The sequence below is a fragment of the Telluria sp. ZT3P39 genome (genome assembly GCF_059685935.1).
Genome location: NZ_JCASIH010000009.1, coordinates 54,619 through 111,197 on the forward strand (window position 1 = coordinate 54,619; position 56,579 = coordinate 111,197).

Consider the following 56,579-nt stretch of genomic DNA (forward strand, 5'->3'; position numbering starts at 1 on the left):
CGCAGGCCGCGTGGGCTCCCGCCGGTATCGCCGGCAAGGGCGGGGGCGCCGGTGGTGCGGGCGGCGCCGGCGGCACGGGAATCGCGCCCAGCGCCATTGGGGCTGTCGGCGCCAGGGCCGAAGGCGGGGCTGGCGGGGCCGGTGGAGCAGGCGGTGCAGGAGGCGGAGGACATTTGTTCTTGTCGGCCGCATCGCAGGTGTAATGGACGTGCAGGCCGGGATGGGCCAGGGCGGCGCCGGAGCCCAGCAGGACGAGTGCGGCGGCCAGTGCCATCGTTGTTGTTTTCATGGTGATCTCCTCTTGGCTGCGGCCCGCCTGGTTTGGCAGGCCATGGATGCATCCTGCCTGCCAATTGTGGAGAAATCGTGGAGCGGCTAGATGTCGCAACGGTAGCCCAGGCCGTAGATCGAGCGGATGGCATCGAGCCCCGGCGCGGCGGCCTCGATCTTGCGGCGCAGATTCTTGACGTGGCTGTCGATGGCGCGGTCGGTGGCCTCCAGGCTGTCGGCGCGCGCCGCGTCCAGCAGCTGGGCGCGCGAGAAGACCTGGCCGGGACGGCGCGCCAGCGCGGCAAGGATGGCGAATTCGCTCGGCGTCAGGTCGAGCAGGTGGCCATGCACCTTGACGCGTTGCGCGGCCTCGTCGATCGCCAGGATCCGGGCCGGCGAGCCGTTCCCGGTGCGGCGCAGGATGGCCTTGATGCGGGCCATCAGCTCGCGCGGGCTGAAGGGCTTGCACAGGTAGTCGTCGGCGCCGGCCTCCAGGCCCAGCAGGCGGTCGATCTCTTCCACGCGCGCCGTCACCATGATGACCGGCAGCTCGCTGAAGGCGCGCAGCTCGCGGCACAGCGACAGGCCGTCGAGCCCGGGCAGCATCAGGTCGAGCACCACCAGCGCCGGCGGCGCGGCGCGTATCGCGGCCAGCGCCTCCAGGCCGTTGCCGAAAACAACGGGCGTGTAGCCGGCGGCGCGCGCATAGTCGGCGACCACGGCGGCGAGTTCCGGCTCGTCCTCGACGATCATCAGGCTCGTGTTCATGCGCCTGCTCTTTCCAGCGGCAGCGAGACCGTCACGCGCAGGCCGCCCAGCGGAGAGTGGGAAAAATCGAGCGCGCCGCCCTGGGCCTCCAGAATGCGGCGGCACAGCGCGAGGCCGAGACCGGCGCCGCCGTGCGCGCGGCTGCGCGAAGCGTCGACGCGGTAGAAGCGCTCGCCCAGGCGCGCCAGCGCCTCGTCGGGCACGCCCGGCGCGCTGTCGTCGATCACCAGGTGCATCTGCTTGATGTCGGCATGGGCGTGCAGCGCGATGCGCCCGCCGGCTGCGGTGTAGCGCAGGCTGTTCTCGAACAGGTTGTCGAGCACCTGGTGCAGGCGGTCGGCGTCGGCCAGCACCAGCGCCGCAGGCGGCGCGCTGCCGGTCTCCAGCACCAGCCCGGCGGCCTGCAGGCGCGCGGCGAAGGCCTGCGCGTGCGTGGTGGCGAGCCGCCACAGGTCGAGCGGCGCCGGCTTGCAGTCCAGGGCCCCGACGTCGGCACGCGCGAGCGCATACAGTTCGTCGATCAGCTTGTTCAGGGAGAGCACCTGGCGCAGCATGGCGCCGATCGTCTCCGGGGTGGCGCTGCGTACGCCGTCCTGCAGCGCTTCGAGCTGGGCGCGCAGCACGGCCAGCGGGGTGCGCAGCTCGTGCGAGGTGTCGGCCACCCACTGGCGGCGCGCGCTTTCCGCGCTGCCCAGCTGCTGCGCCAGCGCATTGAAGTGGCGCGCCAGGTCGCCCAGTTCGTCGCTGCGTGTGTCGGGCAGCCGCACGTCATAGCGCCCGCCCGCCAGCGCGCTGGCGCCCTCGGCCAGGCGTCCGATCGGCTGGCGGAAGTGCCGTGCCAGCAGGGTGGCGGCGAGGGCGCTCAGCGCCACCGCCGCCGCCACGATCAGCCACAGGCTGCTGCGCAGCTGTTCCAGGAAAGCCAGCGCCATCGCGTCGCTCGGCCGGTGGCTGCGCGCCACGCCCAGGAAGCCGATGGCGCGGCCATCGAGCTCGATCGCGCGCCGCGCCAGCGGCAGGGCGCCCGGCGGGCGGCCGGCGAGATAGCGGCCGTCCAGGTCGAGCAGCGTGGCGCGCTGGTGCAGGTCGTAGGTGACGCCGTCCGCGCGTGGCGCGTCGGGCGCTGCCGCGCGCACCGCTTCGATATGCGGCGGCGGCAGCGGCAGTGCCGGGGGCGCGGGCGGGGCCGGTGGCGCCGGTGGCGCGATGCGGGCGGCTGCTGCCGGGGGCGCCGGCGCGACCTCGGGCGAAGGCGGCGAAGGCGGCGACTCCGGTGAGGGCGGCGATTCCGGCGAAGGCGGCGACGGCGGTTCCGGAACTGCGCGGGCGCGGCGCTGTCTTTCATCCTGCAGGCGCGCGAGTTCGGCGGCGATCCAGCCGCGCCGCGCGTCGCCATCAGGCAAGAATGCCCAGCCGCCCGCGGACCGGTAGCGCGCCGAGAGGGTGCTGGAGAGTTCGTCGAGACGGTCGAGCTCGATGCCGACGGCGTAGTCGCCAAAGCCGGCCAGCACGTTCTGGCGCAGCAGGAAAACGGCGCTGGCGGCCACCGCGAGGATGGCCAGCAGGACGGAGAGAAAGAGGCGGTGGCCGATGGAAAGTTTCACAAGGTCGCGTCAGCGTCGGACTACAGTGCTCAGGATAATTTGTTCTCGATTATATGGAACAGGCTCGCCCGTATTCTAAGGCAAGGCGCGGCAGCAAAATATTTTTGGAATAGTGCCTTTAGTTTGACAGACGGGAAGCCAGGTCGAGCAAGGCATTCTCCTACAAGCTTACTGCCGTCTTTGGGTGGCCGCACGCGGTTGAGGCGACTACGATGTTCCTGACTCGGCCAGTTCTTGGCGGGCTACTGAACTACCGAACAACATGCATAGGAGGCAACATGGCAGCGAACAATCAAGGCGGCAACAAAGGCGGCAACCAGGGCGCTAGCAAGCAGAGCGACACCAGCAACCGCGGCTTTGCATCGATGGACCCGCAACGCCAGCGCGAAATTGCCAGCGAAGGCGGCCGTGCGGCCCACGCATCCGGCAATGCCCACGAATTCACGTCGGAAGAGGCACGCCGTGCCGGCTCGATGAGCCACAAGAATGACGGCAACAACCAAAGCGGCAGCGGTGGGAGCCAGCAGAGCGGCCGCGGCGGCAATAACCAGAGCAGCGGCGGCGGTGGCAACCAGGCCAGCCGCGGCGTGCAGGGCGGCACGCCCGAGCAGCACGCGCGCGCCGGGGCACAGAGCCACAAGAACGACAAGCGCTGATCCGGTCGATTGACACCGGCTGCAGGCCGAGCGTTTCACGTACGCAGGACGCGTAGTGGAACCTTAACCAGGGCGGCTGGGTGAGGGGCCGGTGGTGTGCACGCAGGTGCCGCCGCTGGCTTTTTTTATGTCGGGCCGGCCTTGCGTTTGTAGGGTGGGCGGGTTCTCCCGCCCGCGCGTTCAAATTACGGTGGCGTTGACGCGACAATGGAGCTTGGGCGTTGCAGGAAACGTCAAACGCCGGCAGTCCGAAAAATCATACGTTGGTTCACCCTACGGATGATTAGTAGACGTCGCGGCGATAACGACCTTCGCTAGTGAGCGCATCGAGCGCCTCCGTACCCAGCACCTCCACCAGCGCCTCGTGCACGCCCCCGGCCATGCCCTGCAAACTCCCGCACACATAGATCGCCGCACCGCGGCTTATCCAGCCGCGCAATTCGTCCGCCTGTTCCCGCAGCAGATGCTGCACATACCTTGCCGTCGCCTGGTCGCGCGAGAACGCGAGATCGAGCCGCGCCAGGGCGCTTGACGCCAGCCAGCCCTGCAGCTCTTCGCGGCACAGAAAATCGTGCGCGGCATTGCGTTCGCCGAACAGCAGCCAGTTGTCGCCGCGGCCGCAATCGATGCGCGCCTTGAGCAGGGCGCGCAGGCCGGCCAGGCCGCTGCCGTTGCCGATGGCGATGAGGGGTCGCGCCGCGTTGCCGTTCAGGCGGAAGCGCTGGTGGGCGCGGATGCGCAGGCGGATCACGTCGCCCGCTGCCGCGCCCTCGCACAGCCAGCCGGATGCCGCGCCCAGGCTGCCGTCGTCGCGGACCTGCAACCGCACCAGCAAGGTCAGCTGCTCCTCGGACGGCAGCGAGGCGATCGAGTATTCGCGCGGATGGTCCGGGTCGAGCGGCACGCTCACCTGGGCCAGGTCGCCGGCCTCCCAAGCGGGCAGGGCGCCGTCGACGGCGACCAGCGCGATCCGGTAGAGCGGGGCGCCGGCGCTGCCGGGATTGGCCAGCAGGCGGCTGGCGATGCGCCAGTCGCCATAGGCCGGCGCTTCCCAATCGGGGGCGTCGCTGGTGCCGGCCAGGCGCCCGACCTGGTGCTGCCATTCGGCGAGCGCCGCGGCGTCGCCACGGTCGACATCGATGCGCTCGAACAGGGGCGTGGCGCCGCGCGCCGCGAGCCAGCCGTCGAGGGCGCGGCCGAAGCCGCAGTAATTGGTATAGGTGCTGTCGCCCAATGCCAGCACCGCGTAGTGCAGGTGCGCGAGCGGCGGGGCGCCGGCCATCGTGATGCTGGAAAAGCGCGCGCCGCTGTCGGGGGCGTCGCCTTCGCCATAGGTGCTGGCGATGAACAGGATGCGTGAGCTGGAAGACAGCGCCGCGGCGTCGAGATCGGACAGGCACACCGCGCGCGCCGACAGGCCGCCGGTGGCCAGCAGGGCCGCGGTGCGATCGGCCAGGTATTCGGCGCTGCCGGTCTGGCTGGCGTACGCCACCAGCCAGTCGGCGCTGCCGGCGCGGGCCATGCGGCGGCGGCTGATCCCGGCGTCGCGGGCGCGCCAGATCGCCAGGCACATGCCGAGGTAAGCGGCGAACAGGGCCAGCGCACTGCCCCAGCGTACGGGGTCGATCGTCATCATTGCAGCAGTTCGCGCCAGGCGCTTGACGTGGCTTCCAGCAGGGCGCCGTCGCGGCGCAGCAGATAGCGCGCCGCGATGCCGCGTGCGTCGGCAAAGGCGATGCCGGCGTCACGACCCATCACGCCCAGGGCGGTGGACAGCGCATCGGCCGCCATGCAGGTGTTGGCCACCACCGTGCACGAGGCGACCGCGTTGTCGATCGGCTGGCCTGTGCGCGGATCGAGCGTGTGCGAGGCGCGCCGTGGGCCGTACTGGTAATAGCTGCGGTAGTCGCCCGAGGTGGCGATCGCCAGGCCGTGCAGCGCGACGATCGGCTGCATCGCGGCGGCGGCATCGGGCACGCCTTCGATCTCGATCCACCACGGATCGCCCCCCGGCTTGACGCCGGCACCGCGCAATTCGCCGCCCACTTCCACCAGGTAGTGCTTGACGCCGTGGCGCGCCAGACAGAGCCCGAGGCGGTCCACCGCATAGCCTTTGGCAACCGAGGAAAGATCGAGGAGCGCGCCGCCCGGCTGCAGCAGGCGCCGGCCGGCGCGGTCGAGCTGTGGCGTGCTGCCGGCGCGCGCCGCGAGCGCCGCCGTGACGGATTCAGGCGAAGGCGCATGAAAGCCGGCCTGGTCGTAGCGGCCCCTGGGACCGAAGCCCCACAGGTTGACGAGCGTGCCGGCGGCCGGATCGTAGGCGCCGCCGGTGTCGTCATGCACCTGCAGCGCGAAATCGATCACCTCGAAAAACTGCGGCGGCAGCGCGTGCCAGCTGCCGCCAGGGGCCCGGTTGTAGCGCGCGAGCAGGGAGTCTTCGGCCCAATGGCTCATCTGCGCGACGATCTCGTCGAGCTCCCGGCGCAGCGCCGCGTTCAGGTCGGCCGTGACCCCGTTCGGCACGATCATCTGCGCCGACCAGTCCGTGCCCATCGCCTGGCCCGCCGCACGGCGCAGCCTGCTGCCCAGGGGCGGCAGGACCAGTTCGATATCGAGCGGAACCAGGACGTCGCGCATGCGGGCTTTACTCCGGCAGCACTTCGAGCGTGGCCGAGTAGGCGTAGCGGCGCGAACCCGGCTCGCCCGGTCCCTTGGCCTGCTCGACCGGGAACCTGGCGCTGAGCCAGTAGCGGTTCGGCTCGGGCAGCTTGAAGCTGGCTTCGCCCCTGGCATCGGTGACGACGCGGATCTCGCCGATGGTGCCGCGGAACTTGACGCCGCCCGGCACCAGCGAGAACGGGAAGTTTGGCAGCGGCTTGCCATCGAGCTGGAAGCGGAACTTGGCCGTCTCGCCGGCACGCAGGTCGTTCGGATTGGTGACCGGGACCAGTTCCAGGCCTTCGCCGCTCGGCTTGAGCGCGCCATTGGACAGCTTGTTGGCGGAGACGAAGGTTTCCAGGCGGGCGTGGGTGGTCGATTTTTCCACTTCGACGGCCCCGGCCGGGATTTCCTTGGCCACGCTCGCCTCCGTACCGCGGAAGCGCTTGACTTCGCCGTTGAGCTTGTAGCTGCCCATTACCTGGCGGTTGACCATGGCGATGCGATAGGTGCCGTCCTTCGGCAGGCGCAGGTCGACCGTGGAGCGGACCTTGCCCAGCACGGCGCCGGTGAGGGGGCTGGTGGCGCCGTCCGGATCGGTCACGGTGACGTTTTCCATGCGCAGCGGGACGTGGTCGAACTCGAACAGGCCTTCCGAGATGGCGCCGTCGAGCGTGACCCAGGCTTCTTCCTTCTCCACGAAGGTGGTGGAAGGCAGGATCCAGCCGCGGTGGGCGCTGGCGGCGAGCGAGACGCCGGCCAGGGCGAGGGCGAGGACGGTCTTCTTGACGAGGTGGTGCATCGTGGTCTCCGGAAGCTGTTATTGAATTGCGATGGCAACTGTGCCGAGTTCTTCCTTGCCCGCGGCGTTCGCCGCCAGCTTGCCCTTGGCCGGGAGCGTGAAGGGCACGCGCACGACTTCGCGGCCACCCGCTTCGCGCGCCGCTTCCACGACCAGCTTGTATTCGCCGGCCGGCAGTTTGCTCGTTGCGCCGGCGAAGTTCATCGTGTGGCTGCCCGCGGCCTTGGTGGCCCCGCTGACGCCGTTCATCGGCAGCTGGACGTCGCGCCCGGCTTTCCTCCACCAGGTGCGCAGGTCCTTGACCCATTTCTCGCCGCCCTTGTCCTTCTTCTTGACGTCGTACAGCACCGCCAGGTTCGAGGCGACGCCGCCGTCGGCCTTTTCGATCCAGATCGCGACATAGGGCTTGTGGTACTCGGCCACGTTCAGCTGCGGCAGTTCGAACTTCACGGACAGGTCGGCAGCGACGGCCCAGCCGGATGCGAGTGGCAGGCTCAGTGCGAGCGAGTGGGACAGTTTCATTAGTTCGCCTTATATATGAGGGGGTAACTAGAAGCCAAGCAAATAAATCAATGCACGAACAGCAGCGCCAGCACCGCCGGCAGCACGATCCCGAGCCCAATCACCGGCCAGGTCGCGGGCCGGTTGGCCGCATGGTATTTCATGATCAGAAAGCCGGTGATGCAGAACACCACGCAGGCAAGCGCGAAGATGTCGATGAACCAGCTCCACACGGTGCCGGTATTGCGGCCCTTGTGCATGTCGTTGAGCCAGGAGATCCAGCCGCGGTCGGTCCGTTCGTATTCGGCCGCACCGTCGGCGGCGATGCGCAGCCAGGCGTCGCCGCCCGGGCGGGGCAGGGCGATATAGGCGTCTTCCTCGCTCCACTCGGCGCGCTTGCCGCGCACGTCGACCGGGAAGGCGCCGCCCACCCAGTCGGCCAGCTCGCTCGGCAGCGGCACTTCGGCATCGGCGTGTCCGGCAGCATAAGCTTCCAATTGGACGCGCAGCGGCTCCGGCAGCTCGGCTTTCAGCCGGGTCACGACCGGCCTGGACTCGATCTGGGCCGCGTGGTTCAGGGTGAAACCGGTAAAGCTGAACAGCAGCATGGCCATCAGGCAGATGGCCGAGCTGATCCAGTGCCATTGATGCAACTGTTTAAGGAAGACGGCGCGCCGTGCGCCCGGCAGGGCAGAGGCGGGCGCGGCAGATGCAGGAGGCGAAGTTCCGGTTGAGCTCATCATTAAATGATAACGATTATCATTTACTGGGTCAACCACAGGGTGTGTTCTTTACATACGGAAACAAATTAATTCTGGGCGCATGGTCTGCCTTGCCTGTGAGCTTGCGTTACAATAACGTGCGCTAATTGGCAGTAGAGTGTCCGATTGCCCATAGAAATACGTCCTTCCCCACAACTTGAGTAGTAGTGCGATCCGCTAACCGGTCAGGCCGTGTCGCGGAAGGTTACCTGAACCCGCCCAATAATTCGCGAAGCGCGAAGAAAGGTGAGCAAGAATGATGCAGCAACAGAATGCGAACTCGTACCTGTTCGGCGGTAATGCGCCGTATGTGGAAGAGTTATACGAAGCGTACCTGAACAATCCAGGCTCGGTCCCGGAGAACTGGCGCGCCTATTTCGACCAGATGCAGAACGTGCCGGCCGTCGACGGCTCGAACCGTTCCGACGTGGTCCACTCGTCCGTGGTCGCCTCGTTCGCCGAGCGCGCCAAGCAGGGCCCGATCCGCACCGTGGTCGCCTCGACCGACGCTGAACTCGGCCGCAAGCGCGTCGCCGTCACCCAGCTGATCGCCGCCTACCGCTACCTCGGCTCGCGCTGGGCCAACCTGGATCCGCTGCAGCGCCAGGAACGTCCGCCACTGCCGGAACTCGACCCGAGCTTCTACGGCTTCACCGAAGCGGACCTCGACACCGTCTTCAACATCAGCAATACCTACTTCGGCAAGGAAACCGCGCCCCTGCGCGACATCCTGAACATGCTGCGTGATACTTACTGCCGCTCGATCGGCGCCGAGTTCATGTATATCAGCGACCCGACCGAAAAGCGCTGGCTGCAGGAACGCCTGGAGAGCACCCGTTCGACCCCAAGCTTCAACGCCGAGAAAAAGAAGCACATCCTCGAGCGCCTGACCGCGGCCGAAGGCCTGGAACGCTACCTCCACACCAAGTATGTCGGCGCCAAGCGCTTCTCGCTGGAAGGCGGCGAATCCTTCATCGCCTCGATGGACGAAGTGATCCAGCGCGCCGGTGAAAAGGGCGTGCAGGAGATCGTCATCGGCATGGCCCACCGCGGCCGCCTGAACGTGCTGGTCAACACCCTGGGCAAGTCGCCGGCCGACCTGTTCGAAGAATTCGAAGGCAAGCACGCCGACGACCTGCCGTCGGGCGACGTCAAATACCACCAGGGCTTCTCGAGCGATATCTCGACCCCGGGCGGCCCGGTCCACCTGTCGCTGGCCTTCAACCCATCGCACCTGGAAATCGTGAACCCGGTCGTCGAGGGTTCGGTCAAGGCGCGCATGGAACGCCGCGGCGACCGCAAGGGCAAGGAAGTGCTGCCGATCCTGGTGCACGGCGACGCAGCATTCGCCGGCCAGGGCGTGGTCATGGAAACCCTGAACCTGGCCCAGACCCGCGGCTACGGCACCGGCGGCACCGTCCACATCGTCATCAACAACCAGATCGGCTTCACCACCTCGGACCCGCGCGATGCGCGCTCCACGCTGTACTGCTCGGACGTCGTCAAGATGATCGAAGCACCGGTGCTGCACGTGAACGCCGACGATCCGGAAGCGGTCGTGCTGGCCTCGCAGATCGCGATGGACTACCGCACCGAATTCGGCAAGGACGTCGTCGTCGACATCGTCTGCTACCGCAAGCTGGGCCACAACGAGCAGGACACGCCTGCGCTGACCCAGCCGCTGATGTACAAGAAGATCGCCAAGCACCCGGGCACCCGCAAGCTGTACGCGGAGAAGCTGACTGCGCAGGGCACCATCGCCCTTGATGCTGGCGACCAGCTGGTCGCCCAGTTCCGCGATGCGATGGACGCTGGCAAGCACACGGTCGATCCGGTGCTGACCAACTTCAAGAACAAGTACGCCGTCGACTGGGCGCCTTTCCTGAACAAGAAGTGGACCGACGCGGCCGATACCGCCGTGCCGATGACGGAACTCAAGCGCCTGGCCGAGCGCATCACCAGGGTGCCGGAAGACTTCAAGCCGCACTCGCTGGTCGATAAAGTGCTGAACGACCGCGCCAACATGGGCAAGGGCGAAGTCAACCTCGACTGGGGCATGGGCGAGCACCTCGCGTTCGCTTCGCTGCTGTCGTCGGGCTATGCGATCCGCCTGTCGGGCCAGGACGCCGGCCGCGGTACGTTCGTGCACCGTCACGCCGTGCTGCACGACCAGAACCGCGAGCGCTGGGACCAGGGCATCTACCTGCCGCTGGCCAACGTCTCGGACAACCAGGCCAACTTCACCGTGATCGACTCGGTGCTGTCGGAAGAAGCGGTGCTGGCATTCGAATACGGCTTCTCGACCGCCGAACCGAATACCCTCACCATCTGGGAAGCCCAGTTCGGCGACTTCGTCAACGGCGCGCAAGTGGTCATCGACCAGTTCATCGCCTCTGGCGAAGTGAAATGGGGCCGCGCCTCCGGTCTGGTCATGATGCTCCCGCACGGCTACGAAGGCCAGGGTCCGGAGCACTCGTCGGCCCGTATCGAGCGCTTCCTGCAGCTGTGCGCCGACAACAACATGCAAGTGGTGCAGCCGACCACCGCCGCCCAGATCTTCCACCTGCTGCGCCGCCAGATGGTGCGCCAGTTCCGCAAGCCGCTGGTGATCTTCACGCCGAAGTCGCTGCTGCGTAACAAGGACGCCGGCTCGCCGCTGACCGACCTGGCCAAGGGCGGTTTCCAGACCGTAATCGGCGAAGTGGACGAGAAGATCGATGCGTCGAAGGTCAAGCGCGTGCTGGTCTGCTCGGGCAAGGTTTACTATGACCTGGTCAACACCCGCAAGACCCGTGGCACGCTCGATACCGCCATCGTGCGCATGGAGCAGATGTATCCGTTCCCGCACAAGTCGTTCGCCGCCGAGATGAAGAAATTCCCCAACGCGCTTGAGGTGGTATGGGTGCAGGACGAGCCGCAGAACCAGGGTCCGTGGTTCCAGATCCAGCACAACATCTTCGAAAGCCTGGAAGATGGCCAGCGCCTGGCCTACGCCGGCCGCCCGGCATCGGCGTCCCCTGCCGTCGGCTATGCCGACAAGCACGTGGCGCAGCAGAAGGAACTGCTCGATACCGCGTTCTCCAAGCTCAAGGGTTTCATCCTGACCAAGTAAAGCACCCACTGCCCCGGACCTCGGTTCGGGGCTTTTGCACAGAATAAATACACATCGGAGTTAATACAAAATGGCACAAATCGAAGTCAAGGTCCCCGTCCTGTCGGAGTCGGTTGCAGAAGCGACCCTGCTGTCCTGGCACAAGAAAGTCGGCGAGCCGGTCGCGCGCGACGAAAACATGATCGACATCGAAACCGACAAGGTGGTCCTTGAACTGCCGGCGCCGGGCGCGGGCGTGATCGTGCAACTGCTCAAGGCCGACGGCGCCACCGTCGTCGCCGGCGAAGTCATCGCCATCATCGACACCGAAGCCTCGGCCCAGACCAGCCCGCTGGAAGTGAAGCCCATCCCGTCGGCCGCCCCGAACGCACCGATCGAAGCTGCTCCAGCTGCCGCCACCACCGGAGGCTCGATGGCCGGCGTCGCGATGCCTGCCGCCGCCAAGATCCTGGCCGACAACAACATGACTGCTGCCGGCATGGACGGCTCGGGCCGTGACGGCCGCGTGACCAAGGGCGACGCCCTGGCCGCAGTTGCGAACAAGCCTGCTGCTGCAGCTGCACCGGCGCCAGCCGCCGCTAAACCGGCGCTGCAGCAAGTCGCCGCACCAGTGGCCAACCTGGGCGACCGTCCGGAAGAGCGCGTGCCGATGAGCCGCCTGCGCGCCCGTATCGCCGAGCGCCTGCTGCAGTCGCAGTCGACCAACGCCATCCTGACCACCTTCAACGAAGTGAACATGGCCCCGGTCATGGACCTGCGCGCGAAGTACAAGGACAAGTTCGAGAAAGAACACGGCGTCAAGCTGGGCTTCATGTCCTTCTTCGTCAAGGCAGCGGTTGCCGCACTGAAGAAATACCCGATCGTGAACGCCTCGGTCGACGGCAACGACATCGTCTACCACGGCTATTTCGACATCGGTATCGCGGTCGGTTCGCCACGCGGCCTGGTGGTGCCGATCCTGCGCAACGCCGACCAGATGTCGATCGCCGAGATCGAAAAGAAGATCGGTGAATTCGGCCAGAAAGCCAAGGAAGGCAAGCTGACCCTGGAAGACCTGACCGGCGGTACCTTCTCGATCTCGAACGGCGGCACCTTCGGTTCGATGCTGTCGACCCCGATCATCAACCCGCCGCAGTCGGCCATCCTGGGCGTGCACGCGACCAAGGACCGCGCCGTCGTCGAGAACGGCCAGATCGTCATCCGCCCGATGAACTACCTGGCGATGTCGTACGACCACCGCATCATCGACGGCCGCGAAGCCGTGCTGGCCCTGGTCGCCATGAAGGACGCGCTGGAAGATCCGGCCCGCCTGCTGCTCGACCTGTAATTCACAACCCGCGGGGCGCGCCGCTTGGGAGCGCCGTGCAGGCACGTTTGGAAGGAGTAAGGCATGAACCTGTCGGACGAAATCAAGCGGCTGCACGAGCTGCACCAGGCCGGCGCGCTGAGCGACGCCGAATTCGAACAAGCCAAGACGCGGGTGCTGTCGTCCGCCAACCTAGCCGGTCCGGGTGTGAACCTGAGCAAGGGCGACGGCACCCTCAGCGGTGAGCTGAGCACCCTGCGCCGTTCGCGCACCGACCGCTGGCTGGGTGGCGTGTGCGGCGGTCTGGCCCAGGTCTCGGGAGTCGATTCCTGGGTCTGGCGCCTGGTGTTCGCGCTGTTCACCCTGACCTTCGGGTTCGGTATCGCGATTTACCTGCTGTTGTGGATTTTTGTTCCCGAAGAATAAAACGGTGCGATGCGGCCGCCTGGCCGTGGCTCGACCAATCAAGGAATTAACAACATGAGTGACAAACAATTTGACGTCGTCGTGATCGGCGGCGGTCCTGGCGGTTACATCGCCGCCATCCGTGCAGCGCAGCTGGGCTTCAAGGTCGCCTGCGTCGACGAGTGGAGCAATGCCGCAGGCAAGCCGGCCCCGGGCGGCACCTGCACCAACGTCGGCTGTATTCCGTCGAAGGCGCTGCTGCAGTCGTCGGAGCACTTCGAGCACGCCGGCCACGCCTTCGCCGACCACGGCATCAAGGTCTCGGGCCTCGAGCTCGACCTGGGCACCATGCTCAAGCGCAAAGACACCATCGTCAAGCAGAACAACGACGGCATCCTGTTCCTGTTCAAGAAGAACAAGGTCAGCTTCTTCCACGGCCGCGGCGCCTTCGCCGGCAAGGCGGAAGGTGGCTACACCATCAACGTGACCGGCCCGACCACAGAGACCCTGAGCGCGAAAAACGTCGTCATCGCGACCGGCTCGAACGCACGCCAGCTGCCTGGCGCCGAGTTCGACGAGAAGCTGATCCTGTCGAACGCCGGTGCATTGGCCATCGAAGCCGTGCCATCGAAACTGGGCGTGATCGGCGCCGGCGTCATCGGCCTGGAAATGGGTTCGGTGTGGCGCCGTGTCGGCGCCGACGTCACCGTACTCGAAGGCCTGCCGACCTTCCTCGGTGCGGTCGACGAGCAGATCGCCAAGGAAGCGCACAAGCTGTTCACCAAGCAGGGCCTGACAATCAACCTGGGCTGCAAGATCGGTGCGATCACCAAGGGCGCCAACGACGTCACCGTCGAATACGCCGACAGCACCGGCGCGGCGCAGAAAGCCACCTTCGACCGCCTGATCATCTCGATCGGCCGCGTGCCGAACACCATTGGCCTGAATGGCGAAGCGGTCGGCCTGCAGCTCGACGAGCGCGGCTTCGTGGTGGTCGATGACGAATGCCGCACCAGCCTGCCGGGCGTGTGGGCAGTCGGCGACGTCGTGCGCGGCCCGATGCTGGCGCACAAGGCCGAAGAAGAAGGCGTTGCGGTTGCCGAGCGTATCGCCGGCCAGCATGGCCACGTCAACTTCAACACGATTCCGTGGGTGATCTACACCTCGCCGGAAATCGCGTGGGTCGGCAAGACCGAGCAGCAGCTGAAAGCCGAAGGCGTATCCTACAAGGCCGGCACCTTCCCGTTCATGGCCAACGGCCGTGCGCGCGCGCTGGGCGACACCTCGGGCATGGTGAAATTCCTGGCCGATGCCGTCACCGATGAAATCCTGGGCGTGCACATCGTCGGCCCGGTCGCATCGGAGCTGATCTCGGAAGCCGTGGTCGCGATGGAATTCAAGGCCTCGTCGGAAGACATCGCCCGCATCTGCCACGCGCACCCGTCGCTGTCGGAAGCAGTGAAGGAAGCCGCGCTGGCGGTGGACAAGCGTTCGCTGAATTTCTAAGGTTTATCCGTAGGGTGGGCGGCTCTGCCGCCCGCGCGTTCAACGTAACGATGCACGCCACGGAGCGGGCCGGGATACGTGAATTGAACGCGCGGGCGGCGGAGCCGCCCACCCTACGTTAACAGCATCCCACTATGAACGTTCAAGAGTACTATCAGCACGCTCTCACCGAGCGCGGCTTCACGTCCGACCCGGCCCAACAGGCCGCGGTGGACCGCCTGCAGCAGGCGTACGACGACTGGGTCGGGTACAAGGCCCAGCGGTCGTCCGCTTTCAAGCGCCTGATCAACCGCCCGGACGTGCCGAAAGGCGTCTACATGTGGGGCGGAGTGGGGCGCGGCAAGTCCTTCCTGATGGACTCCTTCTATTCGGTGGTGCCGGTGGTGCGCAAGACGCGCCTGCACTTCCACGAATTCATGCGCGCCGTGCACGGCCAGCTCGACGAACTCAAAGGCGTGGCCGATCCGCTCGACGAAGTCGCCAAGCGCATCGCCAGGAAATACCGCCTGATCTGCTTCGACGAATTCCACGTCTCCGACATCGCCGACGCGATGATCCTGTATAACCTGCTGTCCGCCCTGTTCGCCAACGGCGTGAGCTTCGTGATGACCTCGAACTACGAGCCGTCCACGCTCTACCCGGACGGCCTGCACCGCGACCGCATGCTGCCGACCATCGCGCTGCTCAAGGACAAGCTGGACGTGCTCAATGTCGATGCCGGCAACGACTACCGCAAGCGCGCGCTCGAGCAGGTCGAGGCCTATTACACGCCGCTCAATGCCGCCTCGGACCACGCCTTGCGCGAAGCCTATGCGAAGGTGGCCGACACCGCCGACGAACACCCGATCGTGCACATCGAGAACCGCGAGATCCGCGCGCTGCGCCGCGCCGGCGGCGTGATCTGGTTCGATTTCGCGACCCTGTGCGGCGGCCCGCGCTCGCAGAACGATTACCTCGAACTGGCGACGCGCTTCCACACCGTGGTCCTCTCCAGCATCCCGGCGATGTCGGCCGGGCAGTCGTCGGAGGCGCGCCGCTTCACCTGGCTGATCGACGTATTCTACGACCACAAGGTCAAGCTGATCATGTCGGCGGCAGTGGAGCCGGAGGAGCTGTACACCCAGGGTATGCTGGCAAACGAATTCCACCGCACCGTCTCGCGTATCATTGAAATGCAATCGCGCGAGTACATGCTCGCCGAGCGGCGCGGCGCGGCGGACGCCATCGCCTGATCGAACGAAAAGGACATCCATGACGATTCATCCAGTATTGCGCGGCGTAGTCACCTTCGCTGCGGCGCTCGTTCTCGCCGCATGCGCGACGACCGAGCCGGGCCCCTCGGTGGCCGCGGTCGAGCCGAGTACGTCGAGCGCCCAGGCCGATGCGCGCCTTGCCGCCGTCGCCATCGAGCGCGCGTCGATCGAAGCGCGCTTTGCCGAGCGCGAGGCGGTCTGCTATGAAAAATTCTTCGTGAACAGCTGCCTCGACGAGGCCAAGGAACGCCGCCGCGCGGCCCTGGTCGCGCAGCGCAATATCGAGATCGAGGCCGAGCGCTTCAAGCGCCGCCTGAAAGTGGATGAGCGCGACCGCGAGATCGCCGCCGCCGACGCCGAATACAAGGCCGAAGAAGCCGCACTGGCCGCTAAGGCGCCGGCGCCGCCGCGCGACACCACGGCCGTGCCACCACCGAGGCCGTCGCCGGCGGCCTCGCGCATCGCGCGCCGCAATGCCAAGGCCCAGGAAGCCGCCGCCCGCGCGCCGCAAGAAGCGGCGAAGGCGGCAGCCAATGCCGCCGCCTTCGAAGAACGCAAGCGCAAGTCCGAGCAGCGCCAGCGCGACGTCGCGGCCCGCAAGGCCGAACGCGAGGCGAAGGCTGCGGCGAAGCGGGCAGCGCCTGCCGCACCAGCCGGGAAGTAAGGAACCCGGGCATGCCGGCCCGGCCGGCAGCGCTTACACGGGCCGCTCGATCCGGGCGGCCGTCCCATCCTGCACCGTCTTCACCAGCTTCACGATCCCCATCGTGCAGTTCCCGCCCTTGCCCTGGGACCGTTCCGCCGCCTTGTCGATCAGCATCTCGGACGCCTGCCGTGGCGAGGCGCGGCCGATCGCCGCCGCCAGTTCCGCGTCGGTGAAGAAATGCCACAGGCCGTCCGAGCACAGCAGAAAGCTGTCGCCCGGGCCCATCCCCGTGCTGCTGCCGATGGCCACGAACGGCTCCTTGCGGCTGTTGCCGAGGATGTTGAGCAGCAGTTTGGACTTGCGGTGGTTTTTTGCCGCGTCTTCCGGCAGGCGGTCGCTGGCCACCAGGTGCTGCACATAGTCGGCGTCGCTGGTGCGCGATACCGGTTTGCCGTCCTGGAAGTGATACAGGCGCGAATCGCCCACATGCCCCCACACCGCCTCGCCGTGCGGCGTCAATACGAGCCCGACGAAGCTGGCATGCGCCTCGACCTGGGAGGTGAGGGCGTTCATCTTGATGATGAGGTGGGTTTCGCTGACGATGTCGCGCAGCAGCTGGGCGATACGGTCGATCGAAGCGTGGTCGCCCGGCTTGAATTCGTCGAAGACCTGGCGCGCCGTGTGCAGCACCTGCTCGGAGGCTGCGGCGCTGGCAATGCCGTCCGACAGCACCGCCAGCATGTAGCCGGGCGCACGGGCGCCGGTAAGCAGGGCGATGCGGTCGTTCTGCTGCGGACGGTTGCCGATGTGTTGCGCGGTTCCCGCTTCGATCTTGTATGGTGTCATAAACGTGTGTTTCCGTAGCGCCCGCGCCGAACTTTGTTGGCGGCAACCTCAGCGTAGATTAAACTATGCACCGAGAAGCCGTGGTGTTGCAAGCCGAACACACGCCGGCATGCTCCCGTGCCCGGCTACGCGCCCAGGCGCACCGTCCTTTTTCCCGCAAACGCTTTTGAACAGAACTGTTTGGAACAGCAATCATGACCGACGTCCAGGACCTCCAGCGCCGCATCATCGAACTCGACGTGGAACACCGCGACCTCGATGCCGTCATTTCGATGCTGACCGCGGACGGCCATGGCGACCAGCTCCAGCTGCGCCGTTTGAAAAAGCGTAAGCTGCAGCTCAAGGATCATATTACGCTGCTGAAGATGCAGCTGGTTCCCGACATTCCAGCCTGAACCCATTCGCCGACATAACGGCTACGAAGAAACACGCATTTTGACCGACCATCTCCCCGCATCTGTTCCAGCCGCCGGGCCGGCGGACACGGCGCCGCCGCAGGGTGACGTCCTTCCCGCCAGCGTCCACCCGCCCGGCAAGTACGACGACGAGCTCGACCGTTTATTCGGCGCGGGCGGCCCGCTCGCGCCCGCCGTCGGCACCTTCAAGCCGCGCCAGGCCCAGACTGAAATGGCCAAGGCTGTCGCCCAGGCCATGGCCGACCAGAAAGTCCTGATGGCCGAGGCCGGTACCGGCACCGGCAAGACCTTCGCCTACCTGGTCCCCGCGCTGCTGTGGGGCGGCAAGACCATCATCTCGACCGGCACCAAGAACCTGCAGGACCAGTTGTTTTTGCGCGACATCCCGACCATCCGCGCCGCCTTGCGCGCGCCGGTCTCGGTGGCGCTGCTCAAGGGCCGCTCGAACTACGTCTGCCACTTCCACCTGGAACGCACGCTCTCCAACGGCCGCCTGACCTCGCGCGACGACGTCGGCCACCTGCGCGAGATCTCGCGCTTCATCAAGATGACCAATTCGGGCGACAAGGCCGAGCTGGCCAAGGTGCCGGAAACCGCGACCGTGTGGAACCTGGTCACCTCGACCCGCGACACCTGCATGGGCGCCGAATGCCAGTACTACCAGGACTGCTTCGTGATGAAGGCGCGCCGCGAAGCGCAACAGGCAGACGTGGTGGTGGTCAACCACCACCTGTTCTTCGCCGACGTGGCCCTGAAGGACACCGGCGTGGCCGAGCTGCTGCCGTCGGCCAACACCATCATCTTCGACGAGGCGCATCAGCTGCCCGACACCGCCACGCTGTTCTTCGGCACCTCGGTCTCGACTGCGCAGGTGCTGGAACTGTGCCGCGACGTGCTGGCCGAAGGCCTGGCGCATGCGCGTGGGCCCGATTGGGGCAAGGTCGTCACGGTGGTCGAAAAGGCCGCGCGCGACCTGCGTCTGACCTTCCCGGAAGGTAGCACTCGCCTGTCGCTGCCGCAGGTCTTGCCGACATCAAGCTTCTTCCCGGCGCTGGCCAAGCTCAAAGAAGAACTCTCCGGCATGATCACGGTGCTGGAAGAACACGCCGCGCGCGCCGAGACCGTCGAAGCCTGCCGCGTGCGCGCGCTGGAACTGGCTGCTTCCTACGAAGCCTGGAAGGCCGACCCAAAGAAAGGCAAGGTCGTCGAAGGCGACGAGGCGGTGCTGTGGGTCGAGGCTTTCTCGTCCTCGCTGCAGCTGCACAAGACGCCGCTGTCGATCGCGCCGATCTTCTCGAGCCAGCGCGAAGGCACGCCGCGCAGCTGGATCTTCACCTCGGCCACGCTGGCGGTGAAGAACGACTTCAAGCATTTCTCCGAGCAGATGGGCCTGACCGGCGAGCCGGCCATGACCTGGCCGAGCCCCTTCAACTACGGCGAGCAGGGCATTCTGTATGTGCCGACCGGCCTGCCGGAACCGAACTCGATGCACTACACCGATGCCGTGGTCGACATCGCGCTGCCGGTCATCGAGGCCGCGGGCGGGCGCACCTTCTTCCTGTGCACGACGATTCGCGCAGTGAACAAGGTGGCCGAGCGCCTGCGCACGGAATTTGCCGAGCGCGGGCTGGACTTCCCGCTGTTCGTGCAGGGCGAGCGTGGACGCACCGAACTGCTCGATTCCTTCCGCACCGCCGGCAACGCGGTGCTGGTGGGCAGCCAGAGTTTCTGGGAAGGCGTGGACGTGCGCGGCGAAGCGCTTTCCCTGGTGATCATCGACAAGCTGCCGTTTGCCCCGCCGGACGACCCGGTACTGGCCGCGCGCATCGAGGTCATGGAAAAGCAGGGCATGAACGGCTTCATGCACCACCAGCTGCCGGAAGCGATCATCACGCTCAAGCAGGGGGCAGGGCGCTTGATTCGCGACGTGGACGATCGGGGTGTGCTGATGATTTGCGATCCGCGCCTGATTACCAAGCCGTATGGACGGCGGATCTGGCAGAGTTTGCCGCCGTTCAAGCGCACGCGCGTGCAGTCGGAAGTGATCGAGTTTTTCAAGCCGCCGGCGTAGGGTGGTCGGCTTCGCCGACCGCGCGTTCAAATGCCGTTTGATGGCCCGCTCCGTGGTTTGCACGGGTGCGTTGAACGCGCGGGCGGGAAGACCCGCCCACCCTACGGGGTGATGACAATCTTGCCCACGACCTTGCGCGCCGCCATATCATTCAAGGCCTGCGCCGTCTCCGCCAACGCATAGCGCCTGGAGACCAGCGGCTTGAGCTTCCCCTCCGCCATCCACCCCAGCATCTGCCGCATCGCCGCCAGGTTCGCTTGCGGCTCGCGCCGCACGAGATCCCCCCAGAACACGCCCACCACCGAGGCGCCTTTCAGGAGCATCAGGTTCCACGGCAGCTTCGGAATCTCGCCGGCCGCAAATCCGACCACCAGGTGCCGCCCGCGCCAGGCGATCGAGCGCAGCGCCGGCTCGCTGTAGCGCCCGCCGACCGGATCGTAGATCACGTCCGGCCCGCGCCCGCCCGTTGCCGCCTTGAGCGCTTCGCGCAAGTCTTCCTTCTCGTAATTGATGACGGCGTCCGCCCCATGCGCGCGGCAGATCGCCAGCTTCTCGTCGCTCGACGCCGCCGCGATCACGCGCGCGCCCAGCGCCTTGCCGATCTCGATCGCCGCCAGCCCCACGCCGCCGGCCGCGCCCAGCACCAGCATGGTTTCGCCAGCCTGCAGGGCGCCGCGGTCCACCACCGCATGGTGCGAGGTGCCATAGGTGAGGGTAATCGCCGCGGCGGTGTCGAAGTCCATCCCGGGCGGCATCGGCATCAGCGCCTCCACTGGCGCAAGCGCCTGTTCGGCAAACGCCCCGGTGCGGGTAAAGCCAATCACCTGCTGGCCCGGTGCAAAGGCGGTCACACCCGGGCCGACGGCGCGCACGGTGCCGGCGAACTCGTTACCCGGCGTGAACGGCAGTTCCGGGCGCACCTGGTACTTGCCCTGCACGGTCAGCACGTCCGGGAAGTTCACACCGGCCGCCTTCACGTCGACCACCACCTCGCCCGCGCCGGGCACGAGGTCCGGCAGGTCCTCGATCACCAGGCTATCGATCGGGCCCCAATCCTTGCATCGCACGGCTTTCATTTGCTTTCCTCCAGCTTCAGTTCAAGTCAATTAATCGGCGGAATTATGCCTGAAGACCCGCTGCCGCTACTGCCGACGAGGCCGCCGGCACGCTTGTGCGCACGCAAAGCAGCCGGGTTCTTCAGCGCTAGAGTCGAACGGTACGCCTCTGGCAAATTGGAATGGGGAGCAGGAAATGGCTATCCGTTACGGGTGTTTCTTCAGCTACGCACACGGCAGGCATGACCTGATGAAACGGTTCAAGACCGCCCTGGCGGACGCGCTGCGCTGCTATCTCGAACCTTACTTCGACAACGAAGACGAACTGTTTATCGACACCGAGCAGCTGGGCGGCGGCGATGACCTCGACCGCAAGATCGCGCGCGCCATGTGCGAGAGCGTCTGCATGATCCTGATCTACACGCCCAAGTACGAGGCCCATGCCTATACCCGGCGCGAATATGCCGCCATGCGCCAGCTCGAGGCCGAGCGCGCCGGCTGGTACACCTTGCCCAGCCACCTGATCATCCCGGTGATCATGACGCGCCATCCCGATTCGCTGCCGTCGCAAATTACTGAGAGCAGCTTCTACGTGGACTTTTCTCATTTCACGATGGCGACCGCCGACATCAGGTCCAACCCCGACTTCCTGCCGGACATCGACAAGATGGTCAAGCGCATCGCGACGCATTACCAACGCCAAAAAAAGCATACGCCACCCAACCATGACTGCAACCAATTCGTGCTCCCCGATGTCCCACCCGAGTGGCGCGCGCTGCCCGACCTGACCTTCCCGAAAAAATGAGGAGCCGCATGGACAAGAACGAGAACAGGATGCCCCTTCCCGCGCTGGACAGTCCCGGCGCAGTCACCACCTTTTATGCCTACGAAGGCGGCCCCGCCCGTAACGCTCTGGTTGCCGCGTCCGCGCTGCAGCTGGCCGGCGATCCCGCCCATGCGCCGGTGCTGGTGATCGACTGGGACCTCGACGCGCCGTCGCTGCACGCCTGGATGGCGCAAGCTCACGACGGCGCCGGCGAAGAAGAGGGTGGGGAACCCGCGCCCGGCCTGCTGGAATATTTCGGCGCCCTGCGCGACGGACTGCGGCGCCAGCGCTTCGCCAATGGCGACTGCGGCGAAGCGCTGGCCGAGGCGGTGCTCGATGCCGTCGACTGGCGCGGCTACATCGAGCGCGCCGACGGCCGTCGCCCGCTGTACCTGATGCGCGCCGGCCGCTTCGACGAGGCCTATGCCGACCGCGCCGGACGGCTCGACTGGGATGCCTTGTTCGATGCCTGCCCGGCCCTGTTCCGCCGCTTCGCCGCGCGCATGCGGCGCCATTTCGGCCACGTGCTCATTGCCTGCGGCGCCGGCCGCTCGTCCGGCGTCAGCGTCTGCACCACGCTGCTCCCGGACCGCATCGTGGGCCTGTTCACGCCGGCCCCCGGCAGCCTCGATGGGCTGGAGGGCGTGGTTGACCGCGCCATCGATTACCGCTGCACCCACGAAGACGAGCAGCGCCCGCTGATGCTCTACCCGGTGGCCTGCAGCGCGGACGGCGTGCGCAGCGATCCGGGCCAGCGCTGGCGGCGCGGCGATCCTGGCGCCGGCCTGGCCGGCTACCAGCCGCGCCTCGAATCGCTGCTGCGCGGCGCCTACGGCATGACGCGCCTGCGCCTGGACAGCTGGTTCGACGAATTGCAGCTGCCCCTGAGCGACGCGGTGGCCATCGCCCCGGCCGGGGCCGGGAGCCGCGCGCTGGCGCGCCCGGCCGCCTGCCTGCTGTCCTGGCTCGCGCAGGGCCACTTCCCCTGGCATTCGCTGGCCGAAGTGCGGCTGCGCATGGCGGTCGCGCGCGGCCGTCTTGAAGCGGCCGCAGCCTCGCTGACCGTGCCGCTGGCAGACAAGCTGGCGCGCCTGGGCGCGTTGTGCCGCGACGAAGGGCGTACCGGCGAAGCAGACGAACTGCTCGGCGAGAGCCTGCAGCTGCGCCGCGCCGCGCTGGGCGAAGACCACCCGCAGTCGCGCGCCGGCCTGCGCGCGCTGGCGGGGCTGCACCATGCGGCCGGGCGCCTGCACGAGGCGCGCCGCGATTACGAATTGCTGGCCCAGGGCTGCGCGCGCAGCGCCGGCGTCGAGCATCCCGATACGTTAAGCGCGCGCTCGCGCCTGGCCTGCATGCTGGGCGAACTGGGGGAGGGCGAGCGCGCGCTGGCGCTGCACGAGCAGGTGGTGGCCACCTGCGAACGGCTGTGGGGCGACGCGCACGTCGCCACCCTCGACAGCCTCGAAGACCTCGCCCTGACCCTCACCGCCCAGCACGAATTCGACCGCGCGCGCATCCTGTGCGAACGGGTGCTCGACGGCCGCCGCCGCTTGCAGGGCAGCGAGCACGACGACACCCTGCGCTGCAGCCAGCACTTGGCCCAGCTGCTCGGCGAAATGGGCGACCTTGGTAATGCGCGCCGGCTGCTCGAAGCCGTGCTGCGGGCGCGCGAACGCCAGGACGGCGCCGACGCCACGCCGACGCTGCAGGCGCGCGAGGCGCTGGCCGAAATCCTGGCCGCCCAGGGCGACCTGGCGGCCGTGCGCCGAATCCAGGAGTCGCTCGCCTGGACCCGCGAGCGCCACCTCGGCGCCAGCCATCCCGACACCCTCAGCATCCAGCTGCGGCTGGCGTCCACCCTAGGCCAGCAGGGCGAGGAAGAAGCGGCCAGCCGGCTGCGCGGGCGGGTGGCCGAGCTGCGCCAGCGCCTCGAAGAGGCAGGCGGCGCCGGCGGCTTCGGCAGGCGCTGAGCGGCCCCGGCAGTGCGGGCGGGGCCGGCTGCCTGCGTCTTTGCGCGTCGTCGCGAGGTGTGGCACATCCGCTACGGCGGGGTTGCCTGTTCGCCCACGTCGAGGAGGCGATGGCCCCGGGAGCGGCTCCCCGGTGGCGTTAAAAATCGCCGCTGGGCAACAAAAATAGCCCTGGACACGAACGACAAGGCCGTTGCTTCAGGTAAAATCCCCGCATGCGAATCCTTATCAGTAACGATGACGGCTACCTGGCGCCTGGTCTCAGTGCGCTGGCCGAGGCTTTGTCCGCGATCGCGGAGATCGTGGTGTTCGCCCCCGACAGCAACCGCTCGGGTGCGTCCAATTCGCTGTCGCTCGACCGTCCCCTGTCGGTCCAGCGCGCTGCAAATGGTTTTCATTTCGTCAACGGTACGCCTACCGATTGCGTCCACATCGCCCTGACGATGATGGAGGCGCCGCCCGACCTGGTCGTCTCCGGCATCAATAATGGCCAGAACATGGGCGACGACACGCTGTATTCCGGCACCGTCGCCGCCGCCACCGAAGCTTATCTGTATGGCATCCCGGCAATCGCGTTTTCGCAGGTGAACCCGGGCTGGGCCCATATCGATGCCGCTGCGCGCGTGGCGCGCGAGATCGTCGAGCGCCGTTTCGACAAGTTTGAACTGCCCTTCCTGTTCAACGTGAACATCCCGAACCTGCCGTATGAACAGATCGGCCCCTTGACGCCCGCGCGCCTGGGGCGCCGCCACCAGGCCGAGCCGGTGATCCGCTCGCAGGACCCGCGCGGGCGCGAGATCTTCTGGATCGGCGCCCCGGGCGCCTGCCGCGACGCGGGCGAGGGCACCGATTTCCACGCGACCGCGCAAGGCTGCGTCTCGATCACTCCGCTGCAGGTCGACCTGACCCACAAGACCCAGCTCGAACTGCTGCGGGGGATCGTATGAGCGAAGACCGCACCAAAGATCGGCGCAGCACCTTCCCGCTGCCGCTGTCTTCGGTCACCGGGACCGATCGCCGCAACCCGGGCACGCCGCGCGCCCCGGCGCCGGTCGCCACGCCGCAGACCGCCACCCGCAATGCCGCCCGCACCGCCTTTACGGGCGGCGCCGCGCTGCAGCCGCAAGCCCCGAGCCCGTCACCGCGTCCGCCGGGTTACGCCGCCTCGCATACGCCGAGCGCGCCGAGCGTGCAGCGCTCGGACCTGATGGCCTCGGAAGCGGTGCGCCGCGCCATGGTCGGACGGGTCGCGCGCCAGGGCGTCAAGGATGGCCAGGTGCTGGCTGCCATGGAAGCGGTGCCGCGCCACCTGTTCATCGAGCCGGCCATGTCGGCCCAGGCCTATGTCGACGCTTCGCTGCCGATCGGGCACCAGCAGACGATTTCGCAGCCCTATATCGTGGCCCGAATGATCGAAGTCATGCGTGCGGGCGGGCAGCTGGGCAAGGTGCTCGAGATCGGCACCGGCTGCGGCTACCAGGCCGCGGTGCTGTCGTTCGTCGCGCGCGAGGTGTACTCGATCGAGCGCATCAAGCCCCTGCACGAGCTCGCCAAAACCAACCTGCGCCCCTTGCGGATTTCGAACCTTCGTTTGCAATACGGCGATGGTATGCTAGGCTTGCCGCAGGTTGCGCCGTTCGACGGCATCATCCTCGCAGCTGCGGGCCTCGAAGTACCGCAAGCCCTGCTCGAACAGCTGGCCATTGGCGCGCACCTCGTCGCGCCGGTCGGCGCCCAGGTCCAGCACCTGCAACGCATTACCCGCATCGGCAAAAGCGAATGGGCCAGCGAAACGCTGGAATCGTGCCATTTCGTGCCGCTGCGCCCGGGTACCGTCTAATACGGTCCGGTTTGACGCCGCCGCAAGGCCAGCCGGAGCTGCCATGCCAGCCCCGGCTGGCCTTGCGCAGCCCTCGTACGGCCGGGTCCGAAAATACGGGCCGTCCGCTCGAAGCGGCGCCACAGAACATACATCAGAAGCCAGAAAGACAATGAACCAAGTAACTCCAACGACCCAGGCAACCCGCTTAGCCCTGCTCACCCTGACCCTCGGCCTGCTGGCCGGCTGCACTTCCCTGACCCGCAACGCGCCGGTCGTCGAGCGTACCTCGCCGCCGACCCAGTCGCGCCCGGCTCCGGCACGCGCCGAAGAACCGAAAGACGAAAAAGGCATGCACACCGTGCGCCGCGGCGACACGCTGCTGCGCATCGCGCTGGACAACGGCCAGAACTACCGCGACCTGGTCGCCTGGAACAACCTGCGCGACCCGGACGACATCAAGGTCGGCCAGGTTCTGCGCGTCGCGCCGCCGGAACGCGGCGAGCGCACCGCCAACGTGCAGACCCAGCCGGTGCCGACGCCGCCGCCGGCCACCCCGCCGCGCAAGACCACGCCGCGCGCCGACAAGCAGCCGTACAACGAGGCGAACGTCGCCAGCGCCCAGAAGGAACCCGGCACCCGCGCCGAACCGGCCCCGGCCGTGACGCCGCCGGCCCCGACGCCCGCACCGACCATCGCCGCCGGCAGCACCGTGACCGCGAACGACGACGAAAAGCTGAGCTGGATGTGGCCATCCGACGGCCGCATCGTCGCCACCTTCGACGAAGGCCGCAACAAGGGCATCGACATCGCAGGCAGGGCCGGCCAGCAGGTGGTGGCCGCCGGCGCCGGGAAGGTAATGTACGCTGGCAGTGGTATCCGCGGATATGGTAATCTCGTTATCGTCAAGCACAGCAACAGCCTGCTGTCGGCATACGCACACAACCGCAAGATCGTCGTCAAGGAAGGCGACAACGTGGCCAAAGGCCAACTGATCGCGGAAATGGGCGATTCGGACGCCGACTCCGTGAAGTTGCATTTCGAGATCCGCCAACAGGGCAAGCCAGTCGACCCGTCGAGGTTCCTGCCCGGCCGATAGGATGGTATGACGCAGCCGCCGCACTCGCACGACCAGCAGGATACGGACGAGTATCCGGACACGCCGGAAGGCGAGGGGGCGCGTGCGGCCGACGGCAGCGAAAACGACGAGGTGGCCGATGCCGCGGAAGCACCGTCTTCCACCGAGGCCGACAGCGTCGACGAGCTGCGCAAGGTCCTGCAGGCCGAGCTGGCGACCGACACCACCCAGCACTACCTGAACCAGATCGGCACCCGAGCGCTGCTCTCGGCCTGCGAGGAATCCCAGGTCGCCACCCTGGCCAAGGGCGGCGACTTCGCGGCGCGCCAGAAGATGATCGAGCATAACCTGCGCCTGGTCGTCTCGATCGCCAAGCACTACATCAACCGCGGCGTCGTGCTGCTCGACCTGATCGAAGAAGGCAACATCGGCCTGATGCGTGCGATCGACAAGTTCGAGCCCGAGCGCGGCTTCCGCTTCTCGACCTACGCCACCTGGTGGATCCGCCAGAGCATCGAGCGCGCCATCATGAACCAGGCCCGCACCGTGCGCCTGCCGGTGCACATGGTGCGCGAGCTGAACGGTATCCTGCGCGCCAAATACCATCTCGAGGCGCAAAAACACGACGGCAAGGAGGCCGCCGCCGAAGACATCGCCAGCCTGGTCGGGCGCCCGGTGGAAGAGGTGCAGGACATCCTGGCCCTGTCCGAACACGCCGCCTCGCTCGACGCGCCGCTCGACAACGATCCCCAGTCCAGCCTGATGGACATGCTGCCCGACGACGGCGAAGCCATGCCCGATGTACTGGCCGAGCACCACGAGATGACGGTGCTGGTGCGCGACTGGCTGGCGCGCCTGCCCGACAAGCAGCGCCTGGTCGTGACGCGCCGCTTCGGGCTCGACAACGACGACCCTGCTACGTTGGAGACGCTCGCCGAGGAAATGGGCGTGACGCGCGAGCGGGTGCGGCAGATCCAGCAGGAGGCGCTGGTCAAGCTCAAGCGGGCGATGGCGGCGCGTGGGGTGGTGCGGGATTCGCTGCTCTAGCAGCGCCGCAATCGCGCGGCGACGCCAGCCTCGCCGGATCAGCCCCCTGTAGCGCCCCTTTCATTTCCTTGCTATCATGCCCGCCGGGCCACTTCAGCCCATTTTTTGTTTCTAACGTCCCCCACGCAGGCACCCGCCCGCTGGACGGCCTGCCGCCCATTCTTTTTCTCTCGCCATGCAAGAAATTTTTATCGACATCAAATCCCTGGATGCGGACGCCCGCGGCGTCGGCCACCTCGAGAACGAAGACGGCTCGCCCGGCAAGGTGGTGTTTGTCGAAGGCGCGCTGCCGGGAGAGCGCGTCAGCTATGAAACGCTGAAAAAGAAGAAGAACTGGGAGTCGGGCCGCATGCTCACCCTGCAGCGCGCCTCGTCGATGCGGGTCGAGCCCAAGTGCATCCACTTCGGTGTCTGCGGCGGCTGCTCGATGCAGCATCTGGAGCCGTCGGCCCAGGTCGCGATGAAGCAGCGCGTGCTGGAGGACAACCTCTGGCACATCGGCAAAGTGAAGTCCGAGATGATCATGCGCCCGATGTACGGCCCGACCTGGGACTACCGCTACCGCGCGCGCCTGTCGCTGCGCCATGTGCCGAAGAAGGGCGGGGTGCTGGTTGGCTTCCACGAGCGCAATTCGTCCTTCGTGGCCGACATCAGTACCTGCGAGATCCTGCCGGACCACGTCGCGCGCCTGCTGGTGCCGCTGCGCGAGCTGGTGGGCAGCATGTCGCTGTTCCGCGACGTGCCGCAGATCGAACTGGCCATCGGCGAAGAGAGCACGGTGCTGGTCATGCGCATCATGGCGCCGTTGACCGCCGCCGATGAGGTGCTGGTGAAAGCCTTTGCCGACAAGTGGGAGATCGAGTGGTGGCTCCAGCCGAAAGGCCCGGACACCGCCTATCCGTTCTACCCGGCGGCCAAGGAGCTGTATTACACGCTGCCGGAATTCGGCATCCGCATGCCCTTCAAGCCAACCGACTTCACCCAGGTGAACCACCAGATCAACCGCGTGCTGGTCTCGAAAGCGCTGCGCCTGCTGGATGTGCAGCCAGCCGAGCGTGTGGCCGACCTGTTCTGCGGCCTGGGCAACTTCACCCTGCCGCTGGCGACCCGGGCGCGCGAAGTCGTGGGCATCGAGGGCAGCACCGCGCTCACCACGCGCGCGCTGGAAAATGCCCAGGCCAACGGCCTGGCGGACAAGACCTCGTTCTCGACCCGCAACCTGTTCGAAGTGACGAAGGACGACCTGGTCGCCCTCGGCCGTTTCGACCGCATGCTGGTCGACCCGCCGCGCGACGGCGCCATGGCCCTGGCCGAAGCCCTGGCCGAGCTGCGCACCACCCACGAAGAGCTGATGCCGCAACGGATCGTCTACGTCTCCTGCAGCCCCTCGACCCTGGCGCGCGACGCCGGCATCCTGGTGCATGGCGCCGGGTACGTGCTGAAGAAGGCGGGGGTGTGCAACATGTTCCCGCATACCTCGCACGTGGAGTCGATTGCGGTATTCGAGCTGGGAGCGAAGCCGGTTGCGCCGGTGGTGCCGGTGGATGCGGCGGCCGATGCGGGCGATTCGATTTAGCAAAACCAGCAAAACCAGCAAAATCAGGGTCAGGTCTGACATTGAGACACAAGCTCAACTGGGGTAAGGCTGGGCTCGTGTCCGAATGTCAGACCTGACCCTGAAGTAGGCTGTTCATGCAAGTCAAAAAAAAGCCGACCGTCAGGTCGGCTTCTTCTTTTCAGCTGAAACCGCTTAGTCGCGGTCGCCGCCGGCAATGCCCAGCAGGTGCAGCAGGCTGGTGAAGATGTTGTACACGTCCAGGTAGATCGCCAGCGTGGCCGAGATGTAGTTGGTCTCGCCGCCGTTGATGATGCGCTGCACGTCGAACAGGATGAAGGCCGAGAAGATGCCGATGGCCAGTACCGAGATCACGATCGACAGCACCGACATCTGCAGGAAGACGTTGGCGATGACGGCCAGGAGCAGCACGACCACGCCGGCCATCAGCCAGCTGCCCATGCCCGAGAAATCGCGCTTGCTGGTGGTGGCGATGCTGGCCATCACGGCGAATACGCAGGCCGTGCCGCCGAAGGCGGTCATGATCAGGGTGCCGCCGTTCGAATAGCCCAGGGTGTGGCGCAGCAGGGGCGTGAGCATCAGGCCCATGAAGAAGGTGAAGCCGAGCAGGAAGGCCACGCCCAGCGCCGAGTGCTTGGTCTTTTCGATGGCGAACATGAAGCCGAACGCAACGGCCAGGAAGATGATCAGGCCGAAACCGCCGCTGAGCATCGGCAGCTGCATCGACACGCCGATGAAGGCGCCGAGGACGGTCGGGATCATCGACAGCGCGAGCAGCCAGTAGGTGTTGCGCAGGACATTGTTGCGGGTGACTCCGCGGCCAGCCTTGGTCAGGTCGATCGTGCTGCGAGGTTGCGAGTTAGGGAACATGGTGCCTCCGGTGAGTGGATGAGCGTCACTGTCAACATACAAGGTCAAACTTAAGCGGCGATGAAAACAGGACGGTTTTACCCCGTGACTCTACCACTTTGCTTGGCAATGGCGCAATATCGGCTATATGAGGGATGTATGGTAAAATTGAAGGTTGATTGAGCCCCAATTTTGTTCGCGGCGTTCTCAAGAATTTCTCAATTTTAACCTTTCTTTTATTGGAGTTTTACATGGCAATCGAACGCACCCTGTCGATCATCAAACCAGACGCAGTTGCAAAAAACGTCATCGGCCAAATCTACACCCGCTTCGAACAAGCCGGCCTGAAGATCGTCGCAGCCCGCATGACCCAGCTGTCGCGCGAGCAGGCTGAAGGCTTCTACGCTGCCCACAAGGAGCGCGGCTTCTTCAAGGACCTGGTCGACTTCATGGTCTCGGGTCCAGTCATGATCCAGGCCCTGGAAGGCGAGAACGCCGTCCTGAAGCACCGTGACCTGATGGGCGCGACCGATCCGAAGAAAGCAGAAAAAGGCACCATCCGCGCCGATTTCGCCGATTCGATCGATGCCAACGCCGTGCACGGTTCGGACGCTGTCGAAGCCGCACAAGTCGAAATCGCTTACTTCTTCCCAGAACTGAAGTAATCGGCGTCAAGCTTCAAGAACCGCTCGCCCGATGCCCCGGGCCTGGCGAGCGGGGTTTGCATCACTTTTTAGTAATACAGGACAATCATGACGACTCTCACCAACCTGCTGGACTTCGATCCCGCGCAACTGGTCGCTTATTGCGGCGAGCTGGGTGAGAAGCCGTTCCGCGCCAAGCAGCTGCAGCGCTGGATCCACCAGTTCGGCGCCGCCAACTTCGACGACATGACCGATCTGGCCAAGTCGCTGCGCGAAAAGCTCAAGACCCGCGCCACCGTCGAAGCGCCGAAAGCCATCAGCGACCATACCTCGACGGACGGCACCCGCAAGTGGGTGATCGACGTGGGTAATGGCAATGCCGTGGAAACCGTGTTCATCCCGGAAGAAAACCGCGGCACGCTGTGCATCTCGACGCAGGCCGGCTGCGCCGTCAACTGCCGCTTCTGCTCGACGGGCAAGCAGGGCTTCAACCGCAACCTCACTGTCGCCGAGATCATTGGCCAGCTGTGGATGGCCGAGTTCGAATTGCGCAAGACCAAGGGCATCGAGCCCGGCCCGAAGGGCGAGCGCCAGATCACCAACGTGGTGATGATGGGCATGGGCGAGCCGCTGCTCAATTACGAGCCGACCGCCACCGCGCTCAAGATGATGCTCGACGATAACGCCTACGGCCTGTCGCGCCGCCGCGTGACCCTGTCGACTTCCGGCGTGGTGCCGAACATCGACAAGCTGGCGCAAGACGTGCCGGTGGCGCTGGCCGTGTCGCTGCACGCGTCGAACGACGCCCTGCGCGACGTGCTGGTGCCGCTCAATAAAAAATACCCGCTGCGCGAACTGATGGCTGCGTGCAAGCGCTACCTCGAATTCGCGCCGCGCGACTTCATCACCTTCGAATACTGCATGCTCGACAACTACAACGATAGCGACGAGCATGCGCGCGAACTGATCGCCCTGGTCACCGACCCGGTGGTGGGCCTGAACTGCAAGTTCAACCTGATCCCGTTCAACCCGTTCCCGGAATCGGGCCTGTTCCGCTCGAAGAACCCGCGCATCAAGGCCTTCGCGCAGATCCTGATGGATGCCGGCATCGTCACCACCGTGCGCAAGACGCGCGGCGACGACATCGACGCCGCCTGCGGCCAGCTGGCCGGCGAAGTGCAGGACCGCACCCGCGTGGCCGAGCGCATGGAAAAGATGGCCGAGTACCAGAAAAAGTTCGGCGCCGACTTCGGACGCATCGTGGAGATCCCGTCCTGATGTTGCGCGCCGGCCGCGTCGCCATCGTTTTCGCCTCCTGCCTGCTGGCGGCCTGCGCCAGCCCAGGCAGCGGGGAGCTGAAAACCGCGTCCGACCAGACCGCGGCGGAAAAGCGCGCCTCGATCCGCGTCCAGCTGGCCGTCGGCTACTACCAGGACGGCAAGTACGAAATCGCGCTGGACGAAGTCAAGCAGGCGATCGCGGCCGAGCCCGGCAATGCCGAGGCCTTCGGCCTGCGCGCCCTGATCTACACCGCCATGGGCCAGCTGCCGCTGGCCGACGAGAATTACCAGCAGGCGCTGCGGCTCGAGCCGGGCAACCCCGAGCTGTCCAACAACTACGGCTCCTTCCTGTGCCAGTCGCTGGGCAAGCCGGCCCAGGCCATGCCGTATTTCGACGCCGCGCTGCGCAACCGCGCCTATCAGACGCCGGTGAGCGCGCTGGTCAATGCCGGCATGTGCAGCATCCGCAACAAGAATGGCGAAGCCGCCGAGCGCTACCTGCTCGAGGCCTTGCGCTACAACCCCGACCTGCAGGCCACGAACGTGGGCCTGGCGCGGATTTACTACGAGCGGCGCGATTACACCCGCGCCGGTTTTTTCATTAACCGCCTGGTCGAGAGCTCGAAGCTCGACACGCTGTCGGCCGACGCGCTCTGGCTTGCGATGCGCGTACAGCGCAAGCTGGGCGACCGCAGCCGCGAGGCCAGCCTGGCCGCGCAATTGCGGCGGCGCTTCCCGGGTTCGCCCGAGTACATGGCCTTCGAGCGCGGCGCGTTTGATGAGTGACACTAGCAGAGTGAGACGAGGACAATGAACGAGCATGCAGACCAGCCCGCGACCCCGGGCAACGACGCCGGACTCCCTGGACCGACCCTGCAGTCCCAGCGCGAAGCGATGGGCTGGAGCGTCGAGCAGGTGGCCGATCAGCTGAAACTGGCGCCGCGCCAGGTGGTGGCGCTGGAAGCCGGCGATTACGCATCGCTGCCGAGCCCGGCCGTGACGCGCGGTTTCGTGCGCGCCTATGCCAAGCTCCTGAAAATCGACGCGGCCCCGCTGGTGGCCAAGATCGAAATGAACATGCCCCCTGAAGCGCAAGCCGGCGCCAGCGCCTCGCTGCCGCGCCGTGAGCAGCGCCCGGCCGCGTTCTCGCAAAGCCGCTTCCCGATCGGCGGCAAGCGCTCGCGCGTGCCGGTCGGCCTGATCGCCGGCGCCATCGCCGTGGTCGCCGCCGGCGCCGCGCTCTGGCATTTCGGCCTGATCCCGGGCAGCCGCCAGGAAGCCGACAGCGGCGCCGTGCTCGAGACCCCAGTCATCACCACGACCCCGGGCGCCGCAGCGCCAGCCGGCCAGGATCCGCTGCTGAACCCATCGGTGCCGCTGATCTCGGTGCCGGCGCCGGGTTCGGAAAACACCGCGCCTGCGACTGCGCCTGCGACCGCGCCGGCCACCACGCCGGCAGCACCGGCGGCCACGACGCCTGCCACCGCTCCCGGCCCGGCGCCTGCCGCCACGCCGCCTGGCGCCGCGCCTGCGACCCCGGTCGCCACAGCGCCGGCCGGCGCCGGCGCGCTGGTCTTCAACGTGCGCGAAGACGCCTGGATCGACGTGCGTCCGGCCAAGGGCGGCAAGCCGCTGATCTCGCGCCTGGTCAAGGCCGGCTCGACCGAAACCATCGAGGTCGCCGAACCGGTCAAACTGGTGGTCGGCAATCCGTCGGCCGTCTCCGCCACCTGGCGCGGCGCCGACGTCGCACTGCCGCAGGTAGCGGGCAAGACCGTCGCCCGCGTCGCCCTGAATTAAAGTCCGAGCATGGAACAGAACATGATGTTGAACGCGCCCTGCCTGGGCGAGCCGATTCCTTCGGGGCCGCAGCAGCGCCTCCTGCGCCGCAAGGTAGCGGTCTCGCACGGCGCACGCACCGTCTGGGTCGGCGGCGACGCGCCGGTGGTGGTGCAGTCGATGACCAATACCGACACCGCCGACGCGATCGGCACCGCGATCCAGGTGAAGGAACTGGCGCGCGCCGGTTCCGAGATCGTGCGCATTACCGTGGACACCCCGGCGGCGGCGGCTGCCGTGCCGGCCATCCGCGAGCAGCTCGACCGCATGGAAGTCGACACCCCGCTGGTGGGCGACTTCCACTACAACGGCCACCTGCTGCTGCGCGACTATCCCGAATGCGCGCAGGCGCTGTCGAAATACCGCATCAACCCGGGCAACGTGGGGCAGGGCGCCAAGCGCGACACCCAGTTCGCCCAGATGATCGAGATCGCCGCGAAATACAACAAGCCGGTGCGCATCGGCGTGAACTGGGGCAGCCTGGACCAGTCCCTCCTGGCGCGCATCATGGACGAGAACGCCTCGCGCGCCACGCCATGGACGGCCCAGGCCGTGATGTACGAAGCCTTGATCACCTCGGCCATCGAGAACGCGATGCGCGCAGAAGAAGTGGGCCTGGCGCGCGACAAGATCATCTTGTCGTGCAAGGTGTCGGGCGTGCAGGACCTGATCGCGGTCTACCGCGAACTGGCGCGCCGCTGCGACTATCCGCTGCACCTCGGCCTGACCGAAGCCGGCATGGGCAGCAAGGGCATCGTCGCCTCCACCGCGGCCCTGTCCGTGCTGCTGCAGGAAGGCATCGGCGACACTATCCGCATTTCGCTGACCCCGGAACCGGGGGGCGATCGCACCCGCGAAGTCGTGGTCGGCCAAGAGATTTTGCAGACCATGGGCCTGCGCAAGTTCACCCCGATGGTGATCGCCTGCCCGGGCTGCGGGCGCACGACTTCGACCGTGTTCCAGGAACTGGCCGACAACATCCAGACCTTCCTGCGCGATTCGATGCCGGAATGGAAAAAGCTGTATCCGGGCGTGGAAGCGATGAACGTGGCCGTGATGGGCTGCATCGTGAACGGCCCGGGCGAATCGAAGCACGCGAACATCGGCATCAGCCTGCCGGGTACGGGCGAGTCGCCGGCGGCGCCGGTGTTCGTCGATGGGCAGAAGTTCGCAACCTTGCGCGGCGAGCGGATCGTGGACGAGTTCAAGACCATCGTGCTCAATTACGTCGAGAAAAATTACAGCCGCGAGGCGAATACCGTCTAACCCGTAGGGTGGTCGGCGAAGCCGGGCACCCTACGAAAAGCGAGATAACAATATGTCCAAACCAGAAAAAATCCTCGCCGTCAAAGGCATGAACGACATCCTCCCGCAGGATGCCCCGATGTGGGAGCTGTTCGAGAACACCGCCGAGACCATCCTGAAAAGCTACGGCTACCAGAAGATCGTCACCCCGATCCTCGAGGACACGTCTTTGTTCGCGCGCGCCATCGGCGCCGTCACCGACATCGTCGAGAAGGAGATGTATTCCTTCACCGATTCGATGAACGGCGACCAGCTGACCCTGCGTCCGGAAGGCACGGCCAGCGTCGTGCGCGCGGTGCTCGAACATAACCTGGTCTACGACGGCCCGAAACGCATGTGGTACAAGGGCCCGATGTTCCGCCACGAGCGTCCGCAGCGCGGCCGCTACCGCCAGTTCTTCCAGTTCGGCGCGGAAGCCGTCGGTTTTTCCGGCCCGGACATCGACGCCGAACTGATCATGCTGTGCCGCCGCCTCTGGGATGACCTGGGCCTGCAGAACGTGCGCCTGGAACTGAACTCGATCGGCAATGCCGACGAGCGCCAGCGCCACCGCGCCGACCTGATCGCCTATTTCGAAGCCAACGAAGCGGTGCTCGATGCCGAGGCCAAGCGCCGCCTGCACAGCAACCCGCTGCGCATCCTCGATACGAAAAACCCGGCCATGCAGGAGATGGTCAACGGCGCGCCGAAGCTGCTGGACTACCTGGGCGAAGAATCCCTGGCCCACCTGGAAGGCCTGAAGAAGATCCTGGATCGCAACGCGGTGCAGTACACCATCAACCCGCGCCTGGTACGCGGCCTGGATTACTACAACCGCACCGTGTTCGAATGGGTGACTGACGAACTTGGCGCCCAGGGCACGATCTGCGCCGGTGGCCGCTACGACCCGCTGATCGAGCAGTTCGGCGGCAAGGCCACCCCGGCGGTGGGTTTTGCGATGGGCATGGAGCGCATCATCGAGCTGATGAAGGGCCTGGGCGAGACGCAGGCGCCGAGCCAATGCGACGTTTACATGGTCCACCAGGGAGAGCAAGCGCAGGCGCAATCCTTCATCCTGGCCGAGCGCCTCCGCGATGCCGGCCTGGATGTTGTGTTACATTGCGCGACACCGAGTGGCGCCGGCAGTTTCAAGAGCCAGATGAAGAAGGCCGACGGCAGCGGTGCTGCCTTTGCCGTGATCATCGGCGACGACGAGATGGCCGCTGAAAAGGCCGCCGTCAAGGCGATGCGCGGGGAAGCAGGCGAGCAGCAGCAGGCCAGCGTGCCCTTCCTGGAAGTGGTCGATTACGTGGTCGACCAGATTGTCGGCGGCGGCGGCGAACACGACTGCGTCGACGAAAATTGCAACGAGCACGGGCATCACCACCGTCCGTAAGCGAAGGCGCCGGGCAGCAGCGCCAACCAGGAACACCTTCAATAACAACCGAGTAACAACTAAAAGCTAGAGCAGACAATGGCATACGATCTCGAAGAACAGGAACAGATAGCGACCTTCAAGGCCTTTTGGTCGCGTTTCGGCAACCTCATCACCTGGGTGCTGATTGCCGCACTCGGTTCCTACGCCGCGTATAACTTCTGGAATTCGCACAAGCGCACCCAGGCCGTCGAAGCCTCGGCCCTGTACGACGAACTGCAAGCCGCGGTCAGCGCGAGCGACAACGCGAAAGCCCAGCGCATCGCCGCCGACATGCAGAAGAAATACGAGAACACGGCCTATGCGCAGATGGCTGCCCTGGGCGCGGCCAAGACCGCCTTTGAAGCGAACGACCTGAAGGCCGCGCGCACCCAGCTGCAATGGGTGGCGGACCACGGCAACGACGAGTACAAGTCGATCGCGAAACTGCGCCTGGCCGGCGTGCTGCTCGACGAAAAATCCTACGACGCCGCGCTCAAGCTGCTGAACGAATCCTTCCCGGTGCAGTTCACCGCGGCCGTCGCCGACCGCAAGGGCGATGTGCTGGTGGCGCAGAACAAGCTGGCCGAAGCGCGCCAGGCCTATGTCGCCGCGCTGGCCGCGATGCCGAAGGAAAATCCGGGCCGCCAGCTGGTGACGGTCAAGCTCGAAGCCATCGGCGGCACTGCGCCGGTCGATGCAAAAGACACGAAAGACGCGAAAGCAGCCGCGTAACTATCCAAGATTGACAGGCCCGCGCACGCTGTCGCAGCGCGCGCGGGCTTTGCGTCCTCTACACAAGGTAAAAGAATATGCGTATTAGCAGCAAGCTTGTTGGTGTTGGCGTTCTGGCCCTGATGACGGGCTGCTCGAGCATGAGCCCGAGCAGCGCGATCAATAAACTCAGCGGGCTCAATCCTTTCGCTTCGAAAAGCAAGACCGACCAGCCGGCGCCGCTCGTCGAACTCAAGGGCACGATGGCCGTGCGCACCGCATGGAAGCTCGACATCGGCAAGGCCGGCAGCTACCAGTTCTCGCCTGCGCTGGCCGGCAATACCGTGGTGGTCGCCGGCGGCAATGGCGACATTGCACGCGTGGAAGCGGCCACCGGCCGCCAGATCTGGCGCACCAAGGCCGGCACCGATCTGTCGGCGGGCGTGGGCACCGACGGCAACCTGATCGTGGTCGGCGGCACCAAGGGCATGCTGCTGGCCTTCGACATGGACGGCAAGCCGCTGTGGAAGTCGCAGCTGTCGAGCGAAATCCTGTCGGCGCCGGTCGTCGGGCAGGGCGTGGTCGTCGCGCGCAGCCTGGACAACCGCGTCGTCGGCTTCGATGCCAAAACCGGCGAAAAGAAATGGACCGTGCAGCGCGTCTCGCCGCCGCTGACCCTGCGCAATGCGCCGGGCATGGTGGTGGCCGGCAACGACGTCATCATCGCCCAGCCGGGCGGTAAATTGTCTTCGTTCATCCTGGCCACCGGCGCGCCGCGCTGGGACGTCGAGGTGGGCGTGGCGCGCGGCACGACCGAACTCGAGCGCGTGACCGATATCGGCGGCGCCCCTGTGCTGTTCGAGAACGACGTCTGCGCCGTGTCCTACCAGGGCCGGGTCGGCTGCTTCGACCTTGCTGCCGGTACCGTAAAATGGACCCGCGACCTGTCGTCGGAAGCCGGCGTGGCCGTCGACCAGCGCTTCGTTTTCGCACCCGATGACAAGGGCGCGCTGCTCGCCTTCAACCGCGATACCGGCGCATCAAGCTGGAAGAACGACAAGCTGGCCTTCCGCCGCCTGTCCACGCCGCTGTCGTATGGCCGCACGGTTGCGGTCGGCGACTACCAGGGCATCGTGCATTTCCTGTCGCGCGAGGATGGCTCGTTCCTGGCGCGCGCCGCAACAGACGGCAGCCCGATCAGCGGCACCCCCGTGGTGGCTGGATCGCACCTGATTTTTCAAACACAAAATGGAACTGTGACCGCTATCGCGGTCGAATAGAATATCTACATGAAGCCGGTAATCGCACTCGTAGGTCGCCCGAATGTCGGGAAGTCGACCCTGTTCAACCGCCTGACGCGTTCGCGGGACGCGCTGGTGGCCGATCTCCCCGGCCTGACCCGCGACCGCCACTATGGCGAAGGCCGGATCGGTGAACGTCCCTTCCTGGTCATCGACACGGGCGGCTTCGAGCCGGTCGCAAAAGAAGGCATCATGTTCGAAATGGCGCTGCAGACGCGCCAGGCCGTGGCCGAAGCCGACGTCGTCGTCTTCATCGTCGACGGCCGCCAGGGCATGACCCCGCACGACAAGACCATCACGGATTACCTGCGCAAGACGGGCCGCAAGGTCATGCTCGTGGTGAATAAATCCGAGGGCATGAAATACACCTCCGTCACCGCCGACTTCTACGAGCTCGGCATGGGCGACCCGTATGTCATTTCCGCCGCCCACGGCGACGGCGTGACCGACCTCGTCAACGAGGCGCTCGATTTCGCCTTCGCCGCCCGTCCCGATGCCGAGCAGATGGGCGAGCACGTCGACCATGGCGTGAAAATCGCCATCGTCGGCCGCCCGAACGTCGGCAAGTCCACGCTGATCAACACCCTGGTCGGCGAGCAGCGCGTGATCGCCTTCGACATGCCGGGCACCACCCGCGACTCGATCGAAGTGCCGTTCGAACGCGAAGGCAAGCAATACACCCTGATCGACACCGCCGGCATCCGCCGCCGCGGCAAGGTGTTCGAAGCCATCGAGAAGTTCTCGGTGGTCAAGACCATGCAGTCGATCTCGGACGCCAACGTCGTCGTGCTGCTGCTCGACGCCCAGCAAGATATCTCGGAACAAGACGCGCACATTGCCGGCTTCATCCTGGAGTCGGGCAGGGCGCTGGTGGTGGCCGTCAACAAGTGGGACGGTCTGCAGTCGGACGACCGCGACGAAGTCAAGATCGACCTCGACCGCAAGCTCGACTTCCTCTCGTTCGCCAAGACCCACTTTATTTCGGCACTGAAGGGTACCGGCATCTCGCAGCTGATGAAGTCGGTGGATGCAGCCTATGCCGCCGCGACCGCCAACCTGTCGACCCCGCGCCTGACCCGCGCGCTGCAGGAAGCCATCGAGAAGCAGGAGCCCAAGCGCAAGGGCAGCACCCGTCCGAAGATGCGCTACGCCCACCAGGGCGGCCAGAATCCGCCGATCATCGTCATCCACGGTAACGCCCTGGATGCCGTCAGCGAGCCGTACAAGCGCTATCTCGAACGCCATTTCCGCGACACATTCAACCTGGTCGGCACGCCTGTGCGCATCGAGCTCAAGAGCGGCAAGAACCCATTCGCGCGGGAACAGAAATAGCCGTAGCAGTACGACAAAAAGTGGCAAAACAGGTTACAGTAAGTTTAGGGCCGTCATTCGCGAGAGCAGAATGGGGCCCAAGCACTTGAAAACCGGCAAATCGCCTCAAACTTTTAACTACAACAACATTACGGAGCTGTTATGAGCAACAAAGGGCAACTGTTACAAGACCCATTCCTGAACGCATTGCGTAAGGAGCACGTCCCCGTCTCCATCTACCTGGTCAACGGCATCAAACTGCAAGGCCATATCGAATCCTTCGACCAGTACGTCGTCCTGCTTCGTAACACCGTGACCCAGATGGTCTACAAGCACGCCATTTCCACCGTCGTCCCGGCCCGCGCCGTCAATCTCAACCTCGACCCAGAAGCCGAGTAAGGCCGATGGCTGACGCCCCCGGCATTCCCAGCATGCGCGCAGCGCTGGTCGGCATCGATTTCGGTGCCGGCGACTTCAACGCCAGCCTCGAAGAGCTGTCGCTCCTTGCGCGTTCCGCCGGCGCCGACCCGATCACCACGATTACGGCCAAGCGCAGCAGCCCCGATGCCGCCTTTTTCGTCGGCAGCGGCAAGGCCGACGAAATCAAGATGGCCTGCAAGGTCGACGGCATCGAGCTGGTCATCTTCAACCACGCATTGTCCCCCGCACAGCAGCGTAACCTCGAGCGCCGTCTCGAAGTCGGCGTGGTCGACCGCACCAGCCTGATCCTCGACATCTTCGCCCAGCGCGCCAAGAGCCACGAGGGCAAGCTCCAGGTCGAACTGGCCCAGCTGCAGCACCTGGCCACCCGCCTGATCCGCGGCTGGACCCACCTCGAACGTCAAAAGGGCGGTATCGGCCTGCGCGGCCCCGGCGAAACCCAGCTCGAGACCGACCGCCGCCTGATCGGCGAGCGGGTCAAGCAACTGCGCACCCGTTTAACGAAGCTGCGCAAGCAGCACGAAACCCAGCGCCGCGCGCGCGGGCGCAACCAGACTTTCTCCGTGTCGCTGGTCGGCTATACCAATGCCGGCAAGTCCACCTTGTTCAACACGCTCACCAAGGCCGGCGTGTATGTTGCAAACCAGCTGTTCGCCACGCTCGACACCACCAGCCGCCGCCTCTACCTGGGCGACGAGGTGGGCAGCGTCGTCATGTCCGATACCGTCGGCTTCGTGCGCGAACTGCCGCACCAGTTGGTGGCGGCTTTCCGCGCCACGCTCGAAGAAACCATCCACGCCGACCTGCTGCTGCACGTGGTCGATGGCAATTCGCCGGTGCGCATGGAACAGATCGAACAGGTCAACGAGGTCTTGCGCGAGATCGGCGCCGACCACATTCCACAAATCCTGGTATGGAACAAGATCGATGCGGCCGGGCTGGAGCCCGGGGTGGAACGTGATGAGTATGATAAGATCAGCCGCGTTTTCATCAGCGCCCACAGCGGCGCCGGCCTGGACCTGCTGCGCGACGCGATCGTCGAGTCGGCCAAGGCGGCGCCAGGCCTGAAGCATGCAAAAGAAGCGCAGTCCGACGCCGACGACGAAGAGCACGACGACTTCGACGATTTCGACGACGAGGAGCCCCCGGTGGACGGCTCCCCTGACGGTCCTGCCGATAATATGACAACCACCACCCATGTCGGGCCACACTAGCCTATGCTCGTTTCTTTACTCAAGCGTTGCGGCATCAAATTGTCGCTGAACGATCCACGCTGGGGCCACAAGCCCGGCGGTGACCACAAGGCCCAGGAGGGCCGCCGGCCGGGTGAAGGCCCGCCGGACCTCGATCAACTCTGGCGCGACTTCAATGCGCGCCTGAACCGCCTGTTCGGTTCGCGCGGCAATGGCAACGGCAGCGGCGATGGCGGCGGTGGTCCCGCCGGCCGCGGCGACATGCGCGGCGCCAGCGTCACCGCCGGCGTGGTGGCGGTCATCGTCGGCCTGATCTGGCTGGCCAGCGGCGCCTTCATCGTGCAAGAAGGCCAGACCGGGGTGGTCACCACCTTCGGCAAGCTCAGCCACACTACCGGCGCCGGCTTCAACTGGCGCTGGCCGTACCCGATCCAGGCCCACGAGACCGTCAACGTCTCGCAGATCCGCACCGCCGAAATCGGCTACCGCGCCAACGTCCGCAACAAGCAGCCTCAAGAAGCCCTAATGCTGACCGACGACGAGAACATCATCGACATCCAGTTCGCCGTGCAGTACACGCTGAAGGATCCGGTCATGTGGCTGTACAACAACCGCGAGAACGACGAGACGGTGCGCCAGGTCGCCGAGACCGCGATCCGCGAGGTGGTCGGCAAGAACAAGATGGACTTCGTGCTGTACGAGGGCCGCGAGAAGGTCGCGGTCGACGTGCACCAGATGATGCAGACCATCGTCGACCGCTACAAGCTGGGCGCCTTGATCACCAACGTGACCATGCAGGCGGTGCAGCCGCCGGAACAGGTGCAGAACTCCTTCGACGACGCCGTCAAGGCCGGCCAGGACCGCGCCCGCGCCAAGAACGAAGGCGAAGCCTATGCCAACCAGGTGATCCCGCAGGCGCGCGGCCAGGCCTTCCGCCTGATGCAGGACGCCGAAGCCTACCGCTCGATGGTGGTGGAAAACGCGACCGGTAACGCCTCGCGCTTCGACCAGGTGGTGGCGGCCTACGGCAAGGCCCCGGCCGTGACCCGCGACCGCATGTACATCGACACCATGCAGCAGATCTTCTCCAACACCAGCAAGGTGATGGTCGATTCGCGCGCGGGCAACCCGATGATCTACCTGCCGCTCGACAAACTCATTGGCCAGCACGCCGGCAGCGAAGGCGTCGGCAGCAAGTCCGGACCGGTGCAGGTGCCGCAGTCCGCGCCGCCGTCGGACGTCATGCAAGCCATGGACTCGGTGCGTCACCGCGACGACCGCGCCCGCGATTCCTCACGTGACCGGGAGAGCCGTTAATGAACCGCCTCGTAACTTTATTTGTGGCGGGCTTCATTGCCCTGATGCTGCTCTCGTCCACCATCTTCGTGGTCGACCAGCGCCGCTTCGCCATCGTCTTCGCCCTGGGCCAGGTGAAGAGCGTGATCACCGAGCCGGGCCTGCATTTCAAGCTGCCGCCGCCTTTCCAGAACGTGATTTACCTGGACAAGCGCATCCTCACGCTCGACACGCCTGACGCCGACCGCTTCATCACGGCCGAGAAGAAGAACATCCTGGTCGATGCCTTCATGAAGTGGCGCATCACCGATCCGCGCCTGTATTTCGTCAGCTTCGGCGGCGACGAAAGCCGCGCCCGCGACCGCCTGTCGCAGATCATCAAGGCGGCCCTGAACGACGAGATCACCAAGCGCACCGTGCGCGAAGTGATTTCCGGCGAGCGTGGCCGCGTGATGGAAGCGGTCAAAGAGAAGGTCGTGGCCGAAGCGAAAGAGATCGGCGTGGGCGTGGTGGACGTGCGCCTCAAGCGCGTCGACTACATCGAGCAGATCAACAACTCGGTCTACGAACGCATGAAGGCCGAGCGTACCCGCGTGGCCAACGAACTGCGCTCGACGGGCGCCGCCGAATCCGAGCAGATCCGCGCCGACGCCGACCGTCAGCGCACCGTGATCATCGCCGAAGCCTTCCGCGAGGCCGAGAAGATCAAGGGCGACGGCGACGCCAAGGCATCGGTGATCTATGCCGAATCGTTCGGCAAGAATCCGGAGTTCGCGAAGTTCTACCGTTCTTTGGAAGCCTACCGCGCCACGTTCAAGAGCCGCAGCGACGTGATGGTGGTGGATCCGAATTCGGAGTTCTTCAAGTATTTCAAGGCGCCGGGCAGTAAGTAATTCTTTTCGCGCTGACGTAACGCCGCGAAATTGGGTCCCGGCCTTGGCCGGGACCCAATTTTGTCGAAGGCCCATTTGCTCAACGGTATATACAAGCGTATCAACGAGGCGCTGTGGCAACCCAGAACCGCTGTCAACCCAACATCCCCCGCCTACACCTGCCCATTTTCGGGTAAAATTGCCGATTCGGCGCTCGCACCGTGCGTCAGCACGCCGGTTGTCCGTACCCCTGCGTGCTAGTCCTTGCTCTTAAAACACAACCCGTTAGCTGTCGCCCATGCCGAACTGGCTTTTGCCCGAGAATATCGCTGATGTCTTGCCGTCCGAAGCGCGCAAGATCGAGGATCTGCGCCGCAAGATGCTCGATACCTTCCGCCTGTACGGTTACGAACTGGTGATGCCGCCACTGCTCGAATACGTCGAGTCGCTGCTGGCCGGGGCAGGGCAGGACAGCGAGCTGCGCACCTTCAAGGTGGTCGACCAGATCTCCGGCCGCCTGCTCGGCCTGCGCGCCGACATGACGACGCAGGTCGCCCGCATCGACGCCCATTTGCTCAACCGCGAATCCGTCACCCGCCTGTGCTATGCCGGCAGCGTGCTGCACACCCGTCCGTCCGGCCTGCACGCCACGCGCGAGCCGATCCAGATCGGTTGCGAGATCTACGGTCACGCCGGACTGGAAGCCGACGCCGAGATCCAGGAACTCGCATTGGGCTCGCTGGCGCTGGCCGGCTTCAACGACGTGCGCCTGGACCTGTGCCACGTCGGCATCCTGCGCGCCATCCTGGGCGACGACCCGCAGGCGCGCCGCGACGAAGCCCAGCTCACCTGCCTGCTGCGCGCCAAGGATGCGCCGGGCCTGGACGAATTGACGCAACATTACTTGCCGGGCACGCGCCAGGCGCTGCTGGCGCTGCCGCACCTGTACGGCGATGTCGAGGTGCTGGCGCGCGCGAAAGAAGCGCTGCCGCCGCTAGCGGGCATCACCCGCGCACTGAGCGAACTGGCCGCGCTCGCGGCCTGCGCCATCGGCCGCGCCGAAGTCGCGATCGACCTGGCCGACCTGCGCGGCTACCAGTACGAAAGCGGCGCCATGTTCGCGCTCTACGTGCCGGGCCTGCCGAACGCGGTGGCGCGCGGCGGGCGCTACGACCACGTCGGCGAAGCCTTCGGCCGGGCACGTCCCGCCACCGGTTTCTCGCTCGACCTGCGCGAACTGGCGCGGTTGCTGCCGACGGCCGAGCGCAAGCATTCCATCCGCGCGCCCTGGGGCAATGCCCCGGAGCTGCGGGAAGAAATCGCTGAACTGCGGAATAGCGGTGAAGTCGTGATCCAGTCCATGCCGGGTCACGACAATGTTCAGGACGAGTTCGAGTGCGACCGCGTGCTCGTCCTCGAAAACGGAAATTGGATTCTCAAAAACTTAGGTTAAGTGATGTCAAATACTAACGTGGCAAAGAACGTCGTTGTCATCGGCACCCAGTGGGGCGATGAGGGCAAGGGTAAGATCGTCGATTGGCTGACCGACCATGCGGCCGGCGTCGTCCGTTTCCAGGGCGGCCATAACGCGGGCCACACGCTCGTGATCAAGGGCCAGAAAACCGCGCTGCAGCTGATCCCGTCGGGCATCATGCGCGAAGGCGTGGCCTGCTACATCGGCAACGGCGTGGTCGTGTCGGTCCCGGACGTGCTGCGCGAAATCGACAAGCTGGCCGCGGCCGGGGTCGAAGTCGTGTCGCGCCTGAAGATCTCGGAAGCCTGCCCGGTCATCCTGCCTTACCACGTCGCCATCGACAAGGCGCGCGAAGCCAAGCGCGGCGAGAACAAGATCGGCACCACCGGCAAGGGCATCGGCCCGGCCTACGAAGACAAGGTCGCGCGCCGGGCGATTCGCATCGCCGACATGCTCAACGCCGAGCGCTTCGCCGAGAAGCTCAAGGAAAACCTCGATTACCACAACTTCGTGCTGACCAATTACCTGGGCGCCGAAGCAGTCGACTTCCAGCAAACCTACGACGACGCGATGGCCCTGGTCCCGCGCCTGCGCCCGATGGTCGGCGATGTCTCGTCGGCACTGTACGCTGCCCACAAGGCCGGCGGCAGCCTGCTGTTCGAAGGCGCGCAAGGCTCGCTGCTCGACGTCGACCACGGCACCTATCCGTTCGTCACCTCGTCGAACTGCGTGGCCGGCAACGCCGCCGCCGGCGCCGGCGTCGGTCCTGGCATGCTGCACTACATCATGGGCATCACCAAGGCCTACACCACCCGCGTCGGCTCGGGCCCGTTCCCGGCCGAACTGCCGACCGATGCAGGCGTCGGCGAGCACCTGTCGCGCGTCGGCCATGAATTCGGCACCGTGACCGGCCGCGCCCGCCGCTGCGGCTGGTTCGACGCCGCGCTGCTGCGCCGCTCGGTCCAGATCAACGGCGTGTCGGGCATGTGCCTGACCAAGCTCGACGTGCTCGATGGTATCGAATCGCTCAAGCTGTGCACCGGCTACAAGATCGACGGCCGCGATGTCGACATCTTCCCGGTCGGCGCCGAAGAAGCCGCCCTGTGCGTGCCGGTCTACGAAGAGATGCCGGGCTGGACCGAATCGACCGTCGGCGCCAGGTCGATGGAAGAGCTGCCGGCCAACGCCCGTGCCTACATCAAGCGCATCGAAGAGCTGGTGGGCGTGCCGATCGACATGGTGTCGACCGGTCCGGACCGCGAAGAGACGATCGTGCTGCGCCATCCGTTCGCAGCCTGATACAACCATAAGAGCATAGGAATAGCCTGAAATGAATACCCCTGCATCGACCGACAAGGACCTCTGGGTTTCGTGGGACGAATACAACCGCATGGTCGAGCGCCTTGCCCTGCAAGTCTATGAATCGAACTGGAAGTTCGACATGGTGCTGTGCCTGGCGCGCGGCGGCGTGCGTCCTGGCGACGTCATCTCGCGCATCTTCGATGTGCCGCTGGCGATCCTGTCGACCAGCTCCTACCGCGAAGAGTCGGGTACCAAGCAGGGCAACCTGGACATCGCCAAGTACATGACGATGACCAAGGGCCCGCTGGCCGGCCGCATCCTGCTGGTCGATGACCTGGCCGACTCCGGCGTGACCCTGCAGAAAGTGCGCGAGCACCTGCAGTCGAACTACCCGGACGTGTCCGAAGTGCGTTCGGCCGTGTTGTGGGTCAAGGGCACCTCGAGCTTCAAGCCGGACTACCACCTGGAAGACCTGCCGCACAACCCGTGGATCCACCAGCCGTTCGAAGACTACGACGGCCTGCGTCCGCACCAGCTGTCGGCGTGGATGAAGAAGTTCGAGAAGTAATCTGCAGCCTGTCAAACGGCACTGCACGGAGCGGGGAAGCGCGCAAGCCTTCCCCGCTTTTCATTTCTGCTCGAGCCCACCATTTTCCGCTCGGATGGAGCGCGAGTGATGTATCTCTGCTAAGATCGTCTCGTCCTTTTTTAGGGTACTCAACAATAATATTCCTATGACCCAGAGCTTCTTCCAGACCTTCATCCTGCTGATCCTCGTCACCGACCCGTTCGGCAACGTTCCGCTGTTCGCCGCGGCACTGAAGGACACGCCGGTCCAGCGCCGCCCGCGCATCGTCGTGCGCGAGTGCGCCATCGCCTTCCTGCTGCTGCTGGTATTCATGTTCTTCGGCCAGCACTTCCTGGCCGCGCTGCACCTGAGCCCGGTCGCGCTGCGCATCGGCGGCGCGGTCATTCTCCTGATCATCGCGATCCGCATGATCTTCCCGCACCCGGACGGCGTGCTGGGCCGCAGCGAGCATGGCGGCGAGCCCTTCATCGTGCCGCTCGCCATTCCCGCGCTGGCAGGACCTTCGGCGCTGGCAACCGTGCTGCTGTTCAGTTCCGGTTCCCTGTCCGAAACCCTGGTGCATGTGGCGGCGCTGGCGGCGGTAGCCGTCGTCTGGCTGGCGGTCTTCCTGAGCGCCGAGCGCCTGCAGCAAAAGCTCGGACCACAGGTCATGACGGCCTTCGAGCGCCTGATGGGCCTGATCCTCACCGCGATGTCGGTCGAGATGCTGCTTGGTGGTATCCGCGAGTTCGTCAAGACGCTGTAGGGCTCTGCGGTGTGGTGTAAAACGGGCTAACTCTGGCAAACTTCCTCCAGGTATATTGCAACATTCACCAAGACCAGACATCGCATGAAACAGGAACATGCAACACCTTCCGAATGGCTGCCCTTCCTGAGCGGGGGCGGCCAGATGGGGGCCATGATGCGGGCGCACGACTGGTCTTCTTCACACCTGGGACATCCGCGCGACTGGCCGCAGGCGCTGCGCACGACCGTCGGCCTGATGCTCAACGCGAAGTTCCCGATGTTCGTCGCATGGGGGCCGGAGCTCGGCTTCCTGTACAACGATGCTTACGCCATGATCCTCGGCGAGAAGCACCCGGCTGCGCTGGGGGCAAGGTTCCATGCGGTCTGGGCCGAGATCTGGGACGACATCCATCCGCTGATCGTGCATGCGCTCAAGGGCGAGGCGACCTACATGGACCGGCTGCCCCTGCGCATGAACCGTCACGGCTACGACGAAGACACCTGGTTCCGCTTCTCGTATTCGCCGGTGCGCGACGAGGACGGCAGCGTGGCCGGGATGTTCTGCGCCTGCGTGGAGACGACCGCCGAGGTGCTGGCCGAGCGCTACCGCGAAGAAGAAAACCAGCGCCTCATGACCCTGTTCGAGCAGGCGCCCGGCATCATTGCCGTGTTGCGCGGCCCCGACCACATCTTCGAGATCACCAACCAATCCTACATGCAGCTCATCGGCCGCTTCGACCTGATCGGCAAGCCGGCGCGCGAGGCGATCCCCGAGATCGAGGGGCAGGGCTTTTTCGAGCTGCTCGACCAGGTCTACAGGTCGGGCCAGCCTTTCGTAGGGCATGCGGTGCCGCTACGCGTGCAGCGCGAAACCAATGGGCCGCTCGAAGAGCTGTTTGTCGACTTCGTGTATCAGCCGATCCGCGACGCCGCGGGCAAGGTGGCGGGTATCTTCGTGGAAGGCAGCGACGTCACAGCCCGCAAGCGCGTGGAAGACGAACTGCGCGCGGCCAACCGCCAGAAGGACCAGTTCCTCGCGATGCTGGCGCACGAGCTGCGCAACCCGCTGGCGCCGATCACCACCGCGGCCCAGCTTCTGCAGCGTGGCCAGCTCGACCCGGACCGCGCGCGCCACGCCAGCGCCATCATTGCGCGCCAGGCCGAGCACATGACCGACCTGGTCAACGATTTGCTGGACGTCTCGCGCGTCACGCGCGGGCTGGTGACCATCGAGAAGGACGAACTGGACGTGACCGGGGTCGTGCAGGGAGCCATCGAACAGGTGCGCCCGCTGCTCGACGCCAAGCGCCAGGAGCTGAAGGTCGAGCTGTGGGAGCAGCCGCTGCACGTGGCGGGCGACCGCACGCGCCTGGTGCAGGTGGTGTCGAACATCCTGAACAACGCCGCCAAGTACACGCCGGTCGCCGGCAAGCTGGTCCTGCGCGTGACGGCCGAGGGCGAAGAGGCCGTGATCGCGGTGCGCGACAGCGGGCAGGGCATCGATCCGCAGATGCTGCCCTATATCTTCGACCTGTTCACGCAGGCCGAACGCACGCCGGACCGCTCGCAGGGCGGGCTCGGCATCGGCCTGGCCCTGGTCAAGAGCCTGGTCTCGCTGCACGGCGGGCGCGTCTCGGCGCACAGCGAGGGCCTGGGGCAGGGCAGCGAATTCGTGGTGCGCCTGCCGCTGCAGCAGAATGCCGCCGCGATCGAGCCGCCTGCGCCAGCCGCCGCGCAAGCGGCAAGCGGCGCGGTGCGCGTGCTGGTGGTCGACGACAACGAGGATGCGGCGCAGATGCTCGCCACCTTGCTCGAAGCCCACGGCCATGCGGTCAGCGTCGAGTACGACGGCACCGGCGGCTTCGCGCGCGCCCAGCGCGAGCGCCCCGAGGTCATGCTGCTCGATATCGGCCTGCCCGACATGGACGGCCACGAGCTGGCGCGCCGCCTGCGCGCCTCCGGCGACACCGCGGGTGCGGTCCTGGTGGCGCTGACCGGCTACGGCCAGAGCGAAGACCGCGAACGGGCGCGTGAGGCGGGGTTCGACCGGCACCTGGTGAAGCCGGCGGATTTAACGGAACTGCTGCGGATCCTGGCGGAAGTGCGGGAGCCTGGTTAGCAGGCTGCGGCCTGGTGTTTCAGGTTGTCGATACCGGAGCGCGACCGCCTTCACAGCCTCACTTCCCCAGCATCGACACCACGTTATCGGCCCCCGGCGCCCCGAACGCCTGCTGCTTGAGCACATGCAGCTGGTCGCGCACCTGGGCCGCCTTCTCGAACTCGAGGTTCTTGGCGTGGTCCACCATGAGTTTTTCGAGGCGCTTGATCTCCTTGCTGATCTGCTTCTCGCTCATGGATTCGACCTTCGCCGTTTCTGCGGCGTCCTGCGCGCCCTCGAGCATGCTGCGCTGGGCGGCATTGCTGTAGACGCCGTCGATCATCTCCTTGATCTTCTTCTTCACGCCCACCGGCGTGATGCCGTTCTCGAGGTTGAAGGCGATCTGCTTGGCGCGGCGGCGCTCGGTTTCGTCGATCGCGCGGCGCATCGAATCGGTGACCTGGTCGCCGTACAGGATCGCGACGCCGTTCAGGTTACGCGCGGCGCGGCCGATGGTCTGGATCAGCGAGCGCTCCGAACGCAGGAAGCCTTCCTTGTCGGCGTCGAGCACGGCCACCAGCGACACCTCGGGCAAGTCCAGGCCCTCGCGCAGCAGGTTGATCCCGACCAGCACGTCGAAAGTGCCCAGGCGCAGGTCGCGCAGGATTTCCACGCGCTCGACGGTCTCGATATCGCTGTGCAGGTAGCGCACCTTGATGCCGTGGTCGCCCAGGTATTCGGTCAGCTGTTCGGCCATGCGCTTGGTGAGTGTCGTGACCAGCACGCGCTCGTCCTTGGCGATGCGGTCGTTGATCTCGCCCATCAGATCGTCGACCTGCGTTCTGGCAGGGCGCACGAAGATCAGCGGGTCGACCAGGCCGGTCGGGCGCACCACCTGCTCGACCACGTTGTCGGCCTTGCCCTTTTCGTAATCGGCCGGGGTGGCCGAGACGAACACGGTCTGGCGCATCTTCTTTTCGAATTCCTCGAATTTCAAGGGCCGGTTGTCCAGGGCGGAAGGCAGGCGGAAGCCGAAATCGACCAGGTTGACCTTGCGCGAACGGTCGCCGTTGTACATCGCGTTGAGCTGGCCGATCATCACGTGCGACTCGTCCATGAACATCAGGGCGTCTTTCGGCAGGTAGTCGATGAGCGTTGGCGGCGGCTCGCCCGGCATCGAGCCGGACAGGTGGCGCGAATAGTTCTCGATGCCCTTGGTGAAGCCGATTTCGGCCAGCATCTCGAGATCGAAACGGGTGCGCTGTTCCAGGCGCTGCTCTTCGATCAGCTTGTTCTGCTGGCGGAATTCTTCGAGGCGGTCGCGCAGTTCGGCCTTGATCGATTCGACCGCTTTGAGCACCGTGCCGCGCGCCGTGACGTAGTGCGAGCCCGGGTAGACCGTGAAGCGCGGGATCTTCTGGCGCACGCGGCCCGTGAGCGGGTCGAACAGCTGCAGGGATTCGATCTCGTCGTCGAACATCTCGACGCGGATCGCGAGTTCGGCGTGCTCCGCCGGGAAGATGTCGATGGTGTCGCCGCGCACGCGGAAGGAGCCGCGCGAGAAATCCATCTCGTTGCGGGTGTACTGCATCTGGATCAGGCGCGCGATGATGTCGCGCTGGGCCACCTTGTCTTTATGGCGCAGCGTCAGGATCATCTTGTGGTATTCGTTCGGGTTACCGATACCGTAGATGGCCGAGACGGTGGCCACGATGACCACGTCGCGCCGTTCCATCAGCGACTTGGTGCACGACAGGCGCATCTGCTCGATGTGCTCGTTGATCGACGAGTCCTTTTCGATGAACAGGTCGCGCTGCGGCACATAGGCTTCCGGCTGGTAGTAATCGTAGTAGGACACGAAGTATTCCACCGCGTTTTGCGGGAAGAATTCGCGGAACTCCGAATACAGCTGGGCAGCCAGGGTTTTATTTGGCGCGAACACGATCGCCGGACGGCCCGCCTGGGCGATCACGTTGGCCATCGTGTAGGTTTTGCCGGAGCCCGTTACGCCCAGCAGCGTCTGGTACATCAGGCCGTCGTTGATGCCTTCGATGAGTCCGGCGATCGCGGTCGGCTGGTCGCCGGCCGGTTCGAATGGCTGGTGCAGCTTGAACGGCGACCCGGGATAAGTAATGATCGTCGGTTCCGGGGCATTTGCGATGGATAAATCAGCCATACTTTCAGACCTTTGCTAGAATGAGAATCCGCTTGCGGCACTGCAGCACAGTTATTGCAGTAGCGTCGCTGTCTATACAATTGCTGCGAACCCACCGACAAACTCAGTTTATCACGATGACTTCCACAGCCTCCGCCAGCCTCTTCGGCGCCATTGACATGGCCCCGCGCGACCCGATCCTGGGCATTACCGAAGCATTCAATGCCGACACCAATCCGGCCAAGATCAACCTGGGGGTCGGCGTCTATTACGACGACAACGGCAAGGTTCCTTTGCTGCAGTGCGTGCAAGTGGCCGAGGCGAAGCTGATGGAGCAGAAGTCCCCGCGTACCTACCTGCCGATCGAAGGGCTGGCAGCGTACGACAAGGCGGTGCAGGAGCTGGTATTTGGGGCCGACAGCGCGCTTATTCAAGAGAAACGCGCGATTACCGTGCAGGCCATCGGCGGCACCGGCGCGCTCAAGCTGGGCGCCGACTTCCTCCAGCGTTTCTCGCCCGGGTCCGAGGTCTACATCAGCGATCCGAGCTGGGAAAACCACCGCGCGCTGTTCGAGAGCGCCGGCTTCGTGGTCAACAACTACACCTATTACGATGCCGCCACCCATGGCGTCGACGTCGAGGGCATGCTGGCCTCCCTGAAGGCCATGCCGCGCGGCTCCATCGTCGTGCTGCATGCCTGCTGCCACAATCCGACCGGCGCCGACCTGACGCAGGGCCAGTGGGGCCAGGTGATCGATGTCGTGGCCGACCAGGGCCTGGTGCCTTTCCTCGACATGGCCTACCAGGGCTTTGGCGCGGGCATTACCGAGGATGGCGCCGTGGTGCGCCGCTTCGCCGACACCGGCATGCCGTTCCTGGTGTCGAACTCGTTCTCGAAGTCGTTCTCGCTGTACGGCGAGCGCGTCGGCGCGCTCTCGATCGTCGCCACCAGCTTTGATGAAGCCGCGCGCGTGCTGTCGCAGCTCAAGCGCGTGGTCCGCACCAACTACTCGAACCCGCCGACCCACGCCGCCAAGGCGGTCGCCATGGTGCTGTCCACGCCGGAACTGCGCCAGCTGTGGGAAGACGAGCTGGCCGGCATGCGCGTGCGCATCCGCGAAATGCGCGGCGCCTTCGTCGAGAAACTGAAAGACAAGGCGCCAGGGCACGACTTCGAGTTCGTGCGCAGGCAGGTCGGCATGTTCTCGTATTCGGGCCTGACCAAAGAGCAGGTCGGCAAGCTGCGCGAGCAGTCGATCTATGCCGTGGACACCGGCCGCATCTGCATCGCCGCGCTGAACTCGACCAACCTCGACCGCGTCGTTGACGCCGTGGCGAAAGTTCTTTAAAATCTTGGTCTTCGGAATTGATTCGTTTCGATTTCGAAGACTGGCAGGAATGCTTGTGCTGCACGCGGTGAATTTGACAACGTGTCCTTGCAAACATATAATGCTGCCATCAATTCCCTGATAGCTCAGTTGGTAGAGCGACGGACTGTTAATCCGCAGGTCCCTGGTTCGAGTCCAGGTCGGGGAGCCAGAATATTCGAAGGGCTGCGTGCAAACGCAGCCCTTTGTCATTTCCGGTCCTCGCGCCGGCGCGGTAGTCTTGGCGCTTTCCCGCTGAGCCGCTCCTGGCATCTACCCCAGCCCCTGCGCCATACAGGGTTTTGGCGCAGCCGCGCGCGCCGATATGCGAAAAGGCCACACTTCACGGTGCGACCTTTTTGTTTTTTTGCGTAGTTGCTCATCGGTAGTTGCTTTTCTATGCGCAGAGAGTAGTCTGTCAATACATTCTTATTGGAACTGCATAGTGAAGCACTTACCAACGAGTAAAAGTATCGCGGTCGGGGGGCAGGTGCTGCGCTTTTCCCTGTCAGGGGAGGGGAGCCCGACCATCGTCATGCTCAGCGGCTCCGGCAGCCCACTGGAAGGGTGGTACAGGCTCTTCCCCGAGCTACCCAAGCTGGGTATGGTCGTCACGTACGACCGCCCCGGCGTCGGCGCCAGCGCGCGGGCCCGCGAGCCGCAGCTGGGCACCACCGTCGTCCTGCAATTGCGCGCACTGCTGCGCGAGATCGGGGCCCGGCCGCCTTTCCTGCTGGTCGGCCATTCTTTTGGCGGGCTGCATGCGAACCTCTTTGCCCGCGTCTATCCCGAAGAGATTTGCGGCGTGCTCTTCCTGGAAGCCACGGCGCCGGACGACGTGCTCCACATGAAGCGCTATCTGTCCGGCCTGCAGCGCGCGGCGGCCGGCCTGCTCGACCGTTTGTCGCCGCCGGACCCGAACGACGAGATCAGCAACGAAGTCGAGACCGTGGCCGAGATTGCCGAGGCGCCGCCCTTCCCGCCGATTCCCGTCACCGTGATCTCGGGCGGCAAGCGCCTGCCGCTGTGGATGGCTTCGGTCGACGCCCAGCGCGAGCGCGAGCGCAACCAGGAAGCGTTGGCGCGCCTGTCGCCGCTGGGCGAGCGCGTGATCGCGAAGGGGAGTGCGCATTTTCCCCAGATGTCCGAGCCCCAGCTGGTGCTGGCGGCCCTGGAAAAGCTGGCGGCACGCAGCGGCGTCGCTCAGGTGGAGCGCCAGCTTCTGCAATAAACTCGCCTTTCGAAAGCCCGGGGCTTCGCGGAATCGAAAAGCACTGCTATAATGCGGCCTCTAATCCCTGATAGCTCAGTTGGTAGAGCGACGGACTGTTAATCCGCAGGTCCCTGGTTCGAGTCCAGGTCGGGGAGCCAGAATGCATGAAAAGGGCCCGCAGCGATGCGGGCCCTTTTTTATTTTCTGTCGATTTTTTTACACTTGTCAAAAAACCGACGGTCCCTGGCGAGCCCTTAGCTGCACTTCGGCTGGTTGATCGCCGGCAGCAGCCGGAGCTTGATCGTGCGGCCGTCCAGCTTGCCGTCGCGCCGCTCGTCCCTCATGCTGAAGGCCATGTGCTTCTCGTAGAGCGAGCGCAGGAAGGCCTCTTCGCTCATCGGCTGCTCGTTCGCATCGAGATACACCACCGTCTGGAAGCGGTCGACCACGTCCTTTTTCCATTGCATGATCTGGGCGCGGTTCGGCTCCCCGGCGCAAGGCGTTTGCGCGGCGGCGGCGCCGATGCAGGACAGGCCCAGGACGGCGGCGGCAAGGATTTTGAAGGACACGGGCAGGCTCGATATGAAGTGGCGAAGCTGCGATGGTAGCAGCGCGCCGGCCCGCAAAATCCTCGCACTGTCACGCATCCCATGCCGCCGTTTATGCGTGGCACTGGTCAAAACGTTTTCGGGCCGTTATAATGCGGCCTCTTTTCCCTGATAGCTCAGTTGGTAGAGCGACGGACTGTTAATCCGCAGGTCCCTGGTTCGAGTCCAGGTCGGGGAGCCAGAATAATCAAAGGGTTGCGTTTCGGCGTAACCCTTTGTCATTTCGGGCGGTGACACAAACGTGACAGCCGTATCACGTTCCCCCCTTGCTTGCTCTGTTCGATCCGCGCCGCCGCGACCGTCAGGTTCTCAGTCGCAAACTTCGCGTACCGGTCCACCATGTTGCGCGACTTCCATTCTCCCAGGTCCTTCAGCTCGTCCCAGCCTGCCGATGCCATGACGCCCTGCTGCAATAATTCGTTGATGCGGCCGTTGAAGCGCTCGACCATGCCGTTCGTCTGCAGGTGCTGCTGCGGCGGCGGGGTAAATGATCGCACGAAACTGAACACTTAAATTACCGATAGGTTGACCATGCCAGGCCACGATGAGATTGAGTGCTGCTTCATTGCGCACTGGCAGTAAGGTCGGATTACGAAGCAGGAATCGTTCGGCCTGTTCGCCTTCCTTATACCATTCATTTCTCCGGGCCAGTGCCCAGACGGCGTCAGCGGCGTCTTTAGCGCTACCATATTCTTCAATGAGGCGCGCAGCGATCGCTTCCCGTGCGCCGCTGTCAATCGAGGATGCGTGTTCGCTACGTATGCGGAATGCTTCCAGAAAACGCTGGCGAATCGATGAGACATCAATTCGAAATTCACCCATTCCGTCATCCACTATAGCCTGAGCCACAGACGGTTCTGCCGGAGCCTTATTCTGTATGATTTCCAATGATCGGATGCGGGTGCGCTGAACACGGCGGCCGGTAATAAAGAGTCGGCCATCCGAGGTTGGCCCTGGCGCGATGGCACTAGCGGCAGAGAGATATGCATTCTTGTACAGATAGTGGGCGATCCTGACGGCGTACTTCAGCACGGTTTGTTCAATATTGTCACTGGCGTCAACATAGATGCCGCGTACAAGTTGGACCAGATTGCCTGCCTCAGCTTGCTGGTGAGCGCGCGCTTTGTCGATCGTTTCGCCAACAAGATGAAGTGCCATTTTTTAACTTTCCCGTATCTGAGAAACGCGAAAGTTAGATGTCCTCTCATACGGCAGGCTCCTTTTTGTTTGGCGTCTCCGCCGGGAGGCCCTCAGCGGAACTTCTTCTTGTTCGACGTATACGTACGAGTATAGAAGCCCGGGGGCTTGTTCGCGACCCAGTCGACGAAGCTGCGGATTTCGTCGTGGCCGCGCAGCGCTTCCCAGGTGTGATAGGCCTGCAGCAGCTCGCGTTCGGTGAAGGCCGAGTGGATCTTGCGGTGGCAGATCCTGTGGATAGGGAACTGTTCCTTGCCCTTGAAGGTGCGCGGCACCAGGTGGTGGCGGTCGATGTTGACCGTGCCCAGCAGCCGGCCGCAGAGCGGGCAGGATGCTTCCGGCAGGGGCGTGGATTCCGGCGGTTCGGGCTGGCGCTTGCGCATGCGCCGTAGATGGCGCTGGGGCGGCAAGTTACAAGTGCCGGCTGGCGAGCCCGGCGCACGATTGAAAACTGTGAATT

51 protein-coding genes and 3 tRNA genes (1 of these 54 running past the window's edge) are annotated in these 56,579 nt (G+C 65.3%); 39 read left to right on the forward strand and 15 right to left on the reverse strand.

Annotated features, from left to right (window positions below; all coding sequences use genetic code 11):
• The 3 genes from AC56LR_RS11215 to AC56LR_RS11225 form a co-directional block, all read right to left on the reverse strand.
• Window positions 1-289: the 5' portion of a hypothetical protein gene (locus AC56LR_RS11215; RefSeq protein ID WP_497130347.1), read on the reverse strand. Its footprint begins 125 nt before the window's first position; 289 of the gene's 414 nt are visible here — the first part of the coding sequence; it begins with the start codon at window positions 287-289; the stop codon falls past the left edge of the window.
• An 86-nt stretch (window positions 290-375) separates the two neighbouring features.
• Window positions 376-1,038, reverse strand: a complete 663-nt coding sequence (locus AC56LR_RS11220; RefSeq protein WP_497130349.1) for a response regulator — start codon at window positions 1,036-1,038, stop codon at window positions 376-378.
• Window positions 1,035-2,642 carry an ATP-binding protein gene (locus AC56LR_RS11225; protein WP_497130351.1) on the reverse strand — a complete coding sequence of 536 codons (1,608 nt, stop codon included), beginning with the start codon at window positions 2,640-2,642 and terminating at the stop codon, window positions 1,035-1,037. Before AC56LR_RS11225 ends, AC56LR_RS11220 begins: the two co-directional genes overlap by 4 nt.
• A gap of 278 nt (window positions 2,643-2,920) precedes the next feature.
• Here AC56LR_RS11225 and AC56LR_RS11230 point away from each other — a divergent pair, with 278 nt between their 5' ends.
• Window positions 2,921-3,298 (forward strand): KGG domain-containing protein, encoded by a 378-nt coding sequence (locus AC56LR_RS11230; protein ID WP_497130353.1) that lies wholly within the window; start codon window positions 2,921-2,923, stop codon window positions 3,296-3,298.
• A 283-nt stretch (window positions 3,299-3,581) separates the two neighbouring features.
• Here the strand turns inward: AC56LR_RS11230 and AC56LR_RS11235 are convergent, their stop codons facing one another.
• From AC56LR_RS11235 to AC56LR_RS11255, 5 genes are read right to left on the reverse strand one after another with little or no spacing between them, the layout of a single operon-like run.
• Entirely contained in the window at window positions 3,582-4,931 is a 1,350-nt protein-coding gene (locus tag AC56LR_RS11235; RefSeq protein WP_497130496.1) for a sulfite reductase subunit alpha, read from the reverse strand.
• On the reverse strand, window positions 4,931-5,935 hold the full coding sequence (locus AC56LR_RS11240) for an FAD:protein FMN transferase (RefSeq protein ID WP_497130355.1): 1,005 nt from the start codon (window positions 5,933-5,935) through the stop codon (window positions 4,931-4,933). The genes AC56LR_RS11235 and AC56LR_RS11240 overlap by 1 nt, the downstream gene beginning before the upstream one ends.
• A gap of 7 nt (window positions 5,936-5,942) precedes the next feature.
• Window positions 5,943-6,758, reverse strand: coding sequence for a DUF4198 domain-containing protein (locus AC56LR_RS11245; protein ID WP_497130356.1), 816 nt, complete (start codon window positions 6,756-6,758; stop codon window positions 5,943-5,945).
• Between the two features lie 18 nt (window positions 6,759-6,776).
• Window positions 6,777-7,280, reverse strand: coding sequence for a DUF2271 domain-containing protein (locus AC56LR_RS11250; RefSeq protein ID WP_497130358.1), 504 nt, complete (start codon window positions 7,278-7,280; stop codon window positions 6,777-6,779).
• 47 nt (window positions 7,281-7,327) lie between these two features.
• Complete coding sequence (locus AC56LR_RS11255; protein WP_497130497.1) at window positions 7,328-7,999, reverse strand: PepSY-associated TM helix domain-containing protein; 672 nt, start codon at window positions 7,997-7,999, stop codon at window positions 7,328-7,330.
• Window positions 8,000-8,276: 277 nt separating this feature from the next.
• Here AC56LR_RS11255 and AC56LR_RS11260 point away from each other — a divergent pair, with 277 nt between their 5' ends.
• From AC56LR_RS11260 to AC56LR_RS11285, 6 genes are all read left to right on the forward strand, one after another.
• Window positions 8,277-11,132: a 2-oxoglutarate dehydrogenase E1 component gene (locus AC56LR_RS11260; RefSeq protein ID WP_497130360.1), complete on the forward strand. Its 2,856-nt coding sequence runs from the start codon at window positions 8,277-8,279 to the stop codon at window positions 11,130-11,132.
• Window positions 11,133-11,202: 70 nt separating this feature from the next.
• Complete coding sequence (odhB, locus tag AC56LR_RS11265) at window positions 11,203-12,459, forward strand: 2-oxoglutarate dehydrogenase complex dihydrolipoyllysine-residue succinyltransferase (protein ID WP_497130362.1); 1,257 nt, start codon at window positions 11,203-11,205, stop codon at window positions 12,457-12,459.
• A gap of 63 nt (window positions 12,460-12,522) precedes the next feature.
• Window positions 12,523-12,864, forward strand: a complete 342-nt coding sequence (locus AC56LR_RS11270; protein ID WP_497130364.1) for a PspC domain-containing protein — start codon at window positions 12,523-12,525, stop codon at window positions 12,862-12,864.
• A 54-nt stretch (window positions 12,865-12,918) separates the two neighbouring features.
• Window positions 12,919-14,349: a dihydrolipoyl dehydrogenase gene (gene lpdA / locus AC56LR_RS11275; RefSeq protein WP_497130365.1), complete on the forward strand. Its 1,431-nt coding sequence runs from the start codon at window positions 12,919-12,921 to the stop codon at window positions 14,347-14,349.
• 134 nt (window positions 14,350-14,483) lie between these two features.
• Complete coding sequence (gene zapE, locus AC56LR_RS11280; RefSeq protein WP_497130367.1) at window positions 14,484-15,581, forward strand: cell division protein ZapE; 1,098 nt, start codon at window positions 14,484-14,486, stop codon at window positions 15,579-15,581.
• A 19-nt stretch (window positions 15,582-15,600) separates the two neighbouring features.
• On the forward strand, window positions 15,601-16,266 hold the full coding sequence (locus AC56LR_RS11285; protein WP_497130369.1) for a hypothetical protein: 666 nt from the start codon (window positions 15,601-15,603) through the stop codon (window positions 16,264-16,266).
• Between the two features lie 33 nt (window positions 16,267-16,299).
• On the opposite strand, the gene AC56LR_RS11290 is transcribed toward AC56LR_RS11285, so the two are convergent.
• Window positions 16,300-17,094 (reverse strand): PP2C family protein-serine/threonine phosphatase, encoded by a 795-nt coding sequence (locus AC56LR_RS11290; protein WP_497130371.1) that lies wholly within the window; start codon window positions 17,092-17,094, stop codon window positions 16,300-16,302.
• 194 nt (window positions 17,095-17,288) lie between these two features.
• Here AC56LR_RS11290 and AC56LR_RS11295 point away from each other — a divergent pair, with 194 nt between their 5' ends.
• Both AC56LR_RS11295 and yoaA read left to right on the forward strand, forming a co-directional pair.
• Window positions 17,289-17,489: a YdcH family protein gene (locus tag AC56LR_RS11295; protein ID WP_171081506.1), complete on the forward strand. Its 201-nt coding sequence runs from the start codon at window positions 17,289-17,291 to the stop codon at window positions 17,487-17,489.
• A gap of 40 nt (window positions 17,490-17,529) precedes the next feature.
• On the forward strand, window positions 17,530-19,581 hold the full coding sequence (yoaA, locus tag AC56LR_RS11300; protein WP_497130373.1) for a DNA repair helicase YoaA: 2,052 nt from the start codon (window positions 17,530-17,532) through the stop codon (window positions 19,579-19,581).
• A 101-nt stretch (window positions 19,582-19,682) separates the two neighbouring features.
• Here the strand turns inward: yoaA and AC56LR_RS11305 are convergent, their stop codons facing one another.
• On the reverse strand, window positions 19,683-20,657 hold the full coding sequence (locus tag AC56LR_RS11305) for an NADPH:quinone oxidoreductase family protein (protein ID WP_497130375.1): 975 nt from the start codon (window positions 20,655-20,657) through the stop codon (window positions 19,683-19,685).
• Between the two features lie 175 nt (window positions 20,658-20,832).
• Here AC56LR_RS11305 and AC56LR_RS11310 point away from each other — a divergent pair, with 175 nt between their 5' ends.
• The 7 genes from AC56LR_RS11310 to rlmD all read left to right on the forward strand — a co-directional run bounded on the left by AC56LR_RS11310 (window position 20,833) and on the right by rlmD (window position 28,952).
• Window positions 20,833-21,441, forward strand: coding sequence for a toll/interleukin-1 receptor domain-containing protein (locus AC56LR_RS11310; protein WP_497130377.1), 609 nt, complete (start codon window positions 20,833-20,835; stop codon window positions 21,439-21,441).
• Window positions 21,442-21,449: 8 nt separating this feature from the next.
• A complete protein-coding gene (locus tag AC56LR_RS11315; RefSeq protein ID WP_497130379.1) occupies window positions 21,450-23,432 on the forward strand; it encodes a tetratricopeptide repeat protein in 1,983 nt (660 codons plus the stop codon).
• 215 nt (window positions 23,433-23,647) lie between these two features.
• Window positions 23,648-24,379, forward strand: coding sequence for a 5'/3'-nucleotidase SurE (surE, locus tag AC56LR_RS11320; protein ID WP_497130380.1), 732 nt, complete (start codon window positions 23,648-23,650; stop codon window positions 24,377-24,379).
• Window positions 24,376-25,272, forward strand: coding sequence for a protein-L-isoaspartate(D-aspartate) O-methyltransferase (locus AC56LR_RS11325; RefSeq protein ID WP_497130381.1), 897 nt, complete (start codon window positions 24,376-24,378; stop codon window positions 25,270-25,272). Before surE ends, AC56LR_RS11325 begins: the two co-directional genes overlap by 4 nt.
• Before the next feature lie 151 nt (window positions 25,273-25,423).
• On the forward strand, window positions 25,424-26,350 hold the full coding sequence (locus AC56LR_RS11330) for a peptidoglycan DD-metalloendopeptidase family protein (protein WP_497130382.1): 927 nt from the start codon (window positions 25,424-25,426) through the stop codon (window positions 26,348-26,350).
• A 6-nt stretch (window positions 26,351-26,356) separates the two neighbouring features.
• Entirely contained in the window at window positions 26,357-27,376 is a 1,020-nt protein-coding gene (rpoS, locus tag AC56LR_RS11335; RefSeq protein WP_497130384.1) for an RNA polymerase sigma factor RpoS, read from the forward strand.
• Between the two features lie 175 nt (window positions 27,377-27,551).
• On the forward strand, window positions 27,552-28,952 hold the full coding sequence (gene rlmD, locus AC56LR_RS11340; protein ID WP_497130386.1) for a 23S rRNA (uracil(1939)-C(5))-methyltransferase RlmD: 1,401 nt from the start codon (window positions 27,552-27,554) through the stop codon (window positions 28,950-28,952).
• 174 nt (window positions 28,953-29,126) lie between these two features.
• Here the strand turns inward: rlmD and AC56LR_RS11345 are convergent, their stop codons facing one another.
• Window positions 29,127-29,822 (reverse strand): Bax inhibitor-1/YccA family protein, encoded by a 696-nt coding sequence (locus tag AC56LR_RS11345; protein ID WP_497130388.1) that lies wholly within the window; start codon window positions 29,820-29,822, stop codon window positions 29,127-29,129.
• A gap of 230 nt (window positions 29,823-30,052) precedes the next feature.
• Here AC56LR_RS11345 and ndk point away from each other — a divergent pair, with 230 nt between their 5' ends.
• The 18 genes from ndk (at window position 30,053) to AC56LR_RS11435 (ending at window position 49,600) form a co-directional block, all read left to right on the forward strand.
• Complete coding sequence (ndk, locus tag AC56LR_RS11350; protein ID WP_497130389.1) at window positions 30,053-30,466, forward strand: nucleoside-diphosphate kinase; 414 nt, start codon at window positions 30,053-30,055, stop codon at window positions 30,464-30,466.
• An 87-nt stretch (window positions 30,467-30,553) separates the two neighbouring features.
• Entirely contained in the window at window positions 30,554-31,723 is a 1,170-nt protein-coding gene (gene rlmN, locus AC56LR_RS11355; protein ID WP_497130390.1) for a dual-specificity RNA methyltransferase RlmN, read from the forward strand.
• Window positions 31,723-32,511, forward strand: a complete 789-nt coding sequence (gene pilW / locus AC56LR_RS11360) for a type IV pilus biogenesis/stability protein PilW (RefSeq protein WP_497130392.1) — start codon at window positions 31,723-31,725, stop codon at window positions 32,509-32,511. The genes rlmN and pilW overlap by 1 nt, the downstream gene beginning before the upstream one ends.
• Window positions 32,512-32,535: 24 nt before the next feature.
• Entirely contained in the window at window positions 32,536-33,525 is a 990-nt protein-coding gene (locus AC56LR_RS11365) for a RodZ domain-containing protein (RefSeq protein ID WP_497130394.1), read from the forward strand.
• Between the two features lie 21 nt (window positions 33,526-33,546).
• Window positions 33,547-34,830, forward strand: a complete 1,284-nt coding sequence (ispG, locus tag AC56LR_RS11370; RefSeq protein WP_497130396.1) for a flavodoxin-dependent (E)-4-hydroxy-3-methylbut-2-enyl-diphosphate synthase — start codon at window positions 33,547-33,549, stop codon at window positions 34,828-34,830.
• A 52-nt stretch (window positions 34,831-34,882) separates the two neighbouring features.
• The gene (hisS, locus tag AC56LR_RS11375; protein ID WP_497130397.1) at window positions 34,883-36,244 is read left to right on the forward strand and encodes a histidine--tRNA ligase; all 1,362 of its coding nucleotides are present in this window, start codon (window positions 34,883-34,885) and stop codon (window positions 36,242-36,244) included.
• Between the two features lie 78 nt (window positions 36,245-36,322).
• Window positions 36,323-36,997 (forward strand): YfgM family protein, encoded by a 675-nt coding sequence (locus AC56LR_RS11380; protein WP_497130399.1) that lies wholly within the window; start codon window positions 36,323-36,325, stop codon window positions 36,995-36,997.
• Between the two features lie 77 nt (window positions 36,998-37,074).
• Complete coding sequence (bamB, locus tag AC56LR_RS11385) at window positions 37,075-38,256, forward strand: outer membrane protein assembly factor BamB (protein ID WP_497130401.1); 1,182 nt, start codon at window positions 37,075-37,077, stop codon at window positions 38,254-38,256.
• Between the two features lie 9 nt (window positions 38,257-38,265).
• A complete protein-coding gene (der, locus tag AC56LR_RS11390; protein WP_497130403.1) occupies window positions 38,266-39,609 on the forward strand; it encodes a ribosome biogenesis GTPase Der in 1,344 nt (447 codons plus the stop codon).
• 141 nt (window positions 39,610-39,750) lie between these two features.
• Entirely contained in the window at window positions 39,751-39,987 is a 237-nt protein-coding gene (gene hfq, locus AC56LR_RS11395) for an RNA chaperone Hfq (RefSeq protein ID WP_106756584.1), read from the forward strand.
• Between the two features lie 32 nt (window positions 39,988-40,019).
• Window positions 40,020-41,243 (forward strand): GTPase HflX, encoded by a 1,224-nt coding sequence (gene hflX, locus AC56LR_RS11400; protein ID WP_497130498.1) that lies wholly within the window; start codon window positions 40,020-40,022, stop codon window positions 41,241-41,243.
• A 3-nt stretch (window positions 41,244-41,246) separates the two neighbouring features.
• Window positions 41,247-42,539, forward strand: a complete 1,293-nt coding sequence (hflK, locus tag AC56LR_RS11405) for an FtsH protease activity modulator HflK (RefSeq protein WP_497130404.1) — start codon at window positions 41,247-41,249, stop codon at window positions 42,537-42,539.
• Window positions 42,539-43,411, forward strand: coding sequence for a protease modulator HflC (gene hflC / locus AC56LR_RS11410; protein WP_497130405.1), 873 nt, complete (start codon window positions 42,539-42,541; stop codon window positions 43,409-43,411). Before hflK ends, hflC begins: the two co-directional genes overlap by 1 nt.
• A 277-nt stretch (window positions 43,412-43,688) precedes the next feature.
• Window positions 43,689-44,843, forward strand: a complete 1,155-nt coding sequence (locus AC56LR_RS11415) for an ATP phosphoribosyltransferase regulatory subunit (RefSeq protein ID WP_497130407.1) — start codon at window positions 43,689-43,691, stop codon at window positions 44,841-44,843.
• 3 nt (window positions 44,844-44,846) lie between these two features.
• Entirely contained in the window at window positions 44,847-46,163 is a 1,317-nt protein-coding gene (locus AC56LR_RS11420; RefSeq protein WP_497130408.1) for an adenylosuccinate synthase, read from the forward strand.
• A 31-nt stretch (window positions 46,164-46,194) separates the two neighbouring features.
• Entirely contained in the window at window positions 46,195-46,734 is a 540-nt protein-coding gene (locus AC56LR_RS11425; protein ID WP_171081460.1) for a phosphoribosyltransferase, read from the forward strand.
• Window positions 46,735-46,900: 166 nt separating this feature from the next.
• Window positions 46,901-47,500, forward strand: a complete 600-nt coding sequence (locus tag AC56LR_RS11430) for a MarC family protein (RefSeq protein WP_497130410.1) — start codon at window positions 46,901-46,903, stop codon at window positions 47,498-47,500.
• Between the two features lie 84 nt (window positions 47,501-47,584).
• A complete protein-coding gene (locus AC56LR_RS11435) occupies window positions 47,585-49,600 on the forward strand; it encodes a hybrid sensor histidine kinase/response regulator (RefSeq protein WP_497130411.1) in 2,016 nt (671 codons plus the stop codon).
• 58 nt (window positions 49,601-49,658) lie between these two features.
• Here the strand turns inward: AC56LR_RS11435 and uvrB are convergent, their stop codons facing one another.
• On the reverse strand, window positions 49,659-51,755 hold the full coding sequence (uvrB, locus tag AC56LR_RS11440; RefSeq protein WP_497130413.1) for an excinuclease ABC subunit UvrB: 2,097 nt from the start codon (window positions 51,753-51,755) through the stop codon (window positions 49,659-49,661).
• Window positions 51,756-51,871: 116 nt separating this feature from the next.
• On the opposite strand from uvrB, the gene AC56LR_RS11445 reads away from it, so the two are divergent.
• From AC56LR_RS11445 to AC56LR_RS11460, 4 genes are all read left to right on the forward strand, one after another.
• Complete coding sequence (locus tag AC56LR_RS11445) at window positions 51,872-53,083, forward strand: amino acid aminotransferase (protein WP_497130415.1); 1,212 nt, start codon at window positions 51,872-51,874, stop codon at window positions 53,081-53,083.
• A gap of 114 nt (window positions 53,084-53,197) precedes the next feature.
• Window positions 53,198-53,273: transfer RNA gene (locus tag AC56LR_RS11450), tRNA-Asn, on the forward strand.
• Between the two features lie 273 nt (window positions 53,274-53,546).
• On the forward strand, window positions 53,547-54,332 hold the full coding sequence (locus tag AC56LR_RS11455; RefSeq protein ID WP_497130416.1) for an alpha/beta fold hydrolase: 786 nt from the start codon (window positions 53,547-53,549) through the stop codon (window positions 54,330-54,332).
• A 64-nt stretch (window positions 54,333-54,396) separates the two neighbouring features.
• A tRNA-Asn gene (locus AC56LR_RS11460) sits at window positions 54,397-54,472 on the forward strand.
• 96 nt (window positions 54,473-54,568) lie between these two features.
• Here AC56LR_RS11460 and AC56LR_RS11465 read toward each other — a convergent pair.
• Complete coding sequence (locus AC56LR_RS11465) at window positions 54,569-54,883, reverse strand: hypothetical protein (protein ID WP_497130418.1); 315 nt, start codon at window positions 54,881-54,883, stop codon at window positions 54,569-54,571.
• 144 nt (window positions 54,884-55,027) lie between these two features.
• Between AC56LR_RS11465 and AC56LR_RS11470 the strand changes: the two genes are divergently transcribed.
• A tRNA-Asn gene (locus AC56LR_RS11470) sits at window positions 55,028-55,103 on the forward strand.
• 128 nt (window positions 55,104-55,231) lie between these two features.
• Here AC56LR_RS11470 and AC56LR_RS11475 read toward each other — a convergent pair.
• A complete protein-coding gene (locus AC56LR_RS11475; protein WP_497130502.1) occupies window positions 55,232-56,080 on the reverse strand; it encodes a hypothetical protein in 849 nt (282 codons plus the stop codon).
• A gap of 92 nt (window positions 56,081-56,172) precedes the next feature.
• On the reverse strand, window positions 56,173-56,502 hold the full coding sequence (locus AC56LR_RS11480) for a hypothetical protein (RefSeq protein WP_497130420.1): 330 nt from the start codon (window positions 56,500-56,502) through the stop codon (window positions 56,173-56,175).
• Window positions 56,503-56,579: the final 77 nt, after the last annotated feature.

Excerpts from the sequence above, each read along its gene's own strand:
- AC56LR_RS11250 (WP_497130358.1), bottom strand. The coding sequence starts at position 7,280 with ATGAAACTGTCCCACTCGCTCGCACTGAGCCTGCCACTCGCATCCGGC.
- AC56LR_RS11415 (WP_497130407.1), top strand. The coding sequence starts at position 43,689 with ATGCCGAACTGGCTTTTGCCCGAGAATATCGCTGATGTCTTGCCGTCC.
- ispG (WP_497130396.1), top strand. The coding sequence starts at position 33,547 with ATGATGTTGAACGCGCCCTGCCTGGGCGAGCCGATTCCTTCGGGGCCG.
- zapE (WP_497130367.1), top strand. The coding sequence starts at position 14,484 with ATGAACGTTCAAGAGTACTATCAGCACGCTCTCACCGAGCGCGGCTTC.
- AC56LR_RS11435 (WP_497130411.1), top strand. The coding sequence starts at position 47,585 with ATGAAACAGGAACATGCAACACCTTCCGAATGGCTGCCCTTCCTGAGC.
- AC56LR_RS11420 (WP_497130408.1), top strand. The coding sequence starts at position 44,847 with ATGTCAAATACTAACGTGGCAAAGAACGTCGTTGTCATCGGCACCCAG.
- uvrB (WP_497130413.1), bottom strand. The coding sequence starts at position 51,755 with ATGGCTGATTTATCCATCGCAAATGCCCCGGAACCGACGATCATTACT.
- der (WP_497130403.1), top strand. The coding sequence starts at position 38,266 with ATGAAGCCGGTAATCGCACTCGTAGGTCGCCCGAATGTCGGGAAGTCG.
- odhB (WP_497130362.1), top strand. The coding sequence starts at position 11,203 with ATGGCACAAATCGAAGTCAAGGTCCCCGTCCTGTCGGAGTCGGTTGCA.
- AC56LR_RS11315 (WP_497130379.1), top strand. The coding sequence starts at position 21,450 with ATGGACAAGAACGAGAACAGGATGCCCCTTCCCGCGCTGGACAGTCCC.
- AC56LR_RS11285 (WP_497130369.1), top strand. The coding sequence starts at position 15,601 with ATGACGATTCATCCAGTATTGCGCGGCGTAGTCACCTTCGCTGCGGCG.
- AC56LR_RS11230 (WP_497130353.1), top strand. The coding sequence starts at position 2,921 with ATGGCAGCGAACAATCAAGGCGGCAACAAAGGCGGCAACCAGGGCGCT.
- ndk (WP_497130389.1), top strand. The coding sequence starts at position 30,053 with ATGGCAATCGAACGCACCCTGTCGATCATCAAACCAGACGCAGTTGCA.
- AC56LR_RS11290 (WP_497130371.1), bottom strand. The coding sequence starts at position 17,094 with ATGACACCATACAAGATCGAAGCGGGAACCGCGCAACACATCGGCAAC.
- hfq (WP_106756584.1), top strand. The coding sequence starts at position 39,751 with ATGAGCAACAAAGGGCAACTGTTACAAGACCCATTCCTGAACGCATTG.
- hflC (WP_497130405.1), top strand. The coding sequence starts at position 42,539 with ATGAACCGCCTCGTAACTTTATTTGTGGCGGGCTTCATTGCCCTGATG.
- rpoS (WP_497130384.1), top strand. The coding sequence starts at position 26,357 with ATGACGCAGCCGCCGCACTCGCACGACCAGCAGGATACGGACGAGTAT.
- pilW (WP_497130392.1), top strand. The coding sequence starts at position 31,723 with ATGTTGCGCGCCGGCCGCGTCGCCATCGTTTTCGCCTCCTGCCTGCTG.
- hflX (WP_497130498.1), top strand. The coding sequence starts at position 40,020 with ATGCGCGCAGCGCTGGTCGGCATCGATTTCGGTGCCGGCGACTTCAAC.
- AC56LR_RS11480 (WP_497130420.1), bottom strand. The coding sequence starts at position 56,502 with ATGCGCAAGCGCCAGCCCGAACCGCCGGAATCCACGCCCCTGCCGGAA.
- AC56LR_RS11270 (WP_497130364.1), top strand. The coding sequence starts at position 12,523 with ATGAACCTGTCGGACGAAATCAAGCGGCTGCACGAGCTGCACCAGGCC.
- AC56LR_RS11325 (WP_497130381.1), top strand. The coding sequence starts at position 24,376 with ATGAGCGAAGACCGCACCAAAGATCGGCGCAGCACCTTCCCGCTGCCG.
- rlmD (WP_497130386.1), top strand. The coding sequence starts at position 27,552 with ATGCAAGAAATTTTTATCGACATCAAATCCCTGGATGCGGACGCCCGC.
- AC56LR_RS11330 (WP_497130382.1), top strand. The coding sequence starts at position 25,424 with ATGAACCAAGTAACTCCAACGACCCAGGCAACCCGCTTAGCCCTGCTC.
- rlmN (WP_497130390.1), top strand. The coding sequence starts at position 30,554 with ATGACGACTCTCACCAACCTGCTGGACTTCGATCCCGCGCAACTGGTC.
- AC56LR_RS11310 (WP_497130377.1), top strand. The coding sequence starts at position 20,833 with ATGGCTATCCGTTACGGGTGTTTCTTCAGCTACGCACACGGCAGGCAT.
- AC56LR_RS11445 (WP_497130415.1), top strand. The coding sequence starts at position 51,872 with ATGACTTCCACAGCCTCCGCCAGCCTCTTCGGCGCCATTGACATGGCC.
- AC56LR_RS11475 (WP_497130502.1), bottom strand. The coding sequence starts at position 56,080 with ATGGCACTTCATCTTGTTGGCGAAACGATCGACAAAGCGCGCGCTCAC.
- AC56LR_RS11240 (WP_497130355.1), bottom strand. The coding sequence starts at position 5,935 with ATGCGCGACGTCCTGGTTCCGCTCGATATCGAACTGGTCCTGCCGCCC.
- AC56LR_RS11220 (WP_497130349.1), bottom strand. The coding sequence starts at position 1,038 with ATGAACACGAGCCTGATGATCGTCGAGGACGAGCCGGAACTCGCCGCC.
- AC56LR_RS11430 (WP_497130410.1), top strand. The coding sequence starts at position 46,901 with ATGACCCAGAGCTTCTTCCAGACCTTCATCCTGCTGATCCTCGTCACC.
- bamB (WP_497130401.1), top strand. The coding sequence starts at position 37,075 with ATGCGTATTAGCAGCAAGCTTGTTGGTGTTGGCGTTCTGGCCCTGATG.
- AC56LR_RS11305 (WP_497130375.1), bottom strand. The coding sequence starts at position 20,657 with ATGAAAGCCGTGCGATGCAAGGATTGGGGCCCGATCGATAGCCTGGTG.
- AC56LR_RS11345 (WP_497130388.1), bottom strand. The coding sequence starts at position 29,822 with ATGTTCCCTAACTCGCAACCTCGCAGCACGATCGACCTGACCAAGGCT.
- AC56LR_RS11260 (WP_497130360.1), top strand. The coding sequence starts at position 8,277 with ATGATGCAGCAACAGAATGCGAACTCGTACCTGTTCGGCGGTAATGCG.
- hflK (WP_497130404.1), top strand. The coding sequence starts at position 41,247 with ATGCTCGTTTCTTTACTCAAGCGTTGCGGCATCAAATTGTCGCTGAAC.
- AC56LR_RS11235 (WP_497130496.1), bottom strand. The coding sequence starts at position 4,931 with ATGACGATCGACCCCGTACGCTGGGGCAGTGCGCTGGCCCTGTTCGCC.
- AC56LR_RS11255 (WP_497130497.1), bottom strand. The coding sequence starts at position 7,999 with ATGAGCTCAACCGGAACTTCGCCTCCTGCATCTGCCGCGCCCGCCTCT.
- lpdA (WP_497130365.1), top strand. The coding sequence starts at position 12,919 with ATGAGTGACAAACAATTTGACGTCGTCGTGATCGGCGGCGGTCCTGGC.
- AC56LR_RS11295 (WP_171081506.1), top strand. The coding sequence starts at position 17,289 with ATGACCGACGTCCAGGACCTCCAGCGCCGCATCATCGAACTCGACGTG.
- AC56LR_RS11365 (WP_497130394.1), top strand. The coding sequence starts at position 32,536 with ATGAACGAGCATGCAGACCAGCCCGCGACCCCGGGCAACGACGCCGGA.
- surE (WP_497130380.1), top strand. The coding sequence starts at position 23,648 with ATGCGAATCCTTATCAGTAACGATGACGGCTACCTGGCGCCTGGTCTC.
- AC56LR_RS11245 (WP_497130356.1), bottom strand. The coding sequence starts at position 6,758 with ATGCACCACCTCGTCAAGAAGACCGTCCTCGCCCTCGCCCTGGCCGGC.
- AC56LR_RS11425 (WP_171081460.1), top strand. The coding sequence starts at position 46,195 with ATGAATACCCCTGCATCGACCGACAAGGACCTCTGGGTTTCGTGGGAC.
- hisS (WP_497130397.1), top strand. The coding sequence starts at position 34,883 with ATGTCCAAACCAGAAAAAATCCTCGCCGTCAAAGGCATGAACGACATC.
- AC56LR_RS11380 (WP_497130399.1), top strand. The coding sequence starts at position 36,323 with ATGGCATACGATCTCGAAGAACAGGAACAGATAGCGACCTTCAAGGCC.